The following is a 57,671-nucleotide window of genomic DNA, read 5'->3' as shown; positions in this document are numbered from 1 at the left end:
CACCCAGGCGTGACAGTAAGTCTGCAAAGCTGAGAACTAACGCCCCACCAATGGCACTTAGTGGTAAAACTACTTGATAATTTCTACCCACCATTAAACGAATTCCGTGGGGAACAATTAAACCGACGAAACCGATTAAGCCACCTATACTCACTGCTCCGGCTGCTAATAGTGTAGCTGTACCACCAATCAAAATGCGCGATCGCAATACTGAAACACCTAGCCCTTTGGCTATATCTTCACCCAAGTTCAACAAGTTAACAGCACGGGCTAACAAGCATCCAAATAACAAGGCGATGCTAATATAAGAACCTGAGATTTTTAATTCACTCCAACCACGTCCATTTAAACTACCAATTAACCAATTTAAAGCTGCTTGGATTTGACCATCTTCAGCCATTAATAACAGCACAGATTGAATCGCACCAAATAACGAACTAATTGCAACCCCACCTAAAATCAAGCGTTCTACGGAAATTCCATCATAACGGCGAGCTAGAAGGTAAACCATAATAGTTGTCAATAGACCTCCCAGCCAAGCCCCTAAAGGAACCCAAGTCTGCAATAATCCTAAACTCAGCATGGCCACAGCCGCTAAACCTGCACCAGCAGAAATGCCTAGCAAAAAGGGGCTGGCTAGTCCGTTTTGTAGCATTCCCTGTAATAATGAGCCTGACATTCCCAAGGCTGCACCCACCAGCAGGGCAGCTAAGGTGCGAGGTAAACGCAAATCCCAAAGAATTGTTTGATGGAGTTGATCACCTTGACGGATTAGTGCTAACCACAACTGATTGGGAGTCATGGCCACTGAACCAAATGACAGAGAAATTCCTGTAACTAGCAGTAGCCCTACACATAGAACAAATGTTGCTAATACCAGGCGATCGCCTCCTTTTCGTAATCGTAAGTCGCTCACTAAAGCCTTTGGCGATCGCTCCATAAACCACAACCTTAAAACTCCCATTTATATGGTTATTATTTGCAATAGTATCTAAAATTTATTTGAGCATTAATACAAAGTATTGTCAATAAAATTATACAGGTAAGCTACAAAAGAAACCCAAACTTAGCTAAAATTTGCTGTGAAATGTGGTTATTTAGATGTTAATACAAGCAGAGAACTTTATGGAACTTACAACCGAGTTTTAGCCATTCTGGTAACTATAATCAACAATCCATCTCCCTGGCGTATAAAACGCTAAGAGAACTCCACAAAAAAGTTGATCCAAATTTCTGCCACTAAAATTTTCCTCCCCCTGCTCTCAAAACGACGGGATATTTTATTATTTGGAAGTCTCTAATTTCTCATCCCCCTGCTCCCTGCACCCTGCCCCCCTGCTCTCAATTTCTCATCCCCACCATACTCTTGATCAGCGATCGCGTTTAACCCCACGGCGGGATGCAGAATTTTTGCCTCCTGTAGCATTGCGTGGTGACAACGGTTTCCCATGAGAGCCAGCCTTACCCTTGCTATCGTTGGATCTTCTGGGCTTGTGTCCATCTGAAATAGATTCAGGCTTCTTGTGAGGAACATTGCTGGCAAAGCCAGCCACCACTTCAAAAGGTAAGCGTTGTTTAATCAGTTTTTCGATATCTCCCAGCAAATTGTATTCATCGGCAGATACGAGAGATATAGCTTCACCTGACGCACCAGCGCGACCAGTGCGACCAATGCGATGAACATAATCTTCTGGGACATTGGGCAGATCAAAATTGACTACATGGGGCAGTTCGCTGATGTCAAGACCTCTGGCGGCAATATCAGTCGCTACCAATACCTGTAAACTGCCATTTTTGAATTTTGCCAAAGCGTGGGTACGCGCCGACTGACTTTTATTACCGTGAATAGCCAATGCTTGAATCCGGTCTTCGCCCAACTGCTTAACCAGACGGTCAGCACCATATTTAGTCCTGGTGAACACCAACACTTGATACCAATTATCTTGCCGAATCAAGTGGGCTAATAAATGGCGTTTCCGGTCACGATCTACTTTGTAAACCTTCTGTGCCACCGTCTCGGCGGTAACGTTGCGACGTGCCACTTCAATCATCGTCGGGTGATTGAGCAACCCAGTGGCCAGAGCTTTGATTTTATCCGAAAAGGTGGCGAAAAATAATAAATTTTGACGTTGTTTAGGCAGAAGCGAGAGGATGCGACGGATATCACGAATAAAACCCATATCTAACATCCGGTCAGCTTCATCCAGCACCAAAACCTCAATATGTGAGAGATTCACAGTCCCTTGCTGCACATGGTCTAACAATCGCCCTGGGGTAGAAACCAGAATATCTACACGACCCTTTAAAGTCCGTTTTTGGGGATTAATACTGACCCCCCCAAACATCGCCATTGTGTTCAAATTCAGATATTTGCCGTAATCACGTACACTTGATTCCACCTGTGCAGCGAGTTCACGAGTGGGGGTGAGAATCAGCGCCCGAATTGCCGGGTATCCATGAGCCGTACTTTTAGGGGTGTGGTTTGACAACCGATGCAGAAGTGGCAGAGTGAAGCTGGCGGTTTTTCCTGTACCAGTTTGCGCTCCAGCTAACAAGTCACCACCCGACAAGACAGCAGGGATAGCCTGAATTTGAATTGGTGTGGGTTTAGTGTACCCCAACTCAGTGACAGCACGGATAATTTCATTGGACAAGCCGAGATTAGAAAAAGACATAGAACTCCAAAGATAACATCGGCCTGTCGCCAGTGGCGGCATCAGTCTGAGGCGGACGGAAAAAAGTTTACAAGGTCTGGATGGGCAGTAGTAGCGCCAAGACTGATAGCGAATGCCGCCGTTCTGCATTCTAACAGAGTTTCAGCTAACAATCTCATCAGAAAAGCCCTCAGAAAATTTCCGAGGGCATGGGATTAATATTTATTCTTCTATTTGACACTTAATCAAGTGCGGAAACGTCTCTTACCCTGTCTATGCTTGGCAATTTCTTTACGCTTGCGTTTTTCAATAGGTGTTTCAAAGTGACGATGCTTCCTCATATCTGGAAAAATGCCAGCTTTAGAAACTTCTCGCTTAAATCGGCGTAGGGCTGACTCAATGTGTTCATTGTCACCCACGATTATTTGGGTCATTATCTCTCCTGCTAATGTAACGTACTTAATGGCTTATAATGTTAAGCTGTCCAGTTGAAAAAAGTGCTAAAAATACACACTTTTTTTCTTACCTGAGAATTCCTTTGTCAAATTTCAGGTTTTAAAGTTTTTTAGTAACGGTTACGAGAACCGCCACCACCGTATCCGCCCCTGCCACCAGATGAACCTCTGTCTTCTCTGGGTTTGGCTTTGTTAACTTTGAGGTCACGACCCATCCACTCAGCACCATCAAGAGCTTCAATTGCAGCTGCTTCTTCAGCTTCAGTTCCCATTTCTACGAATCCGAAACCACGTGGTTGTCCTGTTTCGCGGTCAGTAGGTAGTTGAACGCGTTTGACAGTACCATATTCTGCAAAAACAGCGCTTAAGGTATCTTGGGTAACTTCGTAAGAGAGGTTGCCTACATAAATTGACATTGATGATCTCCAAAATTATCACTGTGTAGAGATTTTGATTTCGGAGAAAAGTCTGTAAATACCAAAAGGGAAAAACCTGTCAATACTAAAAACAAAGACGCTCACCGAATTAGTTCTCTTAGTTTAAGATGACATATCTGGCAACTATTTAACAACTGCAAAAACTAGAATGGTTGAGTTTTATCCTTCAAACCTTCTCTACGTCTATGTTCTAGCCTAACACATTGCTTCAAGTCAAGAAATAGGCAGGGGATTGAACAAGCCTACAGTGTACACACAAGTCTTGCTTGTCTGCGTTTGAGCCTGTTTTGCCCTTTAAATCTCCCAAGATGGACAATTTTGGGCATAAATTATTTTCCCGTCAGGGGTTGACAGGTATAATTTTATACATTATAGTAGTGATAAGAAAGGCGATCGCTCCCGTCCAAGGTTCCGCGATCGCCTTTCCCTAAACCCCCATTTATGGAGATAAATACTATAATGACACAAGTTGAAAAGTTTGTAGAAAATCAACAGTTCGCCCCATCCGACTTACAACAATACTTACATGGCGAAAACTTTATTACACCTCCATTCCATCAATCTTTTAACAACCCATCGCCCAAAAGAGAACCGATTAAACATCTACTCATTGGTTCTGCAAAAACTGTTAGCAGTACAATTCACTATCTGCAAGTAATTGGCTATGCCAACGTTAGCGACTGGAGTCCATTGTTACCAACCGCTAACCCTGGTGAGGTAATGAGTATTTTAATTCGTCAGATTTTAATGGCTTAAAGCATTATTCTGCTCCCTAAATCCCCCTAGTTTGGGGGACGGGGAAAATTCTGGTTCCCCCCATAATTAATTGGGGGCTAGAGGCGATTCGATCACTTGTGTGTACATCGTAGCCTTGCAGGGGAGAGGTTTTCCAGATCCCGTAAATTTTGCGTCAGTCCTCTCTGACAAACTTGGGGTTTGTTGATTGATGTTGATTAAAATTGGGGTAAAAACTTTTAATTACCACTTTTAAACTAATTTTGTTACCTGTTTTTGGTTGAATTTATTTGCCTTTGTCAAGTTTTTTCTTGATTTTTATTTCTAATGGTATAAGACACATACATAGAAATAATGTAATCATTTAAGAACTACAAGTAAATATGACTACGCCACACAAACTACAGAAACCAAACCGGATGCCTATATTTAAAACAGGAAAATGAATATTATGAAACAGTCAAAAACTGCCCAAATTTTAGCAGCAGTTAAAGAAGATCAAGCATTACAAGCCAGACTTAAAGCAACAAATAATCCAGAAGAGTTCATTAAGATTGCTAAAGAGTGCGGCTATGACTTCACAATCGAAGAATTGGAAAATGAAATCAGTCAACTATCAGACGAAGATTTAGCAGCTATTGTCAATCCAGGGTGGGGAACTAGACGGCACATTCATCCTAGATAATTTTTAGGCACTCTCCGCGCTTTTAGTGCGGAGAACCTGGCGACAAAAGGCTCAAACTTATTCAAACCAATCTTGACCTCCTGGTAATTCAGCTAAATAATGATCAATAATATCGGGTAATTCTTTAGCCTGATATTTATAGGTTAAATGTACAAGCTTTTCAGCAACATTAATTAACATTTCTTGATTCAGTCTGTGTGTAATTTGGCTAGGTTTTAAAGTACCCTGAAATATTTCAGCACTCGCTGGTCTAATTGACATTGATAATGCTTCTTCTAAATATTCTTGCCATTCATCAGCTTTAATATAGTAAGATGTTTGATTGCTTTTAATATTTAATTTGGAGATTTGAATTACTGAGTCAGAAATAGATGCAATCCATGAATTAGTTAAACGTTGTTCAATTTGATTTTTAATGAGATGAATATATAATTTGACTAAAAATGCTGCTATTTTTCGGAGTATTCCCTGTTTACTCATCTCCTCCAAATCATCAATAATTTCCAAGGCATCATCATAACGACCTTCTAAGATACTTTGTCTTAATTCTATTAATTCTTGTGTCATATATTTGAGTAAATGGGGCAAGAAAACAAATAAAAATAATCATTATTGAAAACAAAAGCCAAAAAATCTGGCAACATTAGAATTTACATACATTGTTCAAATTGCTCAATAGCTTGAATATCGTCGGAAATAAGTGACACGATAATGAGAGTTATCTTCTAGTTTGGCTAGTAACGCTTCATACTTTTGCCAACTGATACCAGTAATGATGAATTTTTCTTCTGGGTCATCACTAGATGCAAGTTCGGAATCGTTTAAAAGTTCCTTCAGGCTACTGACCATTGTTTTTTGTCTCCTAGTAAGGCTTTGCTGGTTTTCTGCGGTCATGCCTTTTCTTAATTATAATTTTAATTTCCCGGATGACTGCGACTTCTATTCACCAGGGCTTTTATAATGTTGTTATTCTCGTAACGATAGACACAGAACGCCCCTGAAAAACTCATCGCCATGCTTCAGTACCCGAATCTCGAACAAGCGCTAAAACATAATTTTGGTTACGATGACTTTCGCCCCGGACAACGGCAAATTATTGAAGATGCGCTGCAAAATCGGGATTTACTGGTGGTGATGCCGACTGGTGGGGGGAAATCTCTGTGTTTTCAGTTACCAGCTTTGATTAAACCAGGTTTAACGGTAGTGGTTTCACCGTTAATCGCTTTGATGCAAGACCAAGTGGAATCACTGCGAAATAATAATATTTCGGCGACTTTTTTGAATAGTAGTCTGAATCCTCATAAGGTGCGATCGCGCGAAGAAGCCATCCGCAATGGTAAAGTTAGATTACTCTACGTCGCCCCAGAACGCCTTTTAAGTGAAAGGTTTCTACCCTTTTTAGATTTAGTACACCACCAAATCGGCATTTCTACCTTCGCCATTGACGAAGCCCATTGTGTTTCGGAATGGGGACACGATTTTCGCCCAGAATACCGCCAGTTGAAATCGTTGCGAAAGCGTTACCCAGATGTTCCCACCATTGCCCTCACCGCTACAGCTACAGATCGTGTCCGTGATGATATCATTCAACAATTAGGTTTAAAGCAACCTAGCATTCACCTGGCCAGCTTTAACCGACAAAATCTTTATTACGAAGTTCGTCCTAAATCTAAGTCTGCTTACGCGGAAATTTTAGAACTAATTCGAGAAACTGATGGTTCGACAATTATCTATTGTTTAACTCGCAAAAAAGTCGATGAACTCACATTTAAACTCCAAAATGATAAAGTTGTGGCTTTGCCTTATCATGCTGGTTTAAGTGATGAAGAACGTTCCAAAAATCAAACTCGATTTATTCGAGATGATGTGCGGGTGATAGTGGCAACAATTGCCTTTGGCATGGGAATTAATAAGCCAGATGTGCGGTTAGTTGTGCATTTTGATTTACCCCGAAATTTAGAAAGTTATTATCAAGAATCAGGTAGGGCGGGTAGGGATAATGAACCATCTCGGTGTACGATGTTTTTTAGTTTTAGTGATATTAAAACGATTGAATGGAGTATTAACCAAAAAACTGATCCTCAAGAACAATTAATTGCTAAACAACAGTTACGTCAGGTCATAGACTATGCTGAAGGTACAGATTGCCGGCGGACAATTCAGTTAGGTTATTTTGGCGAACGTTTTCCGGGTAATTGCGGTAACTGTGATAATTGTCGTTATCCTAAACCTGTACAAGATTGGACAATTGAAGCCATGAAGTTTTTATCTTGTGTGGCGCGTTGCAATCAAAGGTTTGGGATGCTGCACATTATTGAAGTGTTGCGGGGGTCTAAAAGTCAAAAAATTATTCAGAATCAACACGATAAACTTTCTACCTACGGTATAGGTAAAGATAAAACTTTGGATGAATGGCGAATGTTAGGGCGTTCTCTGTTACATCAAGGGTTGTTAGAACAAACTAACGATGGTTACTCAGTTTTAAAACTTAATGCTTTGAGTTGGGAAGTGATGAAGCGACAACGAACTGTTTCTATTGCTGTTCCCATAGCCCAAAAACTGAATTTAGTCGGGGAGAGTGAAAAAGCTGTTGAGGCAGAATTATTATTACAGAGATTGCGATCGCTCCGCAAAGAACTGGCTGATGAACAGTCTGTACCGCCCTACGTTGTCTTTCAGGATTCTACCCTAAAGTTAATGGCACAAGCCCAACCCCAATCTTTAGCCGACTTCGCTAAACTTTCTGGGGTAGGTAGTCACAAATTAGCTCAGTATGGTAAAAAATTCTTGGCAGAAATCACAGCCTATCGTCAAGAAAAAGGTGCGTCAGAACAAAAAAATTATTCTCTAGGTTCTTCCGCTTTTAATAATTCACCGAATGATAGTGAATTGGTGACATTAAGGCTGCATCAAGAAGGTTTGAGTATTCCTGAAATTGCCAACAAACGCAATCTTAGCCCTTCGACAATTCTCAATCACTTGTCAAAGTTAATGGCGAAAAATCAGCCTGTAGATTTAAATCAGTTAGTACCCCTAGAACATCAACAAAAAATTTGGCAAATTTTAGAAATTCTGGGTGATATTTCCTTAATTCCAGTTAAAGAACAATTGGGTGAAAACTATACTTTTGATGAAATTCGTTTAGTTAGGGAAAAGTGGCGGAGGGAAAGCCGTAAGTGATGGCGGAAGTTTTGCCGCTTCTACAGGAAAAGATGAGATTGTTAATGGACGACGATCGCTTATAGTAAAGTTTTATTAAAAATGAGTAAATTTTTGGATATTTATGCTCATTCTACAAGATAGTGATTTTATTCTCTACTAAGCGATCGCCGCCCTGGATGAGATGAGTAATTAAGCTGCATCCATCACACCAGCAATTTCGCCCCTAGACTCTGGTGATGGGATGGCGGGCGTTGATGGTGTTGTATTTTCACCTTTAGCAGTGATCACAGATAATACTTTGGGCAGGGTAATACAGACAACAGTGTTTAGCAGTGTCACCAATAGACCATCCATGAGATTCATATATTATCCTCTGGTTGTCAAAAATTAGTTATGACTATTTCTTAGTTTGACGCATAATTGAATCATTTTTTTTATATATAATTTTGTTTATCTTCTTAACTCTATAAGTCAGATAAATATGATTGACTAATTCAATGGTATTAACAATTGTAGCATAAACTTAATGCTTTTAGTCATCAAATATTTTTCCCCTCCAGGCTCAGACCCATACTTTTTTAAGAAGTCGGAGGCAAGAATAAATTAAAGTACATTAAGTAATGTAAAAATATTGAGATTGTTTCGTAGTGAGGGCTACAGCCCTCAAATAAGGACTAAAGTCCTTACTACAAACATTGAATTATTCCTGCTGCTCTACTTAGCTTTTCGATATTGAAGTGAAGGTGTTCTGTTCTCTAAGAAGGTCGCTACGAATTATGCAGAGATTAGTACCTTAACAGAGTAAATTAATTGGGGGAACACTTGGAACAAAATTGAGGTCTGAACTTACAGAATTGGCTACCTGTCACCACGTAGCTGGTACAGTAGGGAAAACTAGTAACTTCTATTCTGGACTTTGGAGATGTTGAACCCTGTGCGAATGGTTGAGGAAGTTGGGATTTACGCGCCAGGATTTTTGAGAGTAATTTGGGAAATGCTAAACAAACAGCAGCATTGATTAAAGTCAGCAGTAAAACTTCTACTAAATTGATAGGTAATCACCTCCTTTGTAAAATAGGTGGTCTGATGTTCTTTGTTGCTAAGACAACAAAAGCAACTGAATTATTTCAATAATCCATTGCTTTTACATTATATAAAGTAACTTTAACATATATTTTTATCAATACAAACGTTGAAATAGTGGAATATAGGACTCCTATTTGAATTTTGATAGCTTGTGTTGCGTAAGCCATACAAAACGACCTATACCTTGATTCCTTCTTCCCGGTTCCCTGTTCCCTACCTCTACGAGTAACAAAACGAATTCTCCTATAGCTTACAGAGTACACTATGTAGTGAGTAATATATCCTAATAATCTGTAAAACAGCAGTTTACTACATTGAGAATATATGTTATGACAAACATCCAAGCTACACCTACTTATTTATCCAAGATCACCAAGCGAGAAAGCCAAGAATTACAGCGTTTAGCTGATTATACCAATGTGGTTTTACTACCAGAAATTTGGCCATTGGCAGCAAAAAAATTTGGTGATATTGTTGCCCTGCACAATCCCAACTCTCAACCAGAAATAAAAATCACCTATATCCAGTTAGCAGACCAAATTCAAAAATTTGCATCTGGCTTGCAAGCGTCAGGAGTGAAAGCAGGCGATCGCATTTCTTTAATCGCTGATAATAGTCCCCGGTGGTTCATAGCCGATCAAGGCATGATGACGGCCGGTGCAGTTAATGCGGTGCGGAGTTCCCAAGCTGAAAGAGAAGAACTACTATTTATTGTCGCTAATAGTGGCAGCACAACCTTAGTAGTCCAAGATTTAAACACATTAGACAAACTCGGCGACAGGCTGAATGATTTACCCATTCGACTGATCATTTTACTCTCAGATGAAACGCCACCAGCAGAAGCCACCTTCAAGGTGTTGAACTTTTCCCAATTGCAAGAAATTGGTGCTAATCATACCCTGACGCGGGTTCAGCAAACAGGCGATACTCTAGCGACGCTAATTTATACTTCCGGCACTACAGGCAAACCCAAAGGTGTCATGCTGGCACATAACAATTTATTACACCAAGTCAAAACTCTGGGTACAGTAGTGCAACCACAGCCAGGAGACATCATTCTGAGTATTCTCCCTTCTTGGCACAGTTACGAACGCAGTGGTGAATATTTCTTACTTTCTCAAGGCTGTACACAAATTTATACTAACTTGCGTTCTGTCAAACAGGATTTGAAGAAATTTAAACCTCATTATATGATTGCAGTCCCACGCCTCTGGGAATCGATTTATGAAGGAGTGCAAAAGCAGTTTCGGGAACAACCAGCCAAAAAGCAACGCTTGATTAACTTTTTGCTGGGAATGAGTGAAACTTATATCCAAAAACAACGTATTGCCCAAGGATTGAGTTTAAATCATCTTCATGCCTCAAGTTTAGAGAAATTCACCTCTAAGGTATTAGCATTAGCTTTGTTACCCTTTCATGCCCTGGGAGAACGCTTAGTTTATGCCAAAGTCCGCGAAGCCGTAGGCGGACGTATGAAGCACGTCATTACTGGGGGTGGTGCATTACCCAGACACATAGATAACTTTTTTGAAATGATTGGTGTGGAGATTTTGCAGGGTTACGGCTTAACAGAAACTTCTCCTGTGACTAACGCCCGTCGTCCTTGGCATAATCTCCGGGGTTCATCCGGACAGCCAATCGCTGGTACAGAAGTAAAAATTGTAGATCCTGAAACCAAAACGCCTTTACCTGTTGGTAAATCTGGTTTGGTGCTATTGAAAGGACCACAAATTATGCAAGGCTATTACCAAAACCCGGAAGCAACAGCTAAGGTAATTGATGCCGAGGGATGGTTTAATAGCGGTGATTTGGGTTGGGTGACACCAGAAAACGACTTAGTGCTAACTGGCAGGGCAAAAGATACAATTGTCTTGACCAATGGGGAAAATATCGAACCGCAACCAATTGAAGATGCTTGTTTGCGATCGCCCTATGTGGATCAAATTATGCTAGTGGGACAAGACCAGCGCAGCATCGGGGCTTTGATTGTCCCTAATACCGAAGCCCTAGCAAAATGGGCAGAAAGTCAAAATCTAGAACTGCGGCTACCAGAAGAAAACTCTCCCGAACTCAGCACATCTATTGACCTGGAGAGTAAAATAATCCAGGACTTGTTTCGACAAGAATTAAATCGGGAAGTGCAGAACCGTCCTGGTTATCGCGCGGATGACCGTATTGGCCCCTTCAGGCTGATTCTCGAACCCTTTTCGATGGAAAATGGCTTGATGACACAAACCCTGAAAATTCGGCGGCACGTAGTCGCGGAACGCTATCGCGATATTATTGACGGAATGTATACCCGATAAACATTCCACCTGCTAACTATAGAGTGAACGTGAATTTATGGATGTCTCCAACCCTAACTTGTTGCTGAAGCGTGTTGTTAATGTCAAAGTCATAGTTACTCCCCTCTGGAAAGAGGAAGTACAACAGCAACTGCAAGCGCAAATCAATCAAAATGACCAACAACTGCAACAGCTGGACGTAGAAGGACAAAGAGCAATTGCGGCCATTCAAAAGCAGAGTCTACAACCACCAGGCCCCCAAACCCTGCAACAAATCGACGGTATCCAAGGCCAAGTTAATCAAAAGAAAACTGAACTGCTAGAGCAAAAAAATCAATTGCTACAAAATCTTCAGCAAGTACAGTTTCTAGAATTGGATCAAGAAGTCAATCAATTCCAAATGGAAGGCTTTTTCCGTGTTGAAAAGGGTGATAACTTGATTAGTAAAATGCAGGTAGAAATTCTCCTGCGCGATGGTGTTGTCGAAGATATTCGCGGCGACGTTTAACGGTTATCAGTTAAGAGACTTAATGAGGTTTAATTCCTCTATTTCATGCCTTGTTCACTGATAACTGTTCACTGTTGACTGTATTAATAATCAGCTTTGGTGGCGGGTTTAAATCCCCCACCATCAGCCTTGATCACTGATAACTGATCACTGTTCACTGATTTAAAACTCCTCAGCCAAGATACAATTTAATTTGGCAAAAGCTGTTAAAGTCCATAAACCATTGATTCTGATACCACTGTATGAGCATTCACGAAATATTTATGCCGGCGCTGAGTTCCACCATGACGGAAGGAAAAATCGTTTCCTGGGTGAAATCGCCGGGCGATAAAGTGGAAAAAGGCGAAACCGTGGTGGTGGTCGAGTCAGACAAGGCAGATATGGATGTGGAAACCTTCTATGAAGGATATCTGGCCCACATCATAGTACAAGCTGGTGATAGCGCACCTGTAGGATCTGCGATCGCCTACGTAGCAGAAACAGAAGCCGAAATCCCCACCGCCAAGACCTTAGCTAACTCCGGTTCAGCTGCGGCTACCCTCACCCCCGAACCAGTTGCAGTCACAGCCTCAGTGGGAACACCTGCCCAGGCAACTCAAAACGGTAACAACCACCGCGAAGGAAGAGTCGTAGTTTCACCCCGCGCCCGCAAATTAGCCAAAGAACTCAAAGTTGATTTAACTACCCTCAAAGGTAGTGGCCCCTATGGTCGCATTGTTGCTGAAGATGTAGAATCATCTGTAAATAAAGGCCAGCCAGCCGCCGCACCAAAACCAGCACCCGCACCCGCACCCGCACCCGCACCCGCACCCGCGCCAGTGCTTCCTGGTCAAACAGTGCCTTTCACCACCTTCCAAAATGCTGTAGTTAGGAACATGGTAGCCAGCCTAGCTGTACCAGTATTCCGTGTCAGTTACACAATTAGTACCGATGGCTTAGATAAACTTTACAAACAAATTAAATCCAAAGGCGTAACCATGACAGCGCTATTGGCTAAAGCCGTAGCGGTGACATTACAAAAACATCCATTATTAAATGCCAGCTATTCAGAACAGGGAATTGTTTATCATTCTGGTATCAACATTGCCGTAGCTGTAGCTATGGATGATGGGGGATTAATTACACCAGTATTGCAAAATGCAGACACAATAGATATTTACTCACTCTCCCGCACCTGGAAATCCTTAGTAGAAAAAGCTAAAGCCAAACAACTACAACCCGAAGAATACAACAGTGGCACATTTACCCTATCCAACTTAGGAATGTTTGGCGTAGACACATTTGATGCCATATTACCACCAGGACAAGGTTCAATCTTAGCCATTGGCGCATCCCGTCCCCAAGTAGTAGCCACAAGCGATGGTTTATTTGGAGTCCGTCAACAAATGCAAGTGAATATTACTTCCGACCACCGAATCATATACGGTGCTGACGCTGCGGCCTTCCTAAAAGACCTAGCAAAACTGATTGAAACCAACCCTCAATCCTTAACCATGTAATTAACCAGAGACGTAGAAACTCTACGTCTCCCCCTCCCTCTCTGCGTATCTTTGCGTTTAACCCTTCACACAAACAACCTGCTTCAAAGTAGCGACAACCTCCACTAAATCCGCCTGATTAGCCATCACCTGGTCAATAGACTTATAAGCACCAGGAATTTCATCCAAAACTCCCGTATCCTTACGACACTCTACACCCTGAGTTTGATCAATCAAATCATCAAGAGTATAAGCTTTTTTTGCCTTACTTCTAGACATTAACCGCCCCGCACCATGAGAGCAAGAACAAAAGCTATGAGCATTACCTTTACCCTTAACAATAAAAGATTTTGCTCCCATTGAACCGGGGATAATGCCATAATCTTCAGTTTGGGCGCGAACTGCACCTTTCCGAGTCACATAAACATCCTCATTAAAATGCACCTCTTTTTCAGCGTAATTGTGATGACAATTGACCTGTAATAAAGGTTTAGTCGCCTTTCCTCCCGCTAAATACTTCTCAATGATGTGCTTAAAACGTGCCATCATGACATCACGGTTAAAACGTGCGTAGTCTTGCGCCCACTGTAAATCGTGCCAGTAGGCTTGAAATTCTGGTGTACCAGCGATGAAGTAAGACAAATCAGGGTCAGGTAATTTATTCCCCGCCATTTTCGCTAACTCTTTGGCTGTACTAATATGGCATTGTGCGAGCTGATTTCCAATATTACGTGAACCAGAATGCAACATTAGCCAAACTTGGTTTTCTGTATCCAGACAAACTTCAATAAAATGATTACCTCCCCCCAGAGAACCCATTTGTTTCATCGCTTTGCTTTCCAGGTCTTGAACACCTGGATGTAAGTTGGAAAAATCCCGCCACTTTTGCCAATTAGCGGCAGACTTTTCCACATCTTTATTAGCATTAAATCCCGTAGGAATTGCTGCTTCAATATCTAAGCGAATTTTCTTGAGTTTGCCTTCGAGTTGTTCACCTGTAAATGGCATTTTGATAGCACTCATCCCGCAACCAATATCCACGCCCACAGCTGCTGGAATTATTGCTTCTTTGGTGGCGATAACAGAACCAACTAAAGCACCTTTTCCTAAGTGAACATCTGGCATCAAAGCTACGTGTTTAAATACAAATGGTAGGGATGCCACATTTTTTGCCATCTTGGTTTCATCAGATCCTAAAGGATGATTTGCCCAAGATAAAACTGGAGATGGTGTAGTAATTTCTAATTTTTCGTAAGGCATAATTTTATTTAATTTGCTGTATCGCTGGGTTCAGATCCCCGACTTCTCAAAGAAGTTAGGGATCTATACTTTGAAATAAATTCTGTATTATTAATGTAGTACATTGTAATTGAAGTGTCAATAAAATCGCCTAAAAAACAAAAGCAAGTCGTCCCAGCGAGAATTAGTTAAAATTTGTGAAGCAGTAAACTAACTGATTAAATCTGGTAAAATCCTATGGCTACCCGTCAAGATACCTTATGGGAAAAGTTTCTCTCCCCTGTAGTGCGGGCGTTCATTGATGAAAAGGCTTTGCAGCGTTACTCTGATAGTATTGACTGGGAGCAAGAGAGCGATCGCCTGCGACAATCTGATGTCATCATGCCGTTATACTACAGCCAGCAAAACTTTCATGGCATTGAAGGCGGATATCTCAATTCCAGTGCAGCTGTTTCCTACGATCCCATTACTCAATACGTTTTACCGCCTAACGAAACTGTAGTACGTCAAGCCTTAATAGATGCGATTAAAGTACAACCGCGACGGATACTTGATTTAGGCTGTGGTACAGGTTCTACAACTTTAAAGTTAAAACAGGCTTTTCCTCAAGCTGAAGTTATCGGTTTAGATTTATCTCCTTATATGCTGGTGAGGGCAGAAGATAAAGCCAGAAATGCTGATTTAGATATAAACTGGCAACATGGGAATGCCGAAACCACCAATTTCCCAGAGGCGCACTTTGACTTAGTAACAGCGTCTTTGTTATTTCATGAAACACCCAGTGTAGTATGTCAAGCCATACTGCGGGAAAGCTTCCGGTTATTGGTAACTGGTGGGCAAGTTTTAATCCTTGATGGTAATCAGAATACTCTACGTCAGTTACATTGGTTAAATGATGTTTTTGAAGAGCCATATATTCGGGAATATGCGGCTGATAACTTAGACGCACGTATGGGCGCAGCTGGGTTTGAAGCGGTGCGAACTCAAGATGTGTGGTGGATAAATCAGGTAACAAGCGGGATTAAACCGATTCCTGTAGCGGATGCAAATATCCAAAATCCAGCCCGTGATTACATCCCCACACCAACAGACACCACAATGGATAATAATGATTTGGAGGACTTTGGATCTCCAGTGTTTGGCATAACAACATGAGTTTAAAGGCAATTTTGTTTGATTTTAATGGTGTGATCATTAATGATGAGCGCATTCATTTACAACTGATAGATGAGATTCTGATTTCGGAAAATCTGCAACCTCAAAAGGTGAGTGAGCGTCAAGCTTGTCTGGGACGGAGCGATCGCGCTTGCTTACAAGAGTTGCTTAAAAGTCGTGGTAGAGTAGATAATGAAGAATATATTACTAAACTACTGCACCGGAAAGCTCAAGCTTATGTGCAGGAACTAGATAAAATTGAAAAACTGCCATTGTATCCAGGTGTAGAAGACTTAATCTATCAGTTGCGATCGCGCAAAATTGCCCCAGATCATCCCCAAACTGTGAAACTCGGCTTAGTTAGTGGTGCAATTCGCCCAGAAATCGAACTGGTACTAGAACGCGCCAAACTGACAGAATATTTTTCCGTAATTGTCGCCGGGGATGACATTAGCACCAGTAAACCGGAACCAGAGGGTTATTTGCTGGCTGTAGAACGTCTGAATCAAGCGTATCCTGATTTGGCTCTACAACCCCAAGAATGTCTAGCAATTGAAGATACTCCAGCCGGTATTGCCGCAGCGAAACAAGCACAAATGCAGGTAGTTGGTGTAGCGAATACTTACCCATTTCATATGCTTCAGCGTTGCTGTAACTGGACTGTAGATTATTTGATTGAGTTAGAACTAGAACGAATACAGGAAGTTTATTTACAAAAACAGATGAAACTTACTGCACCTGAGTGTTAAGATATGATATGTGTGTCAGAGTTGTTAACTCTGCATTCACTAGGGGAATTAGCTCAGTTGGTAGAGTGCTGCGATCGCACCGCAGAGGTCAGGGGTTCGAGTCTCCTATTCTCCACTTATTTTCATATCTGAAAAATTTGAATTAACCGCGTGTTTAACTCTTCTAATTGCTTGATTCCTAAATTACCAATACGCCGGGTAATCAAATTGCGATCTATGGTGACAATGCGGGATACAATCACCTTAGAACTAAGTTTTAAACCTGTGTTAGCAAACTCCGGATCTGAATCACTAATTAAAAATTCTTCCGGCTGTAAATTTATTAAATTTTGAGAAGAAATAAAACAAATTATAATATTATTACTGCCTGTAGAACTAACTCAGAGGACAACAGCCGGACGTAACTTAGTTTGACTGAAATCAGTAAATGGAAAAGGTGCTAATATCACATCTCCTTTTTTAAGAGACATTAAACAGGTTCTCCATCTTCACAGGTATAAATATCTGGTTTATTTGCCAAAAAATCAAAACAGCCTCCACTTTCAGCCAGTTTCACTAATTCTTGATTTGAGGGTTCAGAACTTTCAAACAATAGCTCTTGTGCTAAAATTTGGCGTTCCTCTGGAGAAAGAGCGCGAATAACTTGGATAAGAGTATTTATCAATTTTATATTAACAGTTTGGGTTTCAAGTGTTTCCCTTTGATTCATCCTTATAGCTCCTGAGTTTGACAAATAGCTGATTATTATATAATAGCTTTTTCCTTGTTGATTATGCACTAATTCAGCAGGTAAGCTAGGAAAGGGAAATTAGGTCATAGGGAATAACTTCTTCACCCTCATTGAAAGCAACCTGAGATTGTCTTAAAAATGTTTCAGTTTCACCCAGTGAGGACATTTTTAATAACTGTTGAATTTGTCCAGCAGTCATGATTCCATTGATTTAGATGAATTACCTCAGTTTGTGGGAATTCAGCAAATTTAGGTGAGCGCATGAGTAAATTACCAATTGCCAATTATCAGACAATGGAAAAACTATTTATGGCTACTATTTCTGAATGTTCACATATCCTCTCTACTGTACAATTTGTTTAACCTGGTATAAAAAGTTATTTTTATGATAATATGTTTTTAGTTATTAAGTAAACATATACATTCCGATAGTTACAATGGCAAATAAACAGGAGCAAGAGGGAGCAGAACTATTTAATAAAATAGGTTTAAACTGCTTCTATGATTTCCCTCAAGTTAAATTAAATGATATTACTTCGGGATGCAAAAATGAAGAACATTTAGAATTTGATTATCTGATTCCAGAAAATAATATTTGTTTAATAGGCGAAATTACAGAAAGAAATGATGATAGCGATATCAGAAAAAAGTATGATAAGTTTGTAAAATACATAAACATGATCAAGCAAATATATGTAGCTGGAGATATTGAATTATGGCATAAATTAGGAATCCCTGAAGAAAGTTTGATACATTTTAAAAATGTAAATTCTGTTCAAGGTTTTTTTATTACTACGGAGAAGGAAAGGTTTAATATCAATTTTTCAAATGTAGAAGATGTAGCTATATTCTATAAGTCCGATTTTCTGAGAATTAAAGATTATGCTGAAAGGATTGGAAAATGGAATAAATTTTATTTTTTAAATAATTTTAGTGTTGAATATCCCACAAATAGTGGTTTAACAATTTACGAGAAAGATAATCGTTTAATTAAAAATACATACGCGAAAATCAGCAGCGAAGATACTCCTTTCTCTGAGTTGTATACCTTTACTATATCCCCTTATAAGTTACTAGATATTGCTCATGTTTATAGAAGTGATGAATTTCCTTCATTGCAGAATTCAAATTTTAACTATCAAAGACCTTTGGATAGTAATAAATTAAAGGAAATAAGAACAAAATTATTAACTAATCCAAATTTTTTATTTCCATCTAATATTTTAGTAATACTTTCTCAAAAATGTGAATACAAACAGGATGTAGAAGGAAATTGTTATTTATATATACCTAAAAAATACGGTTCCATTTCTGTTATTGACGGTCAACATAGATTATTTTCCTATGCTGATGAGAAAGTTCAATCTATTATGAGGGATGATTGTCAAATCATTGTAACTGCTGTTAAGTGCAAAAGTAAAAACTTGGAAATTATTAATAACTTTAGTGCTAAGATATTTATAGAAATTAATATAAATCAAACAAAAGTAGAAATTTCTCACCTGGATAAAATCGCTTATGAGTTAGGAAGTGAAGATCCGAAAGTTTTAGCAACTAAGATTTTAATTACTTTAAATAATCGTCCAAAATTCAAATATTTTTTTGAAATTAGTTCAGATGTAAGTCATAGAGGTATCGTAGAAGCAGGAACAATTATTGATGCAATTAAAAAAATTACTAATCTTAATAAAATTAAACAATTGGAAAATCCCCGCAGTGAAAAAAATAAGTCTAAAAAAGTAGGTTTTGAAAATCTATTTGAAGCGACAGTAACAGAGCTATCCGACAAAGACACCCTAGTTGGTAAGAGTACCATTCTTCTTGAACACTATTTCAGTATCATTATTTTTTCAACTTTTAAACAAGATAAACCTACAGGTAAAAATCAACCAAGTAAAAATCAACCAAAAACTTCTTTCTTGTTATCAAAATTTTGGGGTGGTTGGGTTAACTTATTGGATATATTCTTACAAGAAGGTTTAGATTGGAATTCAGTTAACAATGAAATTAAGAATATCAAAAGTAATATCATGCAATTACGTAAGATGGAAAATTATAATGATATTCTTTTTAAACCAGATGAACCTGTAATACCAGATTCAAGTCATTCACCAACAAAAGTTTGTAAATTCTTAAATCAAAATCGTCAGCAACCTGTTTCTATTCAAAATATTAGTTGATATAGCAATCCTAAATGATACATGAGAGTTATATAAGCCAATCGGGTTTACGGGGAAGTCAAAAGTTTATTTTCCTAGCTTTGCTTTAGTTGTGACAATTGATTTAGCAATAATTTTAATTAACTGTTCACACTCATCTAAAAATATTTTTAACTTGTTTTTCAGTCATCATTTCGCGAGGCTCAGATCCCCGACTTCTTCAAGAAGTCGGGGATCTATATTTGTGTTCGAGAGGGATTTCTTTATTTATTCTGATGCGGAATCTTCACCGTAAAAGTTGTTCCCACACCTACAGCACTTTTCATCGTAATTTCACCTTGATGTCGTTCCACACACTTTTTCACAACAGGTAAACCCAAACCAATACCAACAATATTTTCCACATTTTGACATCGATATAAAAGCTCATAAATTTTTGGTTGTTCCTCTGGCGGAATACCTATACCTTCATCTATTACCTGAAAAACTATATATTCAGCTTCAGAATTTAAAATTAAATATATATGACCACCAGCAAATGAATATTTAATGGCATTCAATAATAAATTACTCAAAATAGAGTATAACAGCTTTTCATCTATATTGGCACGAAAACAATGCCCATAATTCCTGAATTCTATAACATGGGATGTTGTGCCAAAAAGCTGTAAATCTTCTACCAAATTCAAACAAAAATTTTCTACATTAATTAATTGAGGTGTGTAATCTAGTTTATCGGCTTCAGCCCTAGTTAAAGTTAATATATCCGTTAATAAATGATTCATTAATTTAGCTGAAGACTGAATCCGGTAGAGATTTTTTACCTGCTGCTCATCTACCACCTCCTTCAGAGTTTCACTTAACAACTGCGACGACAGCAAAATAATACTCAAAGGTGTGCGAAATTCATGAGAAATCATCGCAAACAAGCGAACTTTTAACTCACTGAATTCTTTTTGTTGAGCCAGAGAAACTTCTAAAGACTCAATTTGATCGCGTTTTACCCATTGACGGTTTAGGATAACACATAAACTAGAAATAACGGCAAGACTTAAAATTGTCCCCAGGATTTCGATCCAGATTCTGAAATTAATACTATCATTGGATTGATCTAGTGTTGCTCTGAGATAACTTTGTTCTTCTGCTTTAATCTCTGCTATCACTGGACGCATTTCTTCTCTAAGTTTAACGCTGCGTTCAGTAATATCATTCTGAGTTTGTAATGCAGTTTGATCTGTGTGATAAAGTTTTATAGATTCTTCTAAAAGAGCTAATCTTTGATTTACTAATAAATTCAACTGTGAAAATCGCTGTCGCTGACTCACACTAGGATGTATCTGTTCCTCATTGTTTGAGTTTGTAGTTCATAATATGTAAAAACTGTTACCTAATTTTTCTACACAAATTCTACACAAATTCTGCACAGTGATTACATATATAGGTTTTATAATTTGATTCGCACACAGAAAGGTTAGGTAAAACCTTAATCACTGAACTAAGAGACGAATTGTGGATGAAATGGCAAAATTCATATCATGGTTGGTTAATTGAAGTTATACCATTGCCCGAAGGTTACGCATTTAAATGTTGGATGCCGGATGAGCAAATCGGAATTAGCAATAACCAAGTTTATCCTGAATTATATCAAGCTATTAGGGCAGCAAGGAAAAGGGTAAAGCTAGAATCTGCAAGTTTGGCATTGATCTGTTTTTTAGATAAATGTTATCAAAACTGCCATCTTAGTCATCAAGAACATATAGCTTTGGTAAATTCAATTTATGAATTGACTACTTCAGTTAATAAATTTAACAATCAAGACTTTTAAATTCAGCAGATGCATAACCATTTTTTTTGTTTCGATAAAAACGCCAATCTTCAAGGGACAAGCTTCAGTAATTATATAAACTGTTTGAAGTTTCACTGGCTTTATCCCATAAATTTAGATCGCGGTAGTGGCAGATAATCTTTTTCGTCTCGTTAATTAGTATTTGATTCAGTTTTATTTTGGATAATAAGACACTTTGCACAAGGTATAAATCTTGACGGCAGGGTGTCTTTTTAAAGTATATTAAAATCCTAAAATCTTTCGCAAGGTAGATTCTAAAAATATTATTATCAGGATATTACAACCTTAGATAAACGTTGTAAACAAACAAAAAAAGCCTCTATATTCTTGAATACAGCTTCATCAGATTGCCTTTTCCTGCTATTGTGAGACGGTTTTTGATGATATTTGCTGACAATTACAAACACTGTTTACCTTAAGAGCAATCTAAACACTCTTGCCAGTTTGGCAGAAATTTTTGGTAAATATATCTAATTTCTAGATTTAATCCCCCAGAGGTAGAGAAGCAATAGACACTTGAATGGTGATAATTAACTATATGTATCTCCAGCAGAGAGGCTGTTAGTTGCTCGCCAGTGACTTTCAGATAGAATCACTGACTTGAATAAAACTTACAATGGAACATACACGGATATCATTTCATTTGCTTGAATAGCTATATTAATAGGAATCAAATTCACTATTTTGGATTATGCCTAGTAAGTTCATTGATGTTAAAGAGTATACTGTCCGGGCGCATAAAAGACAGATTCATACTCGTGTTTTCCATTTTGTCTGTAAGCAATGCGACCAAACGACACAAAGAGAAACTTTCGGACCTCGCCCATTATATTGCGAGCAATGCCGACCACCGCAAGCACCAAAAAAATCTCATCAGTCATCTCAAAAAGCAAAACCTAGAGCCATGACTTACAAAAGTGATATCGATTTAGGATGATTCAAAACTGTATGAATAATCTCTCACCATTAGAACCACCTGAAGCTTTTCTTTCTCCACTGTTAGAATTACGAGACTACTATGCTCGCTTGGTAGAAGAGTATGAAAGCTTATACACACAGGCGCGATCGCAGCTCAATCATGTAGATGCTTTGTTGTCTAATAGCTCTTCTACTTCAAACGCGATCGCTCATCTAGAAACCGTTCAGATGCGTCATCAGCTCTTTGCACCGGCGGAAAAAGACTCATTTTCATCACCTGACCAAACTGTTAACTCTATTCAGTCTGAATTACAAGATTCAGCAAACGGGAAAATAGATACTTCTGACCAGAGAACTACAGAGATTCCAGAGTCTCTAGAGAGTCAAGATAAATCAGTCAAAGTACCAGACATTCCCATGCTACCTGAGTATCAATCTCTAACTCGGATGGAAGCCATCAAGAGTCTGCTGCATGAACATCTTGGCACAGTTTGTCATATAGATTTTATTGTGCGATCGCTTTATGGCGAGTTAGAGCCACCTATCTTCAAAGTCGTTAAAGGTAGAGTCCAATCCTCGCTGACACAGGGTAGAGAAAGAAAGGCTTGGTCGGCGATTCCTGACGAACCTGGTTGTTACACTCTGAACTTAAGTTTAGTCAACTCCAACAAGACTAAAATTTACTCTCAAACTGCCAAGTACAACAGGAATAAACCTTCCCCAACCGTGAATTCCAACGTTGTCCCCATGCTGGCAGAATTTGAGAATCAATTTTTGATAGATGCTCTTTCTGATTTCTTAGAAAAACATTCAGGGAGAGTGTTCAGTGTAGCCCAAATCATCACCGGTCTTTATGGTGAACTAGATGAGCAGCAAGTACGAGAAGTCAAAACCAAAGTGCTGAACGAACTATCGCGAGGCTATCGCACCGGGCGATTTTCTAGAGTACCTGAAAAAATTGGCTACTACACTTGGGACTCAAAGTTGATGTTAGAAGTCAGCCGAGGGAGATAAGAGGGATGAGGGAGAAAATAGTTGATTTTTTCCCTACTCCCAGTAGATGATATTTAAATATTTTAATTCTAGTATTTAATCATCTCACTGCAATCAAGGAATAATTCCATGGCCGCAACCATCATGTCTTTGAATACTAACGCAATTCGTTGGGCGGATATGATTGAATATCCTCAAACTGGAGTTAAGAGCAAAATTCTGCTGGAAGATGGAAACTGCCGATATACACTGATGTCATTGGCGGCGGGAATGCACATCGCCGAACATAGTTCTCCTTGCAATGCCACTGTAAATGTAATTGAAGGGCAGGGTATATTGACCCTGGAAGGAAAAGAGCTAGTCTTAGAATCGGGAGTCTTTATTTTTCTCCCTGCTAACGCACGCCACGCCATAAAAACAGTGAAAAACCTGGCCTTTTTATTAACGCTTTCTGAAGCGAACAGCAAACCCTAATTATTTTGTATTGGTATTATTAGTCTTTCAAAATAATATATTTTTTGGAGTCAAAACTAATTAAACCTTCTTGTTGTAATTTTCCCATTAATCTGGTAATTGTCACTCTGGTAGTACAGCAAGCACTAGCAATATCTTCATGAGTAAAGCGAACACTTAAGCGAGTGCCTTCTGCTACTGGCTCGCCAATTTGCTGTTTTAAAAGTTGTAATAGATGGTAAAGTCTTTCTTCCACCCGACGCTTACCAGCAATTACTAAAAAACATTCTGTTTGTTGTAAGCGTTGATTGATTTTGGGTAACAAAATATGGCTCAGAATTGGGTTGACGGCGATTTCTGCTACGTAAATTGAGACTAACTCCACATCTGACAAGGCTGTGGCTTGATAAATGGGTAAAGAAGTCATATTAGAGCCAAAAATCATATCTTGTGCAGCTAATCCTATTAATATTTCTTCGCCGGTTTCACAAAAAGTATTCAGCTTCACTAAGCCCTGGCGAACATACCAAACGACTAAAGGATTGAGGGGAATAGTTTCTCCTTTAGTATGTTGATGTATAGGCCGATCCTGAATTAGATCACTGTTATTGTCGATTAGTTCTGTTTTCTGTTTCTGACGTTGATTGATATTACGTAACAACCAACGCAGAGAATTGGCGTTACCTTGTTGATTACGTACTACAGCCACTGTTAAAGCTGCGTCAAAATACTCGCCGTGATTTTGTTGTAGACGCACTACTAACTCTCTAACTCTGTCTGACTGACATAGCTGGCCAAGTTCACTGCGAAACAACTGTCTTTCTTCGAGGTGGACAAAGTTAACTATGGGTTTGCCTATGAGTAATTGCCTGGAAACATTGAGCAATTTTGCTGCGGCTAGATTAGCTTCTTGGATGATTCCTTCGCCATTAGTGACCAAATAGCCGTCTGGTGCAAACTCGAATAAATCCTGGTAGCGTTGGCGTTCAGTTTCTAGCAAGTTGCGTGTTTGAATCAGTTCTTCATTTTGCTGATAAAGTTCCTCTGCCGCTAATTGCACCATTTTGGAAGTACTATAGAGTTCCTTAAAAGCTTGGGGCAGCAATTCTGGCGGAATCCAAGGTAAGACGCTAGCAGTTTGGTACAAATCTGCTAAACGGCTGTGTAGTGCTTCTGTGCTTTGAATGAATTGTTCTATGTTCACCTTAAATTCCCGCTACTTGCTTGCAGAGGTTGAGCAAAAAAGTCCCCTAAATCAATACTGGGATTAATTGAGCCACTTTTAAAGATGCCCAATAAGGTTTTTGAATGGTGTACCATCAAAAGTGTAAATTTTGGGTTGAATAAATCAGAAAATTTGGGGATGACAGATAACTGTTCCCTGTTCCCTATCCTTACAAATAACTTTTATGCCTAACGGCAAGCTACGCAACTCTACATATATTCTAGTGTTCTACTGATTATTAAATCTACCATAAAATACTTAGATGCAAACTTGAGTAACTAAAATTTTGCAATTACAGCTAAATTCTTAACTGCTTGTAGATGGCAGATCGAGAATTGTATAGCATCGATTGTTCATCTTGATTTACATAACTTTAACTTCTTAAAAATTTACATTTTGGCATTAAAACTTACTTCTACCTTTGGTGAGACAATTTGGCAGACTGAGCTAAATAGGAACGTAAAAGTCTTCGACCTAAAAGATGTCCGATTTCCGACCAAATCCATGAAGCCGCTAATATTGTACTTAGTAAAGATATCAAATAAGCAGGCAGAGTCGGTAAACCAAAAATTTCTAACAAGGAGGCAAAGGCAATACAAACACCAATGGCAGTTCCGATAAAAGGAATTAAAAGTTGTAATTTGGCCCACCGGGGTAAGGTGCTAGAAGAATGATTTTTCATCCAATCTTGCACTCGTTTTTGCAGTGTAATCGCAAATGGTAATCCACAAAGAAGGCTAATTAACAGTCCAATTGAAAGTAAGAAGTATGGTGGCTGAGGAAATTTGAATAATACGAAGTCTTGGAATTGCTGTAGATTTTTAGACCAGTCCATAATAAATATGCTCCCGGTTTTGAATGCAATTGCTTTGTATCGAATATTTGTGATGATTATTGCCTTCATTTATGACGGTAGCGGCTATTTTTATCTCTAACGTCCACCGTAAGAATCAGTTGACTATGAGCGTAGGTATAGGATTAAGTTTAAGTTTTATCGTGCGATGGAATACATTGTATCGCCCATAAATGGAATTTATCTCGATTAGTTGTGAGGTGATATGATTTCGACCCTACCCCCTACGATGTACACACAAGTAATTTAAAGAGTATCCGACGCACCGACGACGGCTGTTAAAACTGCGACTTTCCTTGAGCATCACAACAATGAATTAGTATAAATCTCAGTATTTTAGTGATAAATGTGGTTTAATAGTTGCAAGTAATTCTTATTAAAATCTCCAATTGCTGACAATTAAGCATACGCGTTGCAAGGTTGCCGGTAGCAAATGACCCTATGACTCTCAACCTCTCCCAATCGGCTTACCATGAACTCATCTATGAAAGTGAGCAGAATCAACCCACACCTGATACATCTGATGGATTTGATGTCACTTATCAGTATCCTGTGAGACTTGGTAACGGTTACACTCAGTATATCGATTTACGAGCAGGATTAGATTTACATATTGCCAACTATCAGTTGTATGAAGAGTTAATTACAAAATCCTCTGATCGAGAACATCAGATTGAGTATACTTTTGAGCTTTCAGGTGTGAAGGCTGGAAGCTATGGCTTTTTTGGTAGCGGTTTAGCACCAGGGGAAAATTTAGAATATTCACCGCTTCAACCAGTCACCTGGGTGAGTGTTCATGTAGAACCTGAGTTATTTTGCCAGTGGTTTGGCAATATGGGAGAACTACCAGCAAATTTGCAACCATTAATCCGTAAATCAGACCAAAAATACTATGAACGTCACGGTAAGACTACCCCGGCAATGCAAATGGCACTACAACAACTGTTAGGCTGTCCGTATCAGGGAAACACAAAGCGGGTGTATCTGGAAAGCAAAGTTTGGGAATTGATGGCGCTTCAGGTTGATCAATTCCTGGAAATTCAGACGGTGGAGACAACCAGCAAAAGTTTAAATGCAGAAGACATTGAGCGCATTCATTACGCCAGTGAAATTTTATTGACGCGGTTGGATCAGCCACCTTCGTTGATGGAGTTGGCGCGGATGGTGGGAATTAATGATAATAAGTTGAAAGTGGGATTTAAGCAGGTGTTTGAAACTACAGTGTTTGGCTATCTGCATGATTGTCGCATGGAGCGATCGCGCCAAATGTTAGCAGCCGGTAGACTCACGGTAACTGAAGCCGCAAAAGCCGTAGGATTTGCCAATCGAGGTTATTTTGCCGCCTCATTCCGGCGTAAATTTGGCGTAAATCCGGGAATTTATCTCAATGACAAACGACAAAAATTAAAAAACTCCGTCTAGCGATCGCAAAAACTCCGTCTAGCGATCGCAGTATTAACCCATACATCAGAATTTTCCTGTAATCTTTTTGATAGTAATTATTAATTTAACCTATTAGTGGCTAATGGTAATGAAAGTATTTCTTAATCCTTAGCTCCTAATTCCCTAGTCCGTGATTTATGTGGTGAAGAGAGTGATGTTAAATCAAGTGCAAAAACTAGCTTGGATGACAGGTTTGGCTTTCGTGTGGGTGAGTTTACCTGCTTTAGCTGAAGACAACCAAAAACCAATAGGTAAAACTTCTGAATTAAGTAGCATAGAACAGTTAAATATTCAGCCGTTACTGGCTCAGTCTCTGATTCAGGTAACAGGTGTCAAGTTACAAGCAACAGACACAGGCATAGATGTAATTTTAGTAAATAATCAATCAGATAAACTGCAACTAACCAATCAGAGTCAAGGGAATAGTTATATTGTTGACATTCCTAATGCTCAATTAAGCTTACCTAATGGTGATGTTGTCAGTCAAGAAAAACCCACGGCGGGAATTAATGAAATTACAGTTACTAACCTGGATGCAAACACCATTCGGCTGACGGTGACAGGTGAAGCTAGTGCGCCACAAGTTGAGTTATTTGATAGTGACGAAGGTTTGATTTTTGGTGTTATTTCCACCGTGTCTACTACTCAAACACCACAGACACCACAAACACCAGCAGAAGAACAAACCAGCACTGAAACTCCAGAACCGATTGAATTATTAGTCACAGGTCAGCAAGATAGATACCGTGTACCCAATGCTTCCACTGGAACTAGAACTGATACTCTGATCCGAGACATTCCTCAGACTATTCAAGTAATTCCTGAACAAGTGATTAGAGATCAAAGAGTGACTCGTTTAAGAGATGCACTGCTGAATGTTGGAGGTGTACTTCAAGATGGTGGGTTTGCTGGTACCGCAGACCAAATTGGTATTAGGGGATTTTTTGGTGGCGGTACTTTTGGTGGTGGTATTTTAGTTGATGGTTTCAAAGATGGACGAGGTGGTATTAGAGAAACCGCCAACGTCGAACGGATAGAAGTTCTCAAAGGTCCAGCTTCAGTTTTATATGGTGGCGTTGAGCCTGGAGGAGTAATTAATTTAATTACAAAGCAGCCTCTGAGAGATCCCTACTATAATGCTGAATTGTCAGTGGGTCGTTTTTCGACATTTCGCCCTAGTATTGACATCTCAGGTCCACTAAATTCTGATAAAACTCTGCTATATAGGCTTAACTCTGTTTACGAAACTTCAAACGGTTTCCGTGATTTTAATCAAGATGTTCAAAGATTCTTTATTTCACCTACTTTAAAATGGGAAATTGGCAAAGCAACCAACTTAACATTTCAATTCGACTATCTCAACGATGAGCGTCCATTTGACCGGGGATTTTTAGCCTTTGGAGAGGGTATCATTGACACTCCTCTAGAGCGTTTTTTTGGTGAACCAGATGATTTCAGAAAAGTTGAAGAAATAGGCTTGAGCTATCGTTTAGAGCATAATTTTAACGATAATTGGAAAATACGCAATGCCTTTCGATATCAAAGTTCAGATGCTTTTGATTATCGTGCTGAACCTGTGAGATTAGATGAAACAACAGGCATTCTTACACGGAACTTTAGATCCAATGATGACTATAGCGAAACTTATACTTTACAAACTGATTTAGTTGGTAAGTTTACTACAGGTTCAATTAATCATACTCTTTTGTTTGGTGTTGACTTAGCTAGAGCTACATCAGGGGGAACTCAGAAGCGATTACCTGGAGGAATTACACCAAGTATTAATGTATTCAATCCAATTTACAACGTCATACCCAGACCTGGTTTAGAAGAATTAACCAACGTTGTGCGTAATAACCAGAATAGCAACGATGGTTTAGGAATTTTCTTGCAAGACCAAATAGCGTTTGCAGATAATTTCAAATTGCTTGTGGGTGGAAGGTTGGATATTGTCGATCAAAACAGTAAGAATTTACGGAATGATTCTGAATCTAATCGCTACGATTCTGCTTTCACTCCCAGATTCGGTATTGTTTATCAACCTATTCAACCTATTTCTCTTTATGCTAGTTACAGCCAATCATTTCAACCAAACTTTGGTACAAGAGTAGATGGTTCATTTCTAGAACCTGAACGGGGAACTCAATACGAAGTAGGAGTAAAAGGTGAATTTTTGGATGGCAGATTAGCGGCTACTTTAGCAGCTTATCACATTACAAAATCAAACATTGCTGCCACTGATCTTGCTAATCCAGACTTTCTCCTTCCTGTAGGTGAACAACGCAACCAGGGTATTGAACTCAATGTAGCGGGAGAAATTAGTCCTGGTTGGAATGTGATCGCATCTTATTCCTATATTGATGCCGAGATTACCAAAGATAATGACGGTTTGCAGGGAAATCGTCCAGCGAATGTCCCATTTAATACGGCCAGTTTGTGGACAACTTACGAATTACAACAAGGTGATTTGCAAGGGTTAGGTTTAGGGTTAGGTTTGTTTTATGTAGGCGATCGCCAAGGTGACTCCAGCAATACCTATATCATCCCCAGTTATCTGAGAACAGACGCAGCAATCTACTATCAACGTGATAATTGGCGTGCGGGTGTTAATATCCAAAATCTGTTTAATCAAAAGTATTTTCTCGGAGCAAATTTTGGGAGAGTAGCCATAGAACCGGGCGCACCATTAACGGTTATTGGTAGTTTTTCTGTGACATTTTAAACAACTCAGGTTTGGGGTAGAAGTAACCATCATGAATGACAGTTATATCAAATTCAAACGCTTAACTCGCTGCTGGCGATTGGTGTTCACAATATTGTTTACTCTCATCGTAACTGTAGCTTGTCATCGTGGTGGTTCTCTACCTGTGAATGAACAGATAACAAACACAGCTTGTCGTGATGTTGAACACGCTGCGGGTATCACCTGTGTTCCCGAAAAGTTTGAGCGACTGGTGACTTTAGATGATGCTGAAAATGCGATCGCATTAGGGGTTAAACCTATTGGTGCTGTGTTCTCAGATTTTTCATCATATTGGCAAGATCAGCTAACAGGAGTCAAAAACATCGGTAAAATTGGCGAACCTAACTTAGAAAGTATTCTCGTACTCAAACCAGATTTAATTGTGGGTTCTGGATATCACAAAGATATTTATCCTATTACTTCAAAAATTGCTCCCACAGTTTTATTAACATATCAACACAGTGGTCAATGGAAAGAGGTATTTACAAATATTAGTGTGGCGTTAGGTAAGAAAGAAGTTGGGCAACAAGTAATGGAAGATTATTACCAACGTCTCAAAGAATTTAAGCAGCAAATGGGTAATGATTTATCAAAATTTAAAGTTTCTGTGGTGCGCGTCTATCCAGATAAAATAAACCTTTATCTACTTGATTCCTTCTGCGGAATAGTTTTACAAGATGCGGGATTGTCTCGTCCAGAATCCCAAAATTACACTGCATCAGAGGCAGAAAAATTATTTGGTAATCCGATTCAAGTGTCTATAGGTAATGAATTAATCGAAAAAGCCGATGGTGATGTGATATTTATTTGGACATACGAAAATAACGCCAAAGGCAATCAAACTGCTAAAAAGAAATTAGAGGAATTACAAGCAAATCCTCTGTGGAAAAATTTAAAAGCTGTACAAGCAAATAAAGTTTATGTAGTTCCAGATTACTGGATTGGTAGTGGTATGTTAGCTGCTAACGCAATTATTGATGATTTATTTAAATATCTGATTAATCAATCATAAGATTGATGAAAGCTTTATTTATGTTAATTTAGGGTTAAATATTTTGTTTATTTATTTTTTATCAAGTCGCCATGACAATTCATACTTTATTTGTTTGTAAATCTTGCAGTACCGTTCTCTCTCACGAAGAAGCAGACGAACGCGCCGAAGGAAATCAACTATTGGTCAAGTTGCTGGAAGTGCAAAAAAACGATTCAGTTTACAGCACTATTAATATTCAGGCTGTGGGATGTTTATGGACTTGCGTTAAAAAATATTCTTGTGCTGCGACGTTGGTTTGTCCGCAAAAATATACATACCATTTTGTTGATTTAACAGAGGATTGTATAACTGATTTGTTGGAGTTCAGCCAGCTTTATCAAGCGAGTCAAGATGGATATGTTTTACCCCCCAAGCTACCTGGAACTTTGAAATCGCATCTTTTAGTACGAGTCCCTCCTACACCTATGGCGTTGCTTCAGTAATACCTTTGAAGATATTCGTAACCTCTACCGATTGTCACAAAGATTTCCGTAGGGTGTATTTAGAGAACTCCACAAAAAAGTTGACCTAAATTTCTGCAACTAAAATGACCTTTCCTCCCCCTGCTCCCCGCTCCCTGCCCCCCTGCTCTCAAAACGACGGGATATTTTTTTATTTGGAAGTCTCTTATGGATGTTAGTTCTAATGCACTGAGAATCTAGGATGGTGCGTTGCGCTACGTGACAACAAACCCGACGAAAAAGGATCAGGAAACTGACTGCACTAACTTGATTTGGTGAAATTGGGATAAGATTGGGTACAAAATCTCAGTTTAGTAAAATCCAAATAATTTGCTGTAAATATTCATTACCTGATTCCTATGAGTGAAACTGTCCTAGAGGTTCGTAATCTACAAGTTGAATTTTCCAGTGATGGTAGCAGTGTCAAAGCTGTTGATGATATATCCTTTGAGATTAATCGCGGTGAAACTCTAGGAATAGTCGGGGAATCGGGTAGTGGTAAATCGGTGACAGCATTGGCTGTGATGGGTTTGTTGCAAAGTCCCGGTAAGATTGGCGGTGGTGAGGTTTGCTTTCGTTCCCAGCCTGATGCTAAACCCATTAATTTGGTGGAGTTACCCCCACAACAAATGCAGCTTCACCGAGGCGGCGATATCGCCATGATTTTTCAAGAACCGATGAGTTCGCTAAATCCGGTTTTTACTATTGGGTTTCAGATGGCTGAAGCGATTCAGCAGCATCAGAATGTTTCGGAAACTGAAGCCAAACGCATTGCGATCGCGCTCTTGCAAGAAGTTAAACTTTTACCTAGTGATGAGATTATACAACAGCAGTGTCTGGAAACTTCAGGTCAAGCAGATGGATTAAAGTTGGCTAAATTAGTCAAGCAGCAAAAAGCAGCTATCCTCGAACGTTACCCGCATCAACTTTCTGGAGGTCAGCTACAACGGGTGATGATTGCAATGGCTATTTCTTGTAATCCTTTACTATTGATTGCTGATGAACCAACTACGGCTTTAGATGTGACTGTGCAAGCAACTATTCTAGAGTTGTTGGCAGAATTGCAGCAAAGCCGTGATATGGCGATGATTTTTATTACCCACGACTTGGGACTGATTTCAGAAATTGCTGACCAAGTAGCGGTAATGTACAAAGGTCAAATTGTCGAATACGGTGCAGCCGAACAAATTTTTCATAGTCCTCAACATCCTTATACTAAGGGTTTAATAGCTTGTCGCCCTACACTCAACCGCCGTCCTCATAAACTGCTGACCGTTTCTGACTATATGAGTGTGGAAGAAACGCCAAATGGTAAAGAAATAATTCAAGCGAAAGAACCCCAACGTCCTCCAGAAATCAGCATTGAGGAGATATCTCAAAGGTGGGACAACCTCAATAATAAATCACCTTTATTAGAAATCCGCGACCTCCAGGTGGGTTTTCCGGTGCGGGGCGTATTTGGGATCACAAAACGCTACAATATGGCGGTTAATCATGTTTCTTTTGATGTCAAGCCAGGGGAAACACTGGGTTTGGTGGGAGAATCTGGTTGTGGTAAAACTACCCTGGGTAGAAGTTTACTACGTTTAATTGAACCGATGGGTGGGGAAATTATTTTTCAGGGTCAAAATATTACTACTCTCAAAGGCGAAGCGTTGCAGAAGTTGCGGCGAGAAATGCAAATTGTTTTTCAAAATCCTTTTAGTTCTCTAGACCCCCGAATGAAAATTGGGGATGCGGTGATGGAACCGTTGTTAATTCACTCTGTGGGGAAAACCAAGAAACAACGCCGAGAACGTGTAGTTGAACTTTTAGAACGGGTGGGTTTAAATGCAGATGCAATGTCCCGCTATCCTCATCAGTTTTCTGGTGGTCAACGCCAACGGGTTTGTATTGCGCGGACTTTGGCTTTAAATCCCAAGTTTATTATCTGCGATGAGTCGGTTTCGGCGTTGGATGTGTCTGTACAGGCGCAGGTGTTAAATCTGCTGAAGGAATTGCAAGAGGAATTTCAACTGACTTATATTTTTATTTCTCATGATTTAAGTGTAGTTAAATTTATGAGCGATCGCATTTTAGTCATGAATCGTGGTCAAATTGTAGAACAAGGAACAGCCGAAAGTATTTACCTAGAACCCAAGGAAGAATATACCCAAAAATTAATTGCTTCCATTCCTACTGGTAGTGCTGAACGGGTACGCGCTAGACAATTACGGACACCATGAATCCTCAGAAAAATCTCAAATTTGCTTGGTTGGGAAAAGTTTTAACCTTCATTGAATTTGTGGGAAACAAACTCCCCGACCCACTGACAATATTTTTTCTATTATCTTTAATGGTAATTGCAGTTAGTGCGATCGCATCTGCGGCAAATCTATCTGTAGTCCATCCTGGAAACGGTGAAACTATCGTTGCGGTTTCTTTACTCACCCCTGAAGGTATCCGCCGCATTTTTACTTCTGCTGTCAAAAATTTTACTGATTTTCCCCCTTTGGGTGCTGTGTTGGTGGCTATGTTAGGCGTAGGTGTTGCCGAATACACTGGTTTGCTTTCAGCATTATTACGAAAAATAGTATTAATTGCCCCTAGTAAATTTATCTGTCCCGTGGTTGTATTTGCCGGGATTATGGCTAATCTTGCTGCGGATGCGGGTTATGTAGTACTTGTACCCCTGGGTGCAATTATCTTTTTAGCCTTTCGACGGCATCCTTTAGCTGGTTTAGCTGCGGCTTTTGCGGGTGTATCTGGTGGTTTTAGTGCAAATTTACTGATTAGTTCCCTTGACCCGTTGCTGGCTGGATTAACCCAAAGTGCGGCTGAATTAATTAATCCTAATTATGCAGTGAATGCCACGGCTAATTATTATTTTATGGCAGTTTCCACATTTTTAATTACTCTCATTGGTTGGTTTGTCACAGAAAAAATTGTTGAACCAAGATTGGGTAATTATGTCGGAGAAGTAGATTTTCAAATGTCACAACTTAGCGCATCTGAAAATAAAGGTTTACGACGGGCTGGTTATGTTTTATTAGCATTTATCGTTTTTTTGCTGGTGATGGTTTTACCACCACAAGGAATTTTACGACATCCAGAAAATTTTACAATTATCCCGTCACCTTTTCTTGATAGTATTGTATTTATTATTGCCTTAGCTTTTCTGATTCCAGGCATTTTTTATGGCAAAGTCGCCGGCACTATTCAAAATGACAAAGATGTAGCTCAAGCTTTGAGTCATTCCATGAGTGCTATGGGATATTATATTGTTTTAGCGTTCATTGCGGCTCAATTTATTGCCTATTTTAGCTGGAGTAATTTAGGCGCGATTATGTCGATCAATGGGGCGGATTTTCTCAAGTCTACAGGTATTACAGGCGCACCATTATTAATATTATTTATTTTAGTTAGTATGTTGCTGAATTTATTTGTGGGTTCAGCTTCGGCAAAGTGGGCTATTATGGCTCCTGTGTTTGTACCAATGTTTATGTTAATGGGTTATTCTCCAGAGTTAACCCAAGCTGCATATCGCATTGGTGATTCTACAACTAATATTATTACGCCGTTGATGCCTTATTTTCCTTTGGTGGTGGCTTTTGGGCAGAAATATGATCAGAATTTAGGCATGGGGACGTTGATAGCTATGATGTTACCTTATGCGATCGCCTTTTTGTTGGGGTGGTCTATGCTGTTAATTATCTGGTTTGTTTTGGGTTTACCTCTTGGCCCTGGGGCTTTGATGAGGATTTAACAGTTATCAGTTATCAGCCATAATTGGGTTGAAATCCCTTACTATATCGGCGTGATAACTGTTCATTGATTTCACGAACCACAGAGGCGCAGAGGACGCAGAGGAGGAGAAATGAGGAGTTATGTTGAGGAGATGGCTTTGTTGTTGGGGTTACAGCTTGGAGATGAATATGTTGATAGGGTGGTGCAGAATTTTGAGATAATTAAGGCGATCGCTCAATTAGTGAATGAGTTTCCTTTACCAGAGGAAGTTGAACCTGCTTCTGTGTTTGAACCATGAATGATGCTGTATCAATTGCTGCGGCTGTGCGTAGAGGCGAAGTTAGCGCGGTGGAAGTTACTAAAGCTGCTTTAGCTAGAATTACTACACAAAATCCTCAACTCAATTGTTTTACAGCCATAACTGCGGAAACTGCTTTAATTGATGCAGCTAAAATTGATCAGGAAATCGCCCAAGGTAAAAATCCCGGTTTATTGGCTGGTGTGCCTTTTGCGGTGAAAAATCTCTACGATATCGCTGGTTTAACAACTTTAGCCGGGTCGAAAATCAATGCCGAAAATCCCCCAGCTAACCAAGACGCGACAGCAGTAGCCAAGTTAAAACAAGCAGGGGCGATACTGGTTGGGGCTTTAAATATGGATGAGTACGCCTATGGATTTGTTACAGAAAATTCCCATTATGGTGCTACCCACAACCCCCACGATTTACAACGCATAGCTGGTGGTTCCTCTGGTGGTTCATCTGCGGCTGTAGCGGCGGGTTTAGTCCCTCTGACCCTGGGTTCTGATACAAATGGTTCAATTCGGGTTCCGGCGGCTTTGTGCGGCGTGTTGGGCTTTAAACCCACTTATGGGCGCTTGTCTCGTACTGGAGTAGCTTTATTTTCTAGCAGTCTTGACCATGTTGGCACTTTTGCCTGTTCGGTCGAGGATATTGCTACAGCTTTTGATCTGCTGCAAGGTGAAGATCAGCGTGACCCAGTTTGTACAAAACGCTCTCCCGAATTATGTGTACCACAATTATATCAAGATATCTCTAATATCAAAATAGCGATCGCAAATGATTATTTTACTCAAGGTGCATCACCAGAAGCTTTAGCCGCAGTACAAACAGTAGCGGATGCTTTAAGTGTAACTGACTATGTAACTATCCCTGAAGCCCATCGCGCCAGAGCAGCAGCCTTTGTAATTACCGCTAGTGAAGGGGCAAATCTACATTTAGAGCAATTAAAGTCCCGTCCCCAGGATTTTGATCCGGCTACACGCGATCGCTTTTTGGCGGGGGCATTAATACCGAGTAGTTGGTACATACAAGCACAACGGTTTAGAAGTTGGTATGGCGATCGCTTCCGGGAAATCTGGCAAAATGTAGATATAATTCTCGCCCCCACCACACCGATTTCTGCGCCGCTAATTGGTCAAAAAACCATGATTTTAGATGGTGAAGAAATTCTAGTGCGTCCTCATTTGGGATTATTCACACAACCATTATCTTTCATTGGCTTACCCGTTTTATCAGTACCAATTCAACTACCAAATGCTTTACCTTTGGGTGTGCAAATCATCGCCGCACCCTACAATGAAGCTGTAATTTTACGCGTTGCGGCTGTATTGCAATCCCAAGGTGTCATTACTGGTGAATCAGGGACTTGCCTTATCGGATAATGCTCGTTCTTTAACAATAGAAATTTTATCAATTATCGAACTGGTAATTAATTTAGCTTTTATTTCCGTTAAATAATCCTGAACTATCATATTCAATTAAGATTGAAGTAACATTAAACGAGCTTCTAAATCAGACCACATTTGATAAAAAGCACTCCATTCCACAAAATCTGCTTCATCTCCTAATTGACCTGTTTTAAACTGTTGATAAAAATCTGCCGATGATAATTGATACTGTTGTTCAAATGCTTGTAAATCATTTTCTAATTCTTTCATTTGCTGTTGAATATTTTCTCTTTCTTGATTGATAATCTTTCTGAGTGATGAAGCCAAAATATCACTATACCCTCCTTGTTGAGAAAGTGCTTCGAGAGCTTTTAATTGATTGATTATTTCTGCTTGAGTTGTCATTATTACTTCTTACTTTTAGATAATGTTTATATCTATTATAATATTTACTAGGTTAGATTAGGCGCATTTTCGCAGCCGATTCTAGAAGTGGGGCTGCAAGCCCTGGATGCGACGCTGCTAATCAAACAGTAAGAGCAAATGAGCAAAAATTTTACAACAACAGGGTAATCACACCTTGTTGGTATTAAAGTTATAGGGTGAAGCTTTCAGCATAAACTCTATTAATAAAAGATGAACAAACCTAGCAATAAATTGCAGACTGGTGAGTGTCTTTGTTGTCATCCCTTAGCTAATCGTCGTCATTTTCTGAAATCTCTCCTTTCCGGAGCCGTAGCTTTTACTGTCCTGCAATCAGCAGCACCTGTTCAAGCCGAAATTCGTCAAGCTAAAGCTTTAGTTCTCAGTTGTATTGACTTTCGGTTTTTGACCGCAGAACGCTACTTTTTAAGGAAAAAAAATATAGATGGGGAGTATGATTGGACAGCTTTAGCAGGTGCTTCCTTAGCTGTAGCCGGATTCCCTCACCCATCTGATGCAGAAGCATTTTGGGATCAGCTAGATATATCCTATCGACTACATCAGATCAACAAAGTGATTGTGATTGATCATCAAGATTGTGGGGCTTATGCAACCATGATTGACCCTAATTTAAGTAAAAATCCAGAACAAGAATTGCAAATACATACAGATTATTTGAATCGTGCTTATTGGTCAATTCGCGATCGCTATCCCGATATTGAGGTGGAACTTTATTTCGCGACTCTCAACAAAGGAGTATTTCCAATTATTTTACCCAGCGTTCAGTGATAGTGAAAGTATATGAATATACATTGTAAGAAACAGTAGGGAACAGGGAAGAAGGAATCAAGGTAGACGGAGTTTTGTATGGCTTACGCCACGCAAGCTATCAAAATTCAAATAGGAGTCCTATATATGGTAAAATTCCCCTAAAAATACATGATGATCCTAAAAACACTGGCGACAATGATCAAAGTGATATCCACAATTTTTATATCCAGTGCTATCGGCTGGGAATTGTGGAATATTTATGCAGTCATCAATAACATTAGTATTCCCAGTAGCCTAAATTTTATTTTTTGGATTGAACGTTTTGCGATTACGGCGCACTTAATTGAAGCGGTAATTGCAGCTTTTTATGCACCGAAAAAACAAAAAACGCCCATCAAATATGCGATTTATACCTTTTTTGTGGGAACAGTTGCTTTAATAGAACTGTTTGCTAAAGAGGAAAATAGGCTCAAAAAGCCAATATATGAGACTAATATTTGATTTTTGAACCGACTCTTAAACCTTATTCACAACACGCGAAAATTTTGGTAGCTTGGTAGCCCTGTATTTTTAAACCGGGGTAGGGAAAGAGCTATCCTAACCGACCCAATACCTCCTGACCAACCAAGCACCAATTCCTGAACCAATCCAGCCAAATAAAACCATCAAAATAAACGTTAAGATCGCCCTACCAGTTCCTGCCCCCAGTGAACCAGCCGGAGGTGAACCAGTTTGACGATCATTTAACCAGATGATGAACTCATAGAGAGAAGCCCCTGCGATCGCCATCAGTACAAACCCAACTATGCTACCTACTGGAATCAACAGCAGATTCCAATTAAACCCAAACCGCGCCAAGGCACTCCAGAGAATCAGCAGAGTCGGGCTAATTAATACTATGAAAAGCAACAAGAATCCAATCATGATTACGGTGGTTTTTTAAAGAGATTGTGATCCAACCTGTGTGTTATTTCCTTCCCACTGTCAAATTACATAAATTTTTAATAACGAACCACGGAGGCACAAATGCTTACTTCTGGCATTCTCTCTAGCAGCCAGCCCAAACAAACGCAAACTGATCTTTGTGGGTTTTGCATTGCAGAACGTGGGCAATACCCATATCGCCAAACATATAGGGAAGGTTGTCACAAGAAGCTAGTTGAAACACTTGTCGCATGGGAGCGTGACAAACAGGACAGCCTGGACACTCCATATCTTGAACCCAGCGTGGGTAGCCCCCCAGCTTATCGCCTTCATCCGTGGGGTAAACCTCATCGTACTGTTCGCAGCCTAACCGCCCAGCCAATTCATTCCCCCGGTCACAGTTTGTGACCTGATCCCAGCCATATACCAGTGCTACGAGATCATCAGGGTGGGGATAGTCTTCAATTTCTACCCAGTCGGTGATGGTCTTGGCTGGAAAATCTATTCCATACTCTTGGCCATCTATTTCGGGCAAAGGAGGGGTTGAACCGTTGCCTAATGGCTGCACCAGACGAATAATGACATTTTTAATCAGGTAAGGTTCTCTACCGTAATAGATTGTTCCATATTCCCCCTCTGGTTGGCAGTCACCAGGAATGCAGTGAAACATTTGTAGTAGACCTGTACCAAACTCCTCACGCACAGGTTCTGGCAACTCAGCTAAATTCAGTTGAAAGAAGAGTTGCATTGGCTGGGCGCAGTTGGGGCAAGTAGGCCATGTTTCATCTTCCGCCAGCCAAGGACGACCGCAAAACTTGGAAGCTAGGCGATCGCCATCCCCTTCAATAACCACCGGCTTCCAGGCGGGACGAATAAATTGGGCAATATCCAAATCTGGTTCAGGTTGGGGAGGTGGGGCAATGGTCGTGATGTCGTAGCCTTTTTTCAACTTTTCATTGATTTTCTTCTCGGCTTCGGCTTCGGCTTTTTTAGGACTGCTGTAGGTGGTGCTGGAGGTTTGTCCGGCAGTGCCAATGCGCCCATAGCGGATCATCACAGCTAATCCTTGAACACTGACTTCATAGAACTTGTGGGAATGGTCGTCGGATAATTCCAGGTAAACGGGTTCGGTGTGAGAAGGAGGCGAATAGTAAGGATCATTGCTGAGAATGGTGGAGTGGTAGTAGTCTTCTGCTTCCTCTTGGGAATCAAACTCACGCACTTCGTCAGACAAAACATTTCCACCATAACCCTTATGAATCAGCCTCACTTGGCAACCTTGTAGAGTAATGGTTCCATAATTAGGCATTTTGCCTGTGTCTATCTCAAACTCGTAACTCTGTAATGGAGTGGGTGCAGGGATCTCAGCATCAGGTTGGGGTAGGAGATGAGCAGCAAGGAAAGGCGCAGGCGATCGCATACCAATTTCAACAAACGCCCTTCCACTCATCAACAAACTCCCATCCTCCAGCACCAGCAACTCTTCAGTGAAGGGATCAGTTGTCCAAGTTAGCAAAACAGATCGATCATTGGCTGAGATGGTGTACCTACCTCGGCGATCAGTGCTTAACAATCGATAAGACCCATCGGTTTCAAACAAATAACAGTATTTGTCTCCATGCAGCCAAATTGATCGGATCAGTTTCTCTTGAAGAGAGTTTTTTGGCTCTGAGGATGATTCACGAGAGGGATGACTAGGCATAGAAAGTTGGCCATTTTTTATACTCAAAATATAACTCAACTCAATTAGTCCTCCCAAGCTCCGTCTCCTAAAAAGCAAGTTTGGTGGGAGGTGCGATTTTCCAATTCCCCCAAACTTGGGGGATTTAGGGGGCAAAACAGACTCAAACACAGACAGGCAGGATTTGTGTGTACACGATAGCCTCACAGGTTAAACGATGTCTGCAAAACAGGTACACCGAATAACGGTAAAATTAACAATCCATCCCAAATTGGTCTACTTGTTAACCCCATGTATTGCGACTACTTGGTACAAATTCTGACTGCCCGTGTATATGATGTTGCCCAGGAAACACCACTGGAGTATGCCCCTAACCTCTCCAAACGACTGAATAATCAACTATTGCTGAAGCGAGAGGATATGCAGTCCGTGTTTTCTTTTAAGCTGCGGGGTGCTTATAACAAGATGGTCAATCTTTCACCTGAATTGCTGGCGCAGGGTGTGATTGCGGCATCTGCGGGAAATCATGCCCAAGGTGTCGCCCTGGCTGCTAGTCGGCTAGGAACACGAGCGATTATTGTCATGCCGGTGACTACTCCCCAGGTGAAAATAGATGCAGTCAAAGCCAGGGGGGGAGAGGTGCTATTACATGGAAATACCTACGATGATGCTTATGCTTATGCCCGTGAAGTGGAGGCAGAAAAAGGACTAACTTTTATTCATCCTTTTGATGATCCTGATGTGATCGCAGGACAGGGGACAATTGGGATGGAAATTTTGCGCCAATACCAACAACCCATCCATGCAATTTTCGTGGCTATTGGTGGTGGGGGATTAATTTCGGGAATTGCGGCTTATGTAAAACGCTTGCGTCCTGAAATTAAGATTATCGGTGTGGAACCTGTGGATGCTGATGCCATGTCTCAATCTCTGAAAGCTGGACATCGGGTGCGGTTGTCTCAGGTGGGCTTATTTGCTGATGGGGTGGCGGTGCGGGAAGTGGGAGAAGAAACTTTCCGTTTGTGTCAGAACTATGTAGATGAAATTATTCTAGTTGATACAGATGATACCTGCGCGGCGATTAAAGATGTGTTTGAGGATACACGATCAATTTTAGAACCAGCTGGTGCTTTAGCGATCGCAGCGGCCAAAGCCTACGCCGAACGAGAACAAATCGCAGGACAAACCTTAATTGCGGTGGCTTGCGGTGCTAACATGAACTTTGACCGTTTGCGGTTTGTCGCCGAACGCGCCGAATTTGGGGAACGTCGGGAAGCTATCTTTGCAGTGGCCATTCCTGAAAAACAGGGCAGTTTGCGGAAGTTTTGTGAATGTATTGCTCAACGCAATCTCACCGAGTTTAATTATCGCATTGCTGATGAAACAGAAGCTCATATTTTCGTAGGTGTGCAAATCCAAAACCGTGCCGACGCAGGAAAAATGTTGGCATCCTTTGAAAATTGTGGTTTCAAAACCATTGACTTAACAGATGATGAACTAACAAAATTACACCTGCGGCACATGGTTGGTGGGCATTCTCCTTTGGCGCATAACGAATTGCTTTATCGGTTTGAATTTCCTGAACGTCCTGGCGCATTAATGAAATTTGTTGGTTCCATGAGTCCCAACTGGAATATCAGTATGTTTCACTACCGCAACAATGGGGCAGATTATGGGCGAATTGTGGTAGGAATGCAAGTACCCCCCCAAGAAATGGAGGAGTGGCGAGCATTTCTAGATACCCTTGGCTATCGCTATTGGGATGAAAGCCAAAACCCTGCATATAAGCTGTTTTTGGGATAGAAGAGGCAGGGTGCAGGGTGCGGGGGTGCAGGGGGCAGGGGGCAGGGTGCGGGGGCAGGGTGCAGGGGGCAGGGGGCAAGAAACGTACTCATAACTTTCCCGACTCAGCACTCATTACCTAGTTCCCTGACCGCAAGGCCGAACGCAACGCGGGAACCGGGAAGAGACTTTTAAATCCCGCTATCCTTTTGTTTGCAGGTTCTGGGGCAGAGTCCCACAGTGTTTCGTAGTAAAAGAAGGTGACACCTAAACCCCGTGCTTGGGCAGCCCTTACCTGAGCCTTAATTTGTTGGATAGAAACAGGTCGATTTCGTAAACCCGTCATTACACCAATGCCCGTGGGAATCATTTGTTGGGCTTCTTGAATTTCTCTGCGGGAAATATTAGACACGAAGCTTTCCAAATCGGGGCGATAAATCTGCACAATTAACTCGTCTACAATGTTTTGCCGCATCCAAGCCAGCCAGTCTTGGAGTTGAAACTTATAAGCAAAGTCATAATAGTTGGGGGCAACCGAGAAAATCGCGTTGGGTTTTCTGGCTTTGACAGCTTGGTTGAGTTGCACCATAAAGGCTGTGATTTTATCTGCCCGCCACTTTACCCATGCCTGATCATTGGGATTATTGGGGGGACGATTCTTGGTTTCTTGGGTGTACAAACGAATGGTGTAGGGATCGTAACCAAATTCGTGGGGCAAACTCATGTGATCGTCAAATTGAATGCCATCGACATTATATTGAGTCACAGTCTCCACTACGAGATTAGTGATAAATTGCTGCACTTCAGGAAGGAAGGGATTGAGCCAGACAACTTCACCAGCTGCACTAATGGAAGTTTGGCTACCATCCCGCTTTTGTGTCAACCACTGTGGGTGTTCCAACGCCAGTTCTGAGGTTGGGGGAGCCATGAAACCAAATTCAAACCAGGGAATTGCCAACAGTCCCCGACGATGGGCTTGGGTAATTAAGTCTTCGAGAATATCATGTCCATCTGAACCCCGAAAGACGAAAGGTTGAATACCTGCCCGTTGTGCCACGGCACTAGGATACATCACATAACCAGAATTCCACACCACGGGATAGATGGTGTTGAAGTTTAGCTCTTGTAATTGAGTCATGGCTGATTGGACTTTGGCACGATCTCTGAGGATGTTGAAATCATTGTTGGTAATCCAAACTCCGCGAATCTCTTGACGCGGTAGCTGTGCCATGACGGGACTAAAATTATTCAGTAGCAGTGCTGTAATAAATGATATGAAGGCAAGAATTGGAAAGAAACTCTTGAGCGATCGCGTAGCGTGTGCTTTAGTGCTGCGAAGCGATCGCATCATGAAAGGTAATTTTATCGTCTGGAATAATCTGTTAGCGCTCCACACCTGCCATATTCTTGCGTAATCAAATTTACTAGTCATATCATCTACTAACATTTATGCTTACTAAAGGGTTTGTTTGTTGGTCGTTAGTTGTTTGTTCCATGCACAGCGAATTTTTGCATTCGAGAAACCGAAGCAAAATTAACACAGTAAGATAGGTGACGTAGTGAGTCACTCAAAAGTGTCCACTAATTTTTTTTCTGAAGGGCAATAACTATGTTCTGTAGTAACTGTAGCGTTTTTGAGCTACAAGTAATTCTCACTATACTATTCGTAAATTTACTAAATATTCTCTAAAAATTCAGTCAAATCAAACACTAAATATGCTAATTTATCAAGGAATATGAGGTAAAAATCACATCAAACCGATTTAAGCCAATATTCTTGCCTAGTGTTGGATAAAATGGATTAAATCAATTATTCCACATAATAGTCGGTTTATTGACTCCATGCTGTATTAGTTCAATCAATTTAAACAAAAGCGATGATCATCTGATTCAATTGCCGCATCGTTATCACTTTCTATTTTTGGTAGTAGGCACTCCAACAGTGCTAGTATGTCGAACATCGGCTGTGTATGGCTTTTGAGTTTTTGTTTTGGAAGATTATAACTCTACAACATCAGCCCTCTCTGTTCATACTTTTTTTGGCGGAGGTATTGATCTTTGGAACGGTTTAAATGAACCTATCGGGACTGAAATGATTATCGAACAGCTGCGTCAATTTCTCCTGACAACAGATAAAAGCAACAAAAAATTTTAAAATTGGATAGAAGAAAAAGAAGCAAGCAGAATCACACCTGCTGCAATTGCTCCCGCCAATTCATTGATTTTTACATTACTGATGATGACATTCCATAACATACTGCTTCAATGTTGTGGCCATCTGGATCTAAAACAAACGCTCCATAGTAGTGGGAATAATAATAATGCGATCGCCAACTTGGTGGGCTATGATCTCTACCACCTACATTAATCGCATTTGTATAAAAAGCGTTAACCTTTTCGCACGATTCACCTGTAAAAGCTACGTGAATTTGTGGAATGTTGACTTCCCCATCAACAATCCAAAAGTCAGCTTTTCCATCTTTGCCAAAACCAGCTGCATATTTAATCCCAGTTGTGCTGTGATCATACTCTTTGACTAACTCGTATCCCAGTGGAGCTAAGGCAACGGCATAAAAATTTTTGCTATGCTCAAAGTCACTAACGTTAATCCCAATATGGTCAATCATAAATGTTTTCTGGGGTAAAACACAGCTAAACTATAATGTTAATTTTGCACCCATCGCAGATTGCGTAACACTACCCCTAGTAAGGGATTTATCTTATATCTATGGATGAAGTAATTTATTTCAGTTTGATGCTGCACATTACTTGAGATAAATTAATAAATTTAATCCGGGAATGGTGCGAGAAAGAGTCCATAAGACTAGGGTAATGTAAAGTATACCCAAACTCCATTGATACCAAGCCAGTGTGGCGATAATACCTGGTAAATGTTCATCTCGCAGGCGAATATCGTTAAATCCTAGCCTGACTAAATTGTTCAAACTAAAATCGTAGTAATTCAGCCAGTTCCAATGGCGATTCCACAACAAATGCATATATCTTTCTCGAAACATTTGATATCTTGGAATGACTGGCAATCGCCCAATTAATAAGCGTAATTGCCGGAAAGTACCGTCTTCTGTGAAATAAGAAATATCCATTAAATCGTGATAGCGTCCTTGTTGATAAAGTCGGATTAATAAAGTTATCGGTAAGGGGACAATAATTATTAACAGACAAACGAGAGTTAGCCAAGGTTGTTCAGAATTACGAAAAATAGCTAATAAACTCAAGAGGGTTAAAATACTGAAGCCAGTGAACATCCACATAGTTTCATTGTATGTAGGAATAATTGCTACTGGATGTAAACGGCGATAGCGATCCACAAGCCAAAATAAACCGCCGAAATAAGCGATCGCTACTCCGCCCACGCCAAACACTAACCAAAAACTGGTACCATAGCCACTCAGCAACAATAGTACACTCAAAGCCAACCACCTTGCAGCTTGTAATAACCAGACACCAGGGGAAAGAGGTTCAGCAATCACCAAGCGATCGCTCAGTTGGTTGTATGTTTCTAAATCGATATCTGCTAAACTTAATAGTTCACTGCTATTGCGAAATGGTTCTGTCATCCGACGACGTGCGATCGCATCTGCTTGAGCTGCACTCAAACCCACATTAATCAAAGTTTTGCGAGTTGCACTATTAATATTCCTATCCATCAAACGATGACTTAATTCCCGCAATCGTAGTTTTTGCTTTGTATATTCCAACTGATTAGCATCCGCTATTTGCTGCTGTTGACGAAAATTCTGCCCCAAATTTCGCAAAATATTTTGATTACCTTGGGAAGTCGGAACACGAAACATCTTGCCAATTTCGCCGGGATTGCCTAAAATTTTCCCTTGGTTAGAATTAAAAATTAAACCAGGGACATTTAAAAAAGCCGCTTTAGCAAACCGCGCATCACTAAAATCGGCTTGGTTAAAAATACTAGCACCATGTAAATTTACAGCTTGATTAAAAATAGTTTCTCGAAAATTTACAGTTTGATCAAAAATAGCCTCTGTAAAAAAAACATACTGATGAAAATTTGCCTTCGTAAATTGTGCAGCACCAGTAAAGTGGACATTAGAAAAATCAATATTTCCTCGCCATTGCGCCCGATTAAATTTAGCTGATTGCTTAAAACTAGCTTCATTAAATTTCGTAGCCTCTTCAAAAGTACTATCTTGAAAATCAGCCTTGTCCTGAAATTGCGCCTGCTCAAAATTAACCTGCTCAAAAAAAACACTCGTTTTAAAATTACTCAATTCCCGAAAACTAGCCCCAGTGAAGCGCACAGAACGACTAAATCGAGTTTCCATCCAGTTAGTTGGTTGTAAAAAAATAGCATTTTTAGCATTCACAGGCTGAAAAAAGAAAGTATTCGGGAACTGTACCTCCCCAGTGAAGCGAGTTTTTACCAGAATTAAAGAACCACGAAAAATATTAATTTCACTAGATTTATTCGGCTGACTTTCCAAAAGGGCGCGACAGTCCTTAGAATTAGGTAAAGCCATAGCTAAAGACTGTAAACAAACAGAACGCAAGTGTGCAAGTTGTTCCTGTTCGCTACTAGTCAAAAGAGGAGCATACACAGTTCCCAACTCCTCACCAGATATCACCGGCGCGTAAAGAGGAGTTCTCAAACCCAAATCACTACCCACAAAATTCCCCTGAATCAGAGAATTACTCAAATCTAAACCCAAAGGCTTTGTCCCAGACCTTTGTAACTCCTTTCGCAGCACCTGATAAAAATTATCTCTAAACTCAGTATTTTCCGGTCGTAAATCAATCACCATCTCCCGTAAATCCACAGTCAAATTGCCCTCACGAATTATCGGAGTATGCAAACGTTCCTGTAACAACTCCAGACTTAAAGGAATGCGTTCTGGCTGGGTTTGGGTAGCCCCAGCAGGTAAAGAAAAGAAAAGCCAAGCCAATATAACGCAGACATACATACCAACCCAACGCAGAGACAAACAAAATCTGACCTCCGCGCCCCTTTGCGCTGACCTCCGCGCCCCTTTGCGTTTAAAAAAAAATTCAATCACTCATCACTCATCAATAGCACAACCTTACCAATCATCCCACCAGACTCCAAAACTTGATGCGCCCGAACCGCCTCCGCCAAAGGAAACCGATGACTAACCTCAACTTTCAACTTCCCTTCATCCATCAACACAGCACACTGTTCGAGAATTTCCCCATGATGCTTCAAACTTTCTTCCAAACCTTGCAACATCGGAGTCAGCATTAATTCTAACCCAATACGGAGATTACGTAATCGAGCCGCCTTCCAAACAGTATCAGCCTTTGGTTCCAGAATCGTCACAATATCGCCATATACCCGCACAGCCGGAAAAGTTTTGTCAAAAGTTTCGCCACCAACAGTATCAAAAGCTAAATCCACACCTTCACCACCAGTCCAATTTAACACCGCATTCACAAAATCTGTGTCTTGATAAAAAATCACCTCATCAGCACCAAGTTCTTTGACAAAATTAGCCTTTTTCTGAGAACTCACAGTAGTGCAGACAGAAGCACCTTTAAATTTCGCCAATTGAATCGCGACATGACCAACACCACCAGCACCCGCATGAATTAAAACCCGTTCCCCAGGTGCTAACCTCCCCCGTTCATACAAAGCTTCCCAGGCAGTGATTAATACCAGAGGTGCTGCGGCTGCTTCTGCAAAAGAAACTGAAGCAGGTTTACGGGCTACATACCTTTCATCAACAACAGTATATTCTGAGTAATTACCCTGATGTGCGCCCAAACCACCATAGCAAAAATACACCTCATCACCTACGCGAAATTTTTCAACACCAACACCCACAGCCTCAACAATTCCAGCACCATCACAGCCTAAAATCGCCGGCATTTGTTCAGGGTAAAAAGTGCCTCGCTGACGGAGTTTTGTATCAATGGGGTTAACGCCAGCTGCTACTAAACGGACTAAAAGCCCAGTATTTTCTAAAGGTAAAGTGGGTTTTGGCACTTCCTGTAATTGCAGAACTTCAGGACTACCAGCTGCTGTCATTAAAACTGCTTTCACAAATATTTCCTCCTAGATGCACGATTATTTCCAACTTTACCGCAATCAGGAGAATGCAAGAGATTAGTCGCAGCCAATGTGATTCTGCTTACCTCTTTCCCTTCCATTTTTACAATTATGGGACAACCCACACCGCGCACATTCCATCCATGCTTACCTCAATTTATACCGCTATTCAGCAAGTAAATGCAATTAAACTAAAGATGTTTCTAAGCTGGGCGAGGTTTTCAGGCTCAACTACTTTAAATTTAATTTGAACCACTTACTTATGCAATATGTAGGAATCATGAAATTAATAAAAATTTTATGTAAAGTATTAAAAAAAAGATTGCACTACGTAAGTTCTGGTATTATGCTCGTAAAAAGTATGACAAATTTAAGAATAAGAAGTCCTTGAAAATTAGGTAGAGAAAATAATGTTCAAATTGAATCAGAATATCTGCACGATACTAGGGACAGCATTAGTTTCTTGTATTTTACCTCTGACTTTTAATGCTAAACCTGCGGCAGCAGTAAATCTTGTTACTAATGGAAGTTTTGAAGAACCAAATATTCCTACAGGAACTTTTGAACTTTTCTCATCAATTCCTGGATGGAGTGTTGAATTTAGTAGTACATCCGGCGGTTGAATCGAGATTCAAAATAACGTAGCTGGTAGTCCATTTGATGGCAATCAATTTACAGAATTAGACGCTGTTGGTCAACCTCTTATTTATCAAGATTTACAAACAGTAATTGGTCAAACTTATAAACTCCAATTCGCATCTTCACCACGTCCTGGAATACCTGAAAATATCCTCAGTGTTAGATGGGGAGATGTTTTACTCGACCCTATTTCCGCTAGTGGTGTAGGATTAGCCGATACACAATGGCAGATATTTACTTATAAACTACTGGCTACAAGTGCTATTACTCGTCTCAGCTTTGACAATAGGCTAGAAATAACTGACGGTTTTGGCACATATCTAGATGCGGTTAGTGTTACCGCTATTACTCCTATTCCAGAACCTAATGCTATGTTAGGTGTTTTAGTTATCAGTGCTGTTGGCACTACTTCACTGCTGAAAGGAAAAAAGACAGCTAAAGCTTAAATAGGGTACAGGGAACAGTTATTTATTCAACTCAAAATTCACACTTTTGATGGTACACCCTTCAAAAACCGTTCAGCTGACGCTCACGGCGAAGTCTTGCGCCTATTTTCGGGTTGATCAGCCTCTAACCTTCGATTTATCTGGGTTTTATCTTTATTCAGCAAACCCTAATTATATTACTGTCATGTTTAAAAGTTAATAGCATGGCAGTTTTATTTTGGTTATTCAGTATCTATGTATGCTAACTCTGCTTTAAAAAAGCCGGAATCCTGACCATACAAGGAATTCAAACTGATTATCCTAAATGTTTTGGAAAAATTTCTTTTTTATACCTGTTCTCTGTTCCCTTTGCTAGAATCTTAATTTAACATAACAAGTACGATAGAACCTTTATTTTTATCTCATTAATGGATGACTACTCCATTATCTAAAATTTTTCGGTGTTCCAATTATGCAACGCCGTAAGATTTATACATCCTTACTTGCAGCTTGTATTTTCCCCACTCCCATTTCTTATTCTCCACAGCAAAAAGGTGAGTTAGACAAAACGCCATAACACACCTAAAAAAATTTATGATATTTCTATTTCTTATCTGAACTCGTTATACTTTTAGCAGCAATTTCCTTACCCAAAACTTCCACAGCTTTAGCAAATTGAGGGTCTGCGAGTGTAGCCAGTTTTTCACGCTGCTTTAGCCACAATTCTTCACGCTGTTCATCAGATAAGTCTACGGTCACATCAGGGGCAACCCCATGCTTATTAATATCCTTACCACTGGGAGTATGATATTTAGCAATTGTTACCGCTAAACCTGAACCATCTTCTAAAGGACGCACCGATTGCACTAAACCTTTACCGAAAGTTTGAGAACCAACCAACACGGCACGTTTATTATCCTGCAAAGCTCCAGAAAGAATTTCACTGGCACTAGCTGATCCTTTATCAACTAATACCACCAAAGGTTTATTCGTCAAAGCCCGACCCCTGGCCACTTCCCTTTCTTGTTCACCCCGGCGGTCAATAGTGGAAACAATTGTGCCTCTATCCAGCCACATTCGCGCAATTTCCACACTAGAGAAGAGTAAACCACCGGGATTACCACGTAAATCTAGAATATATCCAGATACCCGTTGTCTTTCTAAATCTCTAATAGCATTTTGCATTTCCCGGCTGGCATTGGCGCTAAACTGATTCAGGCGAATATAACCAACTTTACCGGCTGGAGTTGACTGTGTGGAATATTTGACTGGATGAATTTCAATGCGGGCGCGTGTAATCTCGAACTGTCTCGGTTGACCATCCCGTTCAATTGTCAAGTTGATTTTAGTACCTGGTTCACCACGAATCAGGGATACTGCCTGATTGGTATCCATCCCCTCAGTGCTTTTACCATTAATTTTAATGATGATGTCCTTCGCCAAAATGCCCGCCTTAAATGCGGGTGTATCATCAATGGGCGAAATCACCACAATCTTCTTCGTTTCTTCATCTTGACTGATGGTGATGCCAATACCGGTGAGTTCCCCAGAGGTATCCACCTGCATATTCTTGAACTCATCTGGGTCCATAAACCGGGTGTAGGGGTCATCCAACCTTTTCAGCATTTCCCGGATGGATGTATAGGCATCTTCCTGACTACTGTAGGACTTGCCTAAGTACTCCTTCCGCACAGCCAGCCAATCGACTTGATTAAAAGTCTCGTCTACATATTGGCGCTGAACAATTTGCCAAACTTCGTCTACCAATTCTTTGGGACTTGCTTTAAATAAAGCCTGACCTCGAGAGTGAATGCCCAGGCTAGTGACAGCAATCGTGGAAAGCGTCACGGCCGTAGCACCCAATACAAGTCTACTTTTTGTAATCACCATAATGACAGCTGCGTCAGAGGGAGGAATATATCGTCAGTATGCCCAATCTAACACAGGGTTACACTGTACAGACCAAGCTCATGTTACTAATTTCATTAAAATACTTGACAATCCGGGGAGAAGAGGCAGGGGAGCGGGGAGCAGGGAGCAAGGGGGAGTTAGAAATTACTTTCAACTTCCGGTTACTTAACAACCGTTCCTCTTCTCCCCTGCACCCTGCCCCCTGCCCCCGTTCCCCTTCTCCCCTGCCTCTTTACGGTTCTACCCAACGTCCATCTGCCTTAATGAGATTAATTAATTCCTCAACTCCTTGAGCTTCTGGAACTTTTTTTATTTCTTCTCGGCCACGATATAAAGAAATGTAACCTGGTGTTTTACCAACATAACCATAGTCGGCATCTGCCATTTCTCCAGGGCCGTTGACAATGCAACCCATTACGGCTACATCCAATCCAGTTAAATGCTTAGTAGCTTCCCGGACTTTGTGTAAAACTTCCTCTAAATTGAATAAAGTCCGCCCACAAGAAGGACAAGCCACATACTCAACCATTGTTTTCCGCAATCCTAAAGCTTGCAGAATGCTGTAACAGACGGGAATTTCTTTTTCTGGTGCTTCTGTCAGTGAAACGCGAATTGTGTCACCAATGCCATCAGCTAGTAATGTGGCAATTCCGGCTGTGGATTTAATGCGTCCATATTCACCGTCACCGGCTTCTGTGACACCTAAATGTAAGGGATAATCCATACCCAGTTCATCCAAGCGTTTAGCCATCATCCGATAAGCGGCTATCATCACCGGCACTCGTGAGGCTTTCATGGAAATTACTAGGTTACGAAAATCTAAAGATTCACAGATGCGAATAAATTCTAAAGCAGACTCTACCATCCCTTCTGGGGTGTCGCCGTAGGTAAATAGCATTCTTTCAGCGAGAGAACCATGATTTACACCAATTCGCATGGCTTTATCTTGATCTCGCAAGGTAACTACCAAAGGCTCTAGAGTTTCGCGGATTTTGTCGCCAATTTCATCAAATTCGGCTTTAGTATATTCGGTTCTATTGGAGTTAGGTTTCTCAAACACATATAAACCCGGATTAATTCGCACTTTTTCGATGTGCTTGGCGACTTCCAAGGCAATTTTCATGCCATTGTGATGTACATCGGCTACAATCGGCACATCTTGGTAAGTTTTAATTAATTTTTGTTTAATTTCCGCCATGACTCTAGCGTGAGCCATACTTGGCACTGTGACGCGGACAATTTCACAACCAATTTCGTGTAAACGACGAATCGCTGCTACGGAACCATCAACATCAAGGGTATCCTCGTTAATCATCGACTGCACTACCACCGGGTAGTTACCCCCAATTGTGACATTCCCCACTTTGACAGGTCGGGTTTTACGTCGCTGAATCTTGGTGTCAAAGATGGGTTGATCTGTTGTGGTGTCAATGGTTGTAGGAGTTGGCAGAGTTTGCATAACCTAATTAGGTAAATTTGCTGTAGTTAAAATATCAGATTGAAAGCCTCTGTCTCTCAGATTGCCACATTCAGAGTATTTTTGGGCGAAGAGAGTGCAAAAGAAAAGATAAACAATGAGATTTAAGGAGCGATCGCTTGCTTACTGTGTGACAAACAATACTATAAAATCAATTAAGCTGCGAGAAGAATACCGACTCAAAAGAAGGAATATTTTTATTGAATTTATGTTCAAATGCTCAATTTTTCCGTCCAATAATTAAATTTAATCGGATATTTAAAATGAATCATCTCATAAAAACGCAACTCCCAATTCCTGCTGATTTTAACGCTGAAAAAGTTGGCGAAGTGTGGCGTGTACCCTATCAAGAAATAGCCGCAGCAGCTGAGGTTTGGGCAGAACAATATCATATTCAACCAGCAGCTTTAGATAAAACCAATATTTGCTTACTTTTAATTGATGTGCAGAACACATTCTGTATCCCTGGATTTGAATTATTTGTCGGCGGTAAATCTGGAACTGGGGCAGTTGATGATAATCGGCGGATATGTGAGTTTATCTATCACAACTTAGGGTCAATTACCAAAATTATTCCCACATTAGATACACACACGGCAACCCAGATTTTTCATCCCATATTTTGGATCAACGATGCAGGCGAACATCCTACCCCAGCCGCAACTAACATTACCCCAGCCGATATAGAAGCAGGTATTTGGAAGGTTAACCCAGCAGTGGCTCACAGTATCACCAATGGCAATTATGAACTATTAAAAAAACACGCTTACCATTACGTTAAACAACTCAGTCAAAATGGTAAATATCCCCTCACAGTTTGGCCTTATCATTCCATGTTAGGTGGAATTGGTCATGCCTTAGTTTCAGCAGTAGAGTCAGCAATATTTTTCCATAGCATTGCGCGTCAAACTCAGACACAATTTGAAATCAAAGGAGATAACGCCTTAACCGAAAACTACTCCGTTTTAAGTCCAGAAGTTTTAACAGACTTTAACCAAAACCCACTCGCTCAAAAAAACACCCGCTTGATTAAACAACTACTAGAATTTGATGCTGTAATTATTGCAGGTCAAGCCAAAAGCCACTGCGTTGCTTGGACAATTGACGATTTACTCACAGAAATTAAACAAGTAGATAGCACCCTGAGCCAAAAAATTTATTTACTAGAAGACTGCACATCCCCTGTAGTCGTCCCTGGTGTCGTTGACTACACAGAACAAGCAGACACAGCATTTAAAAAATTTGCAGCAGCCGGAATGCAGATAATCAAATCCAGTCAAAATTTTTAAAATTCCTCCGCGTACCTTTGCGCTAACCTTTGCGCCCCTTTGCGTTAAAATCCTCACCTTTTCAGATAACCTTGAGGATCTTCAGCCACCCAACCCAAATCCGAGCTAGAACGCATTTCAAAATGCAGGTGTGACCGATTCCCAGTAGGCTCTCCAGTAGTGCCTACAGTTCCCAGTAAGTCACCCTCATTAACTTTTTGACCAACAGAAACCTTAATTTCTTCCAGATGGGCGTAACGGCTTTGGATACCGCCACTGTGGTTAACGATGACTAATTGGCCATAAGTTCCCTGCTGTTCAGCAAACACTATAGTTCCTGGTGCGATCGCTTGTACAGAACTACCCACAGGAGCTAACAAATCTATACCACTATGAAAAAACACCTCACCGTTACTAGGATTAATTTGCCAGCCATAAGCAAGTAACACAGAGGCCATTTTTTGCAAAGGATACCCAGCAATAGATATAGGCTGACTATCCGCAGGTGCGGGAGAAGCTGTTATAAAGCGACTTGGTGAAACACTTCCGTCTGGAATAAAAACAATGCTGAGGTTTTGTTGGCAACCATTGATTTCAAACAGCGTATCAGCACGAACTTGATATTTTTTGGCCACATCTCGCCAAGTTTGTCCGCTCGACACTTCTACCACAAACCCATCGTAGGGAGGAATTTGCAGCTCACTACCAACAGTTACCTTTCCGTTCCTGACAGCAGGATTCATGTTGATTAACGTTGCGGGCGTAAGATTGTAACGCTGTGCTATGCTCTCCAAAGTTTCACCACGATTAACTTGATGGCGTTGGAAGCGAGATAACGCTGGAGTGGGACAACTAGGGGCAGCATGGGCGCTGTTTGAGTTCAGGGATGTGGATAACCCGACAGTACCAACAAGGCTACAGAGCAAAAGTAGACGATAGGGAAAAGTCATATAAAAAAAGTCAACAGAGCGCTAACTTTAGATTTTAATTGGGGAATCGGGTTGTGGGGAGTTAAGAGGCGAAGGAAAAGAGGAACGGGGGCTGGGTGCTGGGGGGAAGAGGAAAGGTTGTTAAGTAACCGGAAGTTTAAAGTAATTTCTCACTCTCCCTTGCGCCCTGCTCCCCTGCCTCTTAACTCTGATCCCGATTTTTTGGAAAAAATATTGTCTTTTTGGATGTAAATTTATCTGTCCACTTGGCGTTTGCTTGACTACACTTAGAAATTAGCAACTGCACTGCTGTCTAAACCTGATGATTATGAATTTATCTTTAAAGCAACTAGCTATTTATCTATCTCTACTGGCGATTGGTAGTGGTGCAGGTGTGTTGAGTAGTAGTTATCTTTTGCCACACAATCGCTCGTTTAAAGAGTTAAGAAATGTTACGGTGGCATCATCTCCAGAGTCTGTGGTTTCTAGCCCTGTGGCGGGAGCTATAGGTGTGCCTAGGGGTGATAACCTGAATTTTATTGCTTCAGCAGTGCAGAAAGTCGGCCCGGCAGTAGTACGCATTAACGCTACTCGCAAAGTTCCTAATCCCATCTCAGACGCTTTGAAAAATCCCCTTTTGCGGCGCTTTTTTGGGGATGATGAGCAACCAATTCCCAGAGAACGGATTGAGCGTGGTACGGGGTCAGGATTTATTTTGAGGGAAAATGGTCTATTGCTAACTAATGCCCATGTGGTGGCGGATACAGATACCGTGCAAGTCACTCTCAAAGATGGTCGGACTTTTAAGGGGAAAGTGGTGGGAGTTGATCCGATTACAGATGTCGCCGTCGTGAAAATTCCTGAAAATCAACTACCCATTGTTAAGTTAGGCAATTCGGAAAATTTAATTCCAGGACAATGGGCGATCGCTATTGGCAATCCTTTGGGTTTAGATAATACTGTGACTATCGGCATTATCAGCGCTACAGGCCGTACAAGCGCTCAAGTTGGTGTCCCAGATAAGCGAGTCAGTTTTATCCAAACGGATGCAGCCATTAACCCTGGCAACTCTGGCGGCCCTTTGTTAAATGCCCAAGGTGAAGTGATTGGCATTAACACTGCTATTCGTTCCGATGCTCAAGGCTTGGGCTTTGCTATTCCGATTGAAACTGCTGCTCGTATTGCTAATGATCTGTATACAAAAGGACGTGCTGAACATCCTTTTTTGGGCATTCAAATGAAGGATTTAACTCCTACCCCAAGGCGAGAGATGAATCAAGAAAAAAATCTCAACATTCGTCCGAAAAAAGGTGTCGTGATTTCAGGAGTCATAGAAAATTCACCAGCAGAAGAATCGGGGCTGCTTCCTGGAGACGTAATTCAAAAAATCAACGGTAAACCAGTAAAAATAGCAGCCCTAGTCCAGAAACTGATAGAATCCAGCACAGTTGGAGATATCCTAGAAATTGAAATTAACCGCAATGGTAAAATCCAAACTTTGAAAGTGCAATCAGGCTCCTATCCTGAAAATAAGTAGGGCTGGCTGAATAAATGTAAAACCCAGATCAATCAAAGGTTTGAGGCTGGTCAACCCGAAATTAGGTGCAAGGTTTTTGAAGGGTTGACAGATAGCTGAAACTGTTCCCCGTTCCCTGCCTCCACGACAAAACTTTTATGCCCGGCACGCTACGCGAACAGCAAACCCTAAGTAGTTGTGCTTTTGAGTGTTGATCTCAACTCACACCATTTTTTTGGATAAAGTCGCACTAACATCCATGTATCGTCCGAAAATGTTTGACGATTGACTATTGATTATTAGACAAATGGTCTAACTGCATTCTTTGTTCCATCTGGCGGAGGAAGTATCCCGTCATCATCGCCGATGCTAAAAGCCCAGCTAAGTTATCCCTATCTGTCGTAATTTGCACGTTGAAATTCTCTGCCGGGAGCATTCCCACTAGCCCTTGGACATTTTGTGAAATTATATGCTTAATTTCCGGGCTGACGGACTGGGCGACACGGGCGAGAACTTCAGGAGACTGATGCTGTAAATATTTGAGTAACTGATTAGGATTTTCCTCAAAATGGTCGTTCAGAAGCTGATTGGGATTGTCCTCGGAGTTATCATTCAAAAAGTCAGGGTCAAACACCATTGGCAAATTTTAGCTTAGTTGCTGATTCTACTCTAAACCATAGTACAAGGCTAGTGCATTCTCTATTGGTATAATGTTGGACTTTAATCTAGGAAAGTCCTGTCTATGTCTACAACAGAGAAATTCTGCATAAAAAATTTTGTCGGCGGGATTTTGTTTAATCTGTGGGTTTTAACTGACTTTTGACCATGATCAGGGCTTTACACATCAAAAAAAATGCGCGATTTCAGCGCACCTTCTTCAAGATGATATTGGGATTTTTAATTTATATTAGTATCCATAGCTGAATGACTTGGCTAGGTAGGTAACATGACCAATGGAATAAGTGAAGACAAA

53 protein-coding genes, 1 tRNA gene and 1 pseudogene (1 of these 55 running past the window's edge) are annotated in these 57,671 nt (G+C 40.5%); 30 read left to right on the top strand and 25 right to left on the bottom strand.

Translation table 11 applies throughout. The annotated features are described in order from the left end of the window. The 4 genes from VB654_RS15520 to VB654_RS15500 all read right to left on the bottom strand — a co-directional run. On the bottom strand, nucleotides 1-940 hold the 5' portion of the coding sequence (locus VB654_RS15520; RefSeq protein WP_323214691.1) for an iron ABC transporter permease. The gene continues 89 nt to the left of window position 1, outside the view; the window shows 940 of its 1,029 coding nt (coding positions 1-940); it begins with the start codon at nucleotides 938-940; its stop codon lies off the left edge, out of view. Between the two features lie 430 nt (nucleotides 941-1,370). Further along, nucleotides 1,371-2,675, bottom strand: coding sequence for a DEAD/DEAH box helicase (locus tag VB654_RS15510; RefSeq protein ID WP_323214677.1), 1,305 nt, complete (start codon nucleotides 2,673-2,675; stop codon nucleotides 1,371-1,373). Between the two features lie 224 nt (nucleotides 2,676-2,899). Next, the gene (rpsU, locus tag VB654_RS15505; RefSeq protein ID WP_323214676.1) at nucleotides 2,900-3,088 is read right to left on the bottom strand and encodes a 30S ribosomal protein S21; all 189 of its coding nucleotides are present in this window, start codon (nucleotides 3,086-3,088) and stop codon (nucleotides 2,900-2,902) included. A 131-nt stretch (nucleotides 3,089-3,219) separates the two neighbouring features. After that, a complete protein-coding gene (locus VB654_RS15500; protein ID WP_323214675.1) occupies nucleotides 3,220-3,525 on the bottom strand; it encodes an RNA-binding protein in 306 nt (101 codons plus the stop codon). A 329-nt stretch (nucleotides 3,526-3,854) separates the two neighbouring features. Here VB654_RS15500 and VB654_RS15495 point away from each other — a divergent pair, with 329 nt between their 5' ends. From VB654_RS15495 to VB654_RS15485, 3 genes are all read left to right on the top strand, one after another. Beyond that, nucleotides 3,855-3,977 carry a hypothetical protein gene (locus VB654_RS15495; RefSeq protein ID WP_323214674.1) on the top strand — a complete coding sequence of 41 codons (123 nt, stop codon included), beginning with the start codon at nucleotides 3,855-3,857 and terminating at the stop codon, nucleotides 3,975-3,977. 28 nt (nucleotides 3,978-4,005) lie between these two features. Then, on the top strand, nucleotides 4,006-4,302 hold the full coding sequence (locus VB654_RS15490) for a hypothetical protein (protein ID WP_416235688.1): 297 nt from the start codon (nucleotides 4,006-4,008) through the stop codon (nucleotides 4,300-4,302). A 430-nt stretch (nucleotides 4,303-4,732) separates the two neighbouring features. Next, nucleotides 4,733-4,966, top strand: coding sequence for a Nif11-like leader peptide family natural product precursor (locus VB654_RS15485; RefSeq protein WP_323214673.1), 234 nt, complete (start codon nucleotides 4,733-4,735; stop codon nucleotides 4,964-4,966). A gap of 57 nt (nucleotides 4,967-5,023) precedes the next feature. On the opposite strand, the gene VB654_RS15480 is transcribed toward VB654_RS15485, so the two are convergent. Next, nucleotides 5,024-5,533, bottom strand: a complete 510-nt coding sequence (locus VB654_RS15480; protein ID WP_323214672.1) for a hypothetical protein — start codon at nucleotides 5,531-5,533, stop codon at nucleotides 5,024-5,026. Nucleotides 5,534-5,662: 129 nt separating this feature from the next. Beyond that, nucleotides 5,663-5,815: pseudogene (locus VB654_RS15475) on the bottom strand (Uma2 family endonuclease); the annotation flags it as partial. A 165-nt stretch (nucleotides 5,816-5,980) separates the two neighbouring features. Here VB654_RS15475 and recQ point away from each other — a divergent pair. Further along, the gene (gene recQ / locus VB654_RS15470) at nucleotides 5,981-8,146 is read left to right on the top strand and encodes a DNA helicase RecQ (RefSeq protein ID WP_323214671.1); all 2,166 of its coding nucleotides are present in this window, start codon (nucleotides 5,981-5,983) and stop codon (nucleotides 8,144-8,146) included. Between the two features lie 171 nt (nucleotides 8,147-8,317). On the opposite strand, the gene VB654_RS15465 is transcribed toward recQ, so the two are convergent. Further along, complete coding sequence (locus VB654_RS15465) at nucleotides 8,318-8,491, bottom strand: hypothetical protein (protein WP_323214670.1); 174 nt, start codon at nucleotides 8,489-8,491, stop codon at nucleotides 8,318-8,320. Between the two features lie 1,052 nt (nucleotides 8,492-9,543). Here VB654_RS15465 and VB654_RS15460 point away from each other — a divergent pair. The 3 genes from VB654_RS15460 (at nucleotide 9,544) to VB654_RS15450 (ending at nucleotide 13,506) form a co-directional block, all read left to right on the top strand. Further along, nucleotides 9,544-11,520, top strand: a complete 1,977-nt coding sequence (locus VB654_RS15460) for an AMP-dependent synthetase/ligase (protein WP_323214669.1) — start codon at nucleotides 9,544-9,546, stop codon at nucleotides 11,518-11,520. Nucleotides 11,521-11,557: 37 nt separating this feature from the next. Then, nucleotides 11,558-12,007: a YlqD family protein gene (locus VB654_RS15455; protein WP_323214668.1), complete on the top strand. Its 450-nt coding sequence runs from the start codon at nucleotides 11,558-11,560 to the stop codon at nucleotides 12,005-12,007. Nucleotides 12,008-12,249: 242 nt separating this feature from the next. Further along, nucleotides 12,250-13,506: a dihydrolipoamide acetyltransferase family protein gene (locus tag VB654_RS15450; RefSeq protein WP_323214667.1), complete on the top strand. Its 1,257-nt coding sequence runs from the start codon at nucleotides 12,250-12,252 to the stop codon at nucleotides 13,504-13,506. A gap of 57 nt (nucleotides 13,507-13,563) precedes the next feature. On the opposite strand, the gene VB654_RS15445 is transcribed toward VB654_RS15450, so the two are convergent. After that, a complete protein-coding gene (locus VB654_RS15445) occupies nucleotides 13,564-14,745 on the bottom strand; it encodes an RtcB family protein (protein ID WP_323214666.1) in 1,182 nt (393 codons plus the stop codon). 216 nt (nucleotides 14,746-14,961) lie between these two features. Between VB654_RS15445 and VB654_RS15440 the strand changes: the two genes are divergently transcribed. The 3 genes from VB654_RS15440 (at nucleotide 14,962) to VB654_RS15430 (ending at nucleotide 16,743) form a co-directional block, all read left to right on the top strand. Then, nucleotides 14,962-15,879: a class I SAM-dependent methyltransferase gene (locus tag VB654_RS15440; protein ID WP_323214665.1), complete on the top strand. Its 918-nt coding sequence runs from the start codon at nucleotides 14,962-14,964 to the stop codon at nucleotides 15,877-15,879. Beyond that, nucleotides 15,876-16,628, top strand: a complete 753-nt coding sequence (locus VB654_RS15435) for an HAD family phosphatase (RefSeq protein ID WP_323214664.1) — start codon at nucleotides 15,876-15,878, stop codon at nucleotides 16,626-16,628. The genes VB654_RS15440 and VB654_RS15435 overlap by 4 nt, the downstream gene beginning before the upstream one ends. Before the next feature lie 42 nt (nucleotides 16,629-16,670). Then, nucleotides 16,671-16,743 (top strand) — tRNA-Ala (locus VB654_RS15430). Nucleotides 16,744-16,750: 7 nt separating this feature from the next. Here VB654_RS15430 and VB654_RS15425 read toward each other — a convergent pair. The 3 genes from VB654_RS15425 to VB654_RS15415 all read right to left on the bottom strand — a co-directional run bounded on the left by VB654_RS15425 (nucleotide 16,751) and on the right by VB654_RS15415 (nucleotide 17,557). Next, complete coding sequence (locus tag VB654_RS15425; protein WP_323214689.1) at nucleotides 16,751-16,978, bottom strand: type II toxin-antitoxin system PemK/MazF family toxin; 228 nt, start codon at nucleotides 16,976-16,978, stop codon at nucleotides 16,751-16,753. Between the two features lie 119 nt (nucleotides 16,979-17,097). Further along, nucleotides 17,098-17,406, bottom strand: a complete 309-nt coding sequence (locus tag VB654_RS15420) for a hypothetical protein (RefSeq protein WP_323214663.1) — start codon at nucleotides 17,404-17,406, stop codon at nucleotides 17,098-17,100. Between the two features lie 16 nt (nucleotides 17,407-17,422). Further along, nucleotides 17,423-17,557 (bottom strand): hypothetical protein, encoded by a 135-nt coding sequence (locus tag VB654_RS15415; protein ID WP_323214662.1) that lies wholly within the window; start codon nucleotides 17,555-17,557, stop codon nucleotides 17,423-17,425. 238 nt (nucleotides 17,558-17,795) lie between these two features. Here VB654_RS15415 and VB654_RS15410 point away from each other — a divergent pair, with 238 nt between their 5' ends. Continuing rightward, the gene (locus VB654_RS15410) at nucleotides 17,796-19,538 is read left to right on the top strand and encodes a DGQHR domain-containing protein (RefSeq protein ID WP_323214661.1); all 1,743 of its coding nucleotides are present in this window, start codon (nucleotides 17,796-17,798) and stop codon (nucleotides 19,536-19,538) included. A gap of 242 nt (nucleotides 19,539-19,780) precedes the next feature. Here VB654_RS15410 and VB654_RS15405 read toward each other — a convergent pair whose 3' ends face one another. After that, nucleotides 19,781-20,842 (bottom strand): ATP-binding protein, encoded by a 1,062-nt coding sequence (locus VB654_RS15405; protein ID WP_323214660.1) that lies wholly within the window; start codon nucleotides 20,840-20,842, stop codon nucleotides 19,781-19,783. Nucleotides 20,843-21,030: 188 nt separating this feature from the next. Between VB654_RS15405 and VB654_RS15400 the strand changes: the two genes are divergently transcribed. From VB654_RS15400 to VB654_RS15385, 4 genes are all read left to right on the top strand, one after another. Beyond that, nucleotides 21,031-21,342, top strand: a complete 312-nt coding sequence (locus VB654_RS15400) for a hypothetical protein (protein WP_323214659.1) — start codon at nucleotides 21,031-21,033, stop codon at nucleotides 21,340-21,342. Nucleotides 21,343-22,054: 712 nt separating this feature from the next. Beyond that, nucleotides 22,055-22,300, top strand: a complete 246-nt coding sequence (locus VB654_RS15395) for a hypothetical protein (protein ID WP_323214658.1) — start codon at nucleotides 22,055-22,057, stop codon at nucleotides 22,298-22,300. A gap of 11 nt (nucleotides 22,301-22,311) precedes the next feature. Next, nucleotides 22,312-23,295 carry a hypothetical protein gene (locus tag VB654_RS15390; protein WP_323214657.1) on the top strand — a complete coding sequence of 328 codons (984 nt, stop codon included), beginning with the start codon at nucleotides 22,312-22,314 and terminating at the stop codon, nucleotides 23,293-23,295. 108 nt (nucleotides 23,296-23,403) lie between these two features. After that, the gene (locus VB654_RS15385; RefSeq protein WP_323214656.1) at nucleotides 23,404-23,748 is read left to right on the top strand and encodes a cupin domain-containing protein; all 345 of its coding nucleotides are present in this window, start codon (nucleotides 23,404-23,406) and stop codon (nucleotides 23,746-23,748) included. Nucleotides 23,749-23,767: 19 nt separating this feature from the next. Here the strand turns inward: VB654_RS15385 and VB654_RS15380 are convergent, their stop codons facing one another. Both VB654_RS15380 and VB654_RS15375 read right to left on the bottom strand, forming a co-directional pair. After that, nucleotides 23,768-24,931, bottom strand: coding sequence for a helix-turn-helix domain-containing protein (locus VB654_RS15380; protein ID WP_323214655.1), 1,164 nt, complete (start codon nucleotides 24,929-24,931; stop codon nucleotides 23,768-23,770). A gap of 436 nt (nucleotides 24,932-25,367) precedes the next feature. Beyond that, nucleotides 25,368-25,787, bottom strand: a complete 420-nt coding sequence (locus VB654_RS15375; protein WP_323214654.1) for a hypothetical protein — start codon at nucleotides 25,785-25,787, stop codon at nucleotides 25,368-25,370. A 459-nt stretch (nucleotides 25,788-26,246) separates the two neighbouring features. On the opposite strand from VB654_RS15375, the gene VB654_RS15370 reads away from it, so the two are divergent. From VB654_RS15370 to VB654_RS15335, 8 genes are all read left to right on the top strand, one after another. Then, entirely contained in the window at nucleotides 26,247-27,227 is a 981-nt protein-coding gene (locus tag VB654_RS15370; RefSeq protein WP_323214653.1) for an AraC family transcriptional regulator, read from the top strand. 175 nt (nucleotides 27,228-27,402) lie between these two features. Continuing rightward, nucleotides 27,403-29,970: a TonB-dependent siderophore receptor gene (locus VB654_RS15365; RefSeq protein ID WP_323214652.1), complete on the top strand. Its 2,568-nt coding sequence runs from the start codon at nucleotides 27,403-27,405 to the stop codon at nucleotides 29,968-29,970. 31 nt (nucleotides 29,971-30,001) lie between these two features. After that, complete coding sequence (locus VB654_RS15360) at nucleotides 30,002-31,003, top strand: iron-siderophore ABC transporter substrate-binding protein (protein ID WP_323214651.1); 1,002 nt, start codon at nucleotides 30,002-30,004, stop codon at nucleotides 31,001-31,003. A 71-nt stretch (nucleotides 31,004-31,074) separates the two neighbouring features. Next, nucleotides 31,075-31,467, top strand: coding sequence for a DUF1636 domain-containing protein (locus tag VB654_RS15355; RefSeq protein WP_323214650.1), 393 nt, complete (start codon nucleotides 31,075-31,077; stop codon nucleotides 31,465-31,467). Nucleotides 31,468-31,844: 377 nt separating this feature from the next. After that, nucleotides 31,845-33,710: an ABC transporter ATP-binding protein gene (locus VB654_RS15350; RefSeq protein ID WP_323214649.1), complete on the top strand. Its 1,866-nt coding sequence runs from the start codon at nucleotides 31,845-31,847 to the stop codon at nucleotides 33,708-33,710. Next, the gene (locus VB654_RS15345) at nucleotides 33,707-35,230 is read left to right on the top strand and encodes an AbgT family transporter (protein WP_323214648.1); all 1,524 of its coding nucleotides are present in this window, start codon (nucleotides 33,707-33,709) and stop codon (nucleotides 35,228-35,230) included. Before VB654_RS15350 ends, VB654_RS15345 begins: the two co-directional genes overlap by 4 nt. Before the next feature lie 111 nt (nucleotides 35,231-35,341). After that, nucleotides 35,342-35,509: a DUF4089 domain-containing protein gene (locus VB654_RS15340; RefSeq protein WP_323214647.1), complete on the top strand. Its 168-nt coding sequence runs from the start codon at nucleotides 35,342-35,344 to the stop codon at nucleotides 35,507-35,509. Beyond that, nucleotides 35,506-36,894 carry an AtzE family amidohydrolase gene (locus tag VB654_RS15335; protein ID WP_323214646.1) on the top strand — a complete coding sequence of 463 codons (1,389 nt, stop codon included), beginning with the start codon at nucleotides 35,506-35,508 and terminating at the stop codon, nucleotides 36,892-36,894. Before VB654_RS15340 ends, VB654_RS15335 begins: the two co-directional genes overlap by 4 nt. Before the next feature lie 96 nt (nucleotides 36,895-36,990). Here the strand turns inward: VB654_RS15335 and VB654_RS15330 are convergent, their stop codons facing one another. Then, nucleotides 36,991-37,305: a hypothetical protein gene (locus VB654_RS15330; protein ID WP_323214645.1), complete on the bottom strand. Its 315-nt coding sequence runs from the start codon at nucleotides 37,303-37,305 to the stop codon at nucleotides 36,991-36,993. Between the two features lie 231 nt (nucleotides 37,306-37,536). Here VB654_RS15330 and VB654_RS15325 point away from each other — a divergent pair, with 231 nt between their 5' ends. Both VB654_RS15325 and VB654_RS15320 read left to right on the top strand, forming a co-directional pair. Next, nucleotides 37,537-38,112: a carbonic anhydrase gene (locus tag VB654_RS15325; RefSeq protein WP_323214644.1), complete on the top strand. Its 576-nt coding sequence runs from the start codon at nucleotides 37,537-37,539 to the stop codon at nucleotides 38,110-38,112. A gap of 150 nt (nucleotides 38,113-38,262) precedes the next feature. Beyond that, nucleotides 38,263-38,595, top strand: coding sequence for a hypothetical protein (locus tag VB654_RS15320; RefSeq protein WP_323214643.1), 333 nt, complete (start codon nucleotides 38,263-38,265; stop codon nucleotides 38,593-38,595). 96 nt (nucleotides 38,596-38,691) lie between these two features. Here VB654_RS15320 and VB654_RS15315 read toward each other — a convergent pair whose 3' ends face one another. Next, a complete protein-coding gene (locus VB654_RS15315) occupies nucleotides 38,692-39,018 on the bottom strand; it encodes a hypothetical protein (protein WP_323214642.1) in 327 nt (108 codons plus the stop codon). A gap of 124 nt (nucleotides 39,019-39,142) precedes the next feature. After that, entirely contained in the window at nucleotides 39,143-40,618 is a 1,476-nt protein-coding gene (locus VB654_RS15310; protein ID WP_323214641.1) for a WGR domain-containing protein, read from the bottom strand. A gap of 372 nt (nucleotides 40,619-40,990) precedes the next feature. On the opposite strand from VB654_RS15310, the gene ilvA reads away from it, so the two are divergent. After that, nucleotides 40,991-42,502: a threonine ammonia-lyase, biosynthetic gene (gene ilvA, locus VB654_RS15305; protein ID WP_323214640.1), complete on the top strand. Its 1,512-nt coding sequence runs from the start codon at nucleotides 40,991-40,993 to the stop codon at nucleotides 42,500-42,502. A 118-nt stretch (nucleotides 42,503-42,620) separates the two neighbouring features. On the opposite strand, the gene VB654_RS15300 is transcribed toward ilvA, so the two are convergent. Continuing rightward, on the bottom strand, nucleotides 42,621-43,832 hold the full coding sequence (locus tag VB654_RS15300; RefSeq protein WP_416235689.1) for a glycoside hydrolase family 10 protein: 1,212 nt from the start codon (nucleotides 43,830-43,832) through the stop codon (nucleotides 42,621-42,623). Between the two features lie 639 nt (nucleotides 43,833-44,471). On the opposite strand from VB654_RS15300, the gene VB654_RS15295 reads away from it, so the two are divergent. Then, nucleotides 44,472-44,636 carry a hypothetical protein gene (locus VB654_RS15295; RefSeq protein WP_323214638.1) on the top strand — a complete coding sequence of 55 codons (165 nt, stop codon included), beginning with the start codon at nucleotides 44,472-44,474 and terminating at the stop codon, nucleotides 44,634-44,636. Nucleotides 44,637-44,706: 70 nt separating this feature from the next. On the opposite strand, the gene VB654_RS15290 is transcribed toward VB654_RS15295, so the two are convergent. The 3 genes from VB654_RS15290 to VB654_RS15280 all read right to left on the bottom strand — a co-directional run bounded on the left by VB654_RS15290 (nucleotide 44,707) and on the right by VB654_RS15280 (nucleotide 48,527). Next, a complete protein-coding gene (locus tag VB654_RS15290) occupies nucleotides 44,707-45,108 on the bottom strand; it encodes a VOC family protein (protein ID WP_323214637.1) in 402 nt (133 codons plus the stop codon). Between the two features lie 138 nt (nucleotides 45,109-45,246). Further along, nucleotides 45,247-47,523, bottom strand: coding sequence for a pentapeptide repeat-containing protein (locus tag VB654_RS15285; protein ID WP_323214636.1), 2,277 nt, complete (start codon nucleotides 47,521-47,523; stop codon nucleotides 45,247-45,249). Next, on the bottom strand, nucleotides 47,520-48,527 hold the full coding sequence (locus tag VB654_RS15280) for a zinc-dependent alcohol dehydrogenase family protein (RefSeq protein WP_323214635.1): 1,008 nt from the start codon (nucleotides 48,525-48,527) through the stop codon (nucleotides 47,520-47,522). Before VB654_RS15280 ends, VB654_RS15285 begins: the two co-directional genes overlap by 4 nt. Before the next feature lie 416 nt (nucleotides 48,528-48,943). Between VB654_RS15280 and VB654_RS15275 the strand changes: the two genes are divergently transcribed. After that, a complete protein-coding gene (locus VB654_RS15275) occupies nucleotides 48,944-49,156 on the top strand; it encodes a hypothetical protein (RefSeq protein ID WP_323214634.1) in 213 nt (70 codons plus the stop codon). A 1,044-nt stretch (nucleotides 49,157-50,200) separates the two neighbouring features. On the opposite strand, the gene ctpC is transcribed toward VB654_RS15275, so the two are convergent. Together ctpC and ispG are read right to left on the bottom strand one after the other, a co-directional pair. Continuing rightward, the gene (gene ctpC / locus VB654_RS15270; RefSeq protein WP_323214633.1) at nucleotides 50,201-51,487 is read right to left on the bottom strand and encodes a carboxyl-terminal processing protease CtpC; all 1,287 of its coding nucleotides are present in this window, start codon (nucleotides 51,485-51,487) and stop codon (nucleotides 50,201-50,203) included. Between the two features lie 253 nt (nucleotides 51,488-51,740). Further along, nucleotides 51,741-52,967 carry a (E)-4-hydroxy-3-methylbut-2-enyl-diphosphate synthase gene (gene ispG, locus VB654_RS15265; RefSeq protein WP_323214632.1) on the bottom strand — a complete coding sequence of 409 codons (1,227 nt, stop codon included), beginning with the start codon at nucleotides 52,965-52,967 and terminating at the stop codon, nucleotides 51,741-51,743. 281 nt (nucleotides 52,968-53,248) lie between these two features. On the opposite strand from ispG, the gene VB654_RS15260 reads away from it, so the two are divergent. Beyond that, the gene (locus VB654_RS15260) at nucleotides 53,249-54,274 is read left to right on the top strand and encodes an isochorismatase (RefSeq protein WP_323214631.1); all 1,026 of its coding nucleotides are present in this window, start codon (nucleotides 53,249-53,251) and stop codon (nucleotides 54,272-54,274) included. A gap of 53 nt (nucleotides 54,275-54,327) precedes the next feature. On the opposite strand, the gene VB654_RS15255 is transcribed toward VB654_RS15260, so the two are convergent. After that, nucleotides 54,328-55,203, bottom strand: coding sequence for a M23 family metallopeptidase (locus VB654_RS15255; RefSeq protein ID WP_323214630.1), 876 nt, complete (start codon nucleotides 55,201-55,203; stop codon nucleotides 54,328-54,330). Between the two features lie 307 nt (nucleotides 55,204-55,510). On the opposite strand from VB654_RS15255, the gene VB654_RS15250 reads away from it, so the two are divergent. After that, on the top strand, nucleotides 55,511-56,719 hold the full coding sequence (locus tag VB654_RS15250) for an HhoA/HhoB/HtrA family serine endopeptidase (protein ID WP_323214629.1): 1,209 nt from the start codon (nucleotides 55,511-55,513) through the stop codon (nucleotides 56,717-56,719). A gap of 268 nt (nucleotides 56,720-56,987) precedes the next feature. On the opposite strand, the gene VB654_RS15245 is transcribed toward VB654_RS15250, so the two are convergent. Continuing rightward, on the bottom strand, nucleotides 56,988-57,335 hold the full coding sequence (locus VB654_RS15245; RefSeq protein WP_323214628.1) for a DUF760 domain-containing protein: 348 nt from the start codon (nucleotides 57,333-57,335) through the stop codon (nucleotides 56,988-56,990). Between the last annotated feature and the right edge of the window lie 336 nt (nucleotides 57,336-57,671).

Origin of the sequence: Nodularia sp. UHCC 0506, from assembly GCF_034931045.1 — a bacterium.
Classification (GTDB): domain Bacteria; phylum Cyanobacteriota; class Cyanobacteriia; order Cyanobacteriales; family Nostocaceae; genus Nodularia.
Note: the sequence above shows the minus strand (reverse complement) of the source record. Positions and strands in the feature narration are given on the sequence as shown.

Coding starts and splice junctions, on each gene's coding strand:
- VB654_RS15465 (WP_323214670.1), bottom strand. CDS start 8,491: ATGAATCTCATGGATGGTCTATTGGTGACACTGCTAAACACTGTTGTC.
- VB654_RS15315 (WP_323214642.1), bottom strand. CDS start 39,018: ATGATTGGATTCTTGTTGCTTTTCATAGTATTAATTAGCCCGACTCTG.
- VB654_RS15370 (WP_323214653.1), top strand. CDS start 26,247: ATGACTCTCAACCTCTCCCAATCGGCTTACCATGAACTCATCTATGAA.
- VB654_RS15500 (WP_323214675.1), bottom strand. CDS start 3,525: ATGTCAATTTATGTAGGCAACCTCTCTTACGAAGTTACCCAAGATACC.
- VB654_RS15510 (WP_323214677.1), bottom strand. CDS start 2,675: ATGTCTTTTTCTAATCTCGGCTTGTCCAATGAAATTATCCGTGCTGTC.
- rpsU (WP_323214676.1), bottom strand. CDS start 3,088: ATGACCCAAATAATCGTGGGTGACAATGAACACATTGAGTCAGCCCTA.
- VB654_RS15435 (WP_323214664.1), top strand. CDS start 15,876: ATGAGTTTAAAGGCAATTTTGTTTGATTTTAATGGTGTGATCATTAAT.
- VB654_RS15410 (WP_323214661.1), top strand. CDS start 17,796: ATGGCAAATAAACAGGAGCAAGAGGGAGCAGAACTATTTAATAAAATA.
- VB654_RS15365 (WP_323214652.1), top strand. CDS start 27,403: ATGTTAAATCAAGTGCAAAAACTAGCTTGGATGACAGGTTTGGCTTTC.
- VB654_RS15325 (WP_323214644.1), top strand. CDS start 37,537: ATGAACAAACCTAGCAATAAATTGCAGACTGGTGAGTGTCTTTGTTGT.
- VB654_RS15390 (WP_323214657.1), top strand. CDS start 22,312: ATGAATAATCTCTCACCATTAGAACCACCTGAAGCTTTTCTTTCTCCA.
- VB654_RS15290 (WP_323214637.1), bottom strand. CDS start 45,108: ATGATTGACCATATTGGGATTAACGTTAGTGACTTTGAGCATAGCAAA.
- VB654_RS15395 (WP_323214658.1), top strand. CDS start 22,055: ATGCCTAGTAAGTTCATTGATGTTAAAGAGTATACTGTCCGGGCGCAT.
- VB654_RS15490 (WP_416235688.1), top strand. CDS start 4,006: ATGACACAAGTTGAAAAGTTTGTAGAAAATCAACAGTTCGCCCCATCC.
- VB654_RS15495 (WP_323214674.1), top strand. CDS start 3,855: ATGGACAATTTTGGGCATAAATTATTTTCCCGTCAGGGGTTGACAGGT.
- VB654_RS15275 (WP_323214634.1), top strand. CDS start 48,944: ATGTTCAAATTGAATCAGAATATCTGCACGATACTAGGGACAGCATTA.
- VB654_RS15480 (WP_323214672.1), bottom strand. CDS start 5,533: ATGACACAAGAATTAATAGAATTAAGACAAAGTATCTTAGAAGGTCGT.
- VB654_RS15330 (WP_323214645.1), bottom strand. CDS start 37,305: ATGACAACTCAAGCAGAAATAATCAATCAATTAAAAGCTCTCGAAGCA.
- VB654_RS15255 (WP_323214630.1), bottom strand. CDS start 55,203: ATGACTTTTCCCTATCGTCTACTTTTGCTCTGTAGCCTTGTTGGTACT.
- VB654_RS15485 (WP_323214673.1), top strand. CDS start 4,733: ATGAAACAGTCAAAAACTGCCCAAATTTTAGCAGCAGTTAAAGAAGAT.
- VB654_RS15385 (WP_323214656.1), top strand. CDS start 23,404: ATGGCCGCAACCATCATGTCTTTGAATACTAACGCAATTCGTTGGGCG.
- VB654_RS15335 (WP_323214646.1), top strand. CDS start 35,506: ATGAATGATGCTGTATCAATTGCTGCGGCTGTGCGTAGAGGCGAAGTT.
- VB654_RS15400 (WP_323214659.1), top strand. CDS start 21,031: ATGAAATGGCAAAATTCATATCATGGTTGGTTAATTGAAGTTATACCA.
- VB654_RS15320 (WP_323214643.1), top strand. CDS start 38,263: ATGATGATCCTAAAAACACTGGCGACAATGATCAAAGTGATATCCACA.
- VB654_RS15250 (WP_323214629.1), top strand. CDS start 55,511: ATGAATTTATCTTTAAAGCAACTAGCTATTTATCTATCTCTACTGGCG.
- VB654_RS15360 (WP_323214651.1), top strand. CDS start 30,002: ATGAATGACAGTTATATCAAATTCAAACGCTTAACTCGCTGCTGGCGA.
- VB654_RS15445 (WP_323214666.1), bottom strand. CDS start 14,745: ATGCCTTACGAAAAATTAGAAATTACTACACCATCTCCAGTTTTATCT.
- VB654_RS15460 (WP_323214669.1), top strand. CDS start 9,544: ATGACAAACATCCAAGCTACACCTACTTATTTATCCAAGATCACCAAG.
- VB654_RS15450 (WP_323214667.1), top strand. CDS start 12,250: ATGAGCATTCACGAAATATTTATGCCGGCGCTGAGTTCCACCATGACG.
- ilvA (WP_323214640.1), top strand. CDS start 40,991: ATGTATTGCGACTACTTGGTACAAATTCTGACTGCCCGTGTATATGAT.
- VB654_RS15300 (WP_416235689.1), bottom strand. CDS start 43,832: ATGATGCGATCGCTTCGCAGCACTAAAGCACACGCTACGCGATCGCTC.
- recQ (WP_323214671.1), top strand. CDS start 5,981: ATGCTTCAGTACCCGAATCTCGAACAAGCGCTAAAACATAATTTTGGT.
- ctpC (WP_323214633.1), bottom strand. CDS start 51,487: ATGGTGATTACAAAAAGTAGACTTGTATTGGGTGCTACGGCCGTGACG.
- VB654_RS15440 (WP_323214665.1), top strand. CDS start 14,962: ATGGCTACCCGTCAAGATACCTTATGGGAAAAGTTTCTCTCCCCTGTA.
- ispG (WP_323214632.1), bottom strand. CDS start 52,967: ATGCAAACTCTGCCAACTCCTACAACCATTGACACCACAACAGATCAA.
- VB654_RS15245 (WP_323214628.1), bottom strand. CDS start 57,335: ATGGTGTTTGACCCTGACTTTTTGAATGATAACTCCGAGGACAATCCC.
- VB654_RS15345 (WP_323214648.1), top strand. CDS start 33,707: ATGAATCCTCAGAAAAATCTCAAATTTGCTTGGTTGGGAAAAGTTTTA.
- VB654_RS15340 (WP_323214647.1), top strand. CDS start 35,342: ATGAGGAGTTATGTTGAGGAGATGGCTTTGTTGTTGGGGTTACAGCTT.
- VB654_RS15375 (WP_323214654.1), bottom strand. CDS start 25,787: ATGGACTGGTCTAAAAATCTACAGCAATTCCAAGACTTCGTATTATTC.
- VB654_RS15455 (WP_323214668.1), top strand. CDS start 11,558: ATGGATGTCTCCAACCCTAACTTGTTGCTGAAGCGTGTTGTTAATGTC.
- VB654_RS15355 (WP_323214650.1), top strand. CDS start 31,075: ATGACAATTCATACTTTATTTGTTTGTAAATCTTGCAGTACCGTTCTC.
- VB654_RS15350 (WP_323214649.1), top strand. CDS start 31,845: ATGAGTGAAACTGTCCTAGAGGTTCGTAATCTACAAGTTGAATTTTCC.
- VB654_RS15260 (WP_323214631.1), top strand. CDS start 53,249: ATGAATCATCTCATAAAAACGCAACTCCCAATTCCTGCTGATTTTAAC.
- VB654_RS15415 (WP_323214662.1), bottom strand. CDS start 17,557: ATGACTGCTGGACAAATTCAACAGTTATTAAAAATGTCCTCACTGGGT.